We start from the raw sequence: 56,056 nt of genomic DNA on the forward strand, positions 1-56,056 counted from the left end.
TTATGCTATTGCACGTATGTTTGAAGCGATGGGTAAAACAGAGCTGGCTAAAGATTACTATGCGCGTGCAATGAGTTACAGAAATGTGTTTGATCCTGAAACTAAGTTCATGCGTGGTCGTGATACAAAAGGTAACTGGAACCCTGACTTCAATGCATATGAAGCGAAGTATATGGGCGCATTTACAGAAGGTAACTCGATGCAGTACAGCTTCTACGTACCGCATGATGTTGCAGGCATAATTGATTTGATGGGCGGCGATGACGCATTTGAAAAGCGTTTAGATGATTTATTCGATACCCACTTATCTGCTGACATGATTAAAGAGCATGAAGATATCGCAGGCTTAATTGGTAACTATGCGCACGGTAATGAGCCAAGTCACCATATTGCTTACCTTTATAACTATGCGGGTAAGCCATGGCGTACACAAGAGCGTATCCGTCAAATCATGGATACACTGAGCTCTGACAAGCCTGATGGCCTTGCGGGTAACGATGATGTTGGTCAAATGTCTGCATGGTATATTTTCTCAGCGATGGGCTTCTACCCAGTAGCACCAGGTGATTTGTCATACGCAATTGGCGCGCCGCAAACACCTAAAGTCACCTTAAAGCTGGCAAATGGTAAAACATTCACAACGACTGCTAAAGGCTTAAGCAAAACACATAAGTATATTCAATCTGTGAGCTTAAATGGTAAGCCACTAAACCGTAACTACTTAACGCACGCCGATATTATGGCTGGTGGTGAGCTTAAGTATGTAATGAGTGATAAGCCGAACAAAGCATGGGGTAGCGAAATTAGCGCACGTCCACCGTCAATGTCGGAGTATAACTAAGCATGAAAGTTAAAACTGCAATTTCTTCGCTTGCAGTGGCTATGGGCCTGATGGTCCATAGCGCATCAGCGTTAGACAAAATTGATACCGCAATAAAGCCAATCCAGTTTCAAGCAGATATTGCGTGGCAGCAGTTTCCTCTGCCGAATGTGCAAATTAGAAACTTCAGCAAAGAAACCGTGCCTGTTTGGCAGCACGTTAATGTCAATTTGATAAAGCAGATCTCGTATAACGTCGCGCGTATTTTATATAGTAAAAAACAGCGTGCACCCAAGTTACCACTATTGGAAATCATCATTGAAGATATGGATGGCGTCGCTTATAAAGAAGGTAACTTCGATGGCGCTAAAATCCATATTAGTGCGCAATATCTCAACAAATTTGCACAAAACAACAGTGCACAAGCGCTATATGATGAGTTAATCGGCGTGCTTTATCATGAGATTGCCCATGCGTATCAGCTAGATGATCATAATTACCAAGAGATTGGGCCAATTATCGAAGGTATCGCTGATGTTGTTCGTATGAAAGGCGGTTATGTCGATTTTGAACATCGTAAGGCGGGTGGGAATTACGACACAGGCTATAAAACCACTGCGTTTTTCTTGCATTGGTTAGAAGAAAATCACCACCCTAACTTGTTGGTAGAGCTAAACGCCCAATTAGATCCTTCTGATAACAAAAAATGGAGCTGGAAGAGCTTTTCATCTGAGATGGAAATTAATCTCGATACAGCTTGGTCGAGTTATCAAAATAAACTCTAATTTTAGTTCTTTTTTACTATATCAAAGGCAAGTCTAACTTGCCTTTTTTATTGCCAATTAAAAATAATTCAATAAATTTATAATATAAAGATAAAAACTGCCGATAACAGGGGGACAAACCCGTAAAGATTTGATACAACCTACTTAGTAGTAGATAAGAACAACAACAGGATCTGCATGTTTAGCGCCTTTAAATTTACCACCAAAATCACACTTGCGGCCTCGGTCGTACTTGTTATCGTTTTAAGTCTATTTACAGTGAATAACTTTGTCTTGATGCGTTCTCAAACACAAGACCAGTTAACACTTGTATTACAAGAAATTTCTCAATCTGTGTCACAAAATATTGCTAATTGGCTAAATGACCGTTTAGACATCGTTCAGGCTGTGGCAAATGGCCATTTAAAATCTGATAGTAACGAAGATGTCCGCCGGAGATTGCAAACAGCTGCCGCAGCAGGTCACTTTAAAAATACTTTTATTGGTACACCCGATGGTCAATTCGTTTTGAATGACGCGTCTATTGTGTTACCAAGCGATTTTGATGCCACAACTCGCCCTTGGTATCAACTCGCGATGCAAAAGCGTGATACGGCTTTTACAACACCTTATACAGATGCAACAACTAATGAGCTGACAATTACTGCGGTTGTGCCTGTATACAGTAATGGTGTGTTGTCTGGTGCTGCGGGCGGTGACATTGATATGGCAACCATCACAGAAATTATCAATGAAATAGATTTCCTGGGTTTTGGTTATGGCTTTTTACTCGACGGTGAAGGACGTATATTAAGCCACCCTAATACGCAAATGAATGATAAAAACATGCGTCAACTGTTCGGTCAGCAACTTAATTTACAACAAGAGTTTGTAGAGCTTGAGATTGATGGAAAAGAAAAGCTAGTGTCTTTTGTCAAAATGCATGGCATTAAAAACGTAGATTGGTTTTTAGGTGTGGTGATTGATAAAGAGATAGCGTATTCCTCTATTTCTTCGTTCAGAAATATGGCGTTGATATATATGTTGTTGGGTGTAGTGGTTATTGTTGTAATGATGCAATTGCTACTTAAGTATCTAATGAGACCAATGACGCACCTAAACGAAGCGATAAAAGACATTGCGCAAGGTGAAGGTGACTTAACCAGACGTCTTGTCGTTGAGAATAACGATGAGTTTGGTGAGCTTTCTAATTATTTCAACCTGTTTGTCGAGAAGATCCACCAAAGTATTTCTAAAGTAAAGAGCACCACAGATGCACTTGAAAGTGTGATGGAGGGGTTGCAAAAGCAAACCCAAGAAGCGCTCGATATTTACACTGAGCAAACAAAGCGTACAGACAATGTTGCAACAGCGATTAACGAGCTGTCTTCGAGTGCGATTGAAATTTCGAATAATGCCAAGCATGCATCGGAATTAGCAACGGGGGCCAATAATTTATCTGATCAAAGTCAATCAGCGTTAAATTCAAATATTGAAGAAATCGGTGCTCTGAGTTCTAAAATGCAAGAAGCTCAGTCAACTATTGACGGACTTGATAGATTGACCGCAAGTATCGGTCAGGTATTGGAAGTGATTAAAGGGGTGAGTGAGCAGACAAACTTACTTGCACTAAATGCGGCGATAGAAGCTGCGCGTGCCGGTGAGGCTGGTCGCGGCTTTGCGGTTGTTGCAGACGAAGTAAGGCAGCTTGCACAGCGTACTCAGGAGTCTACACAAGAGATTGAAAATACCATTGGTGAATTGCAGCAAGGCTCTGCCTCGGCGGTAGCGGTGATGAAATTGAGTATCGAAGACTCTAGTGCAAGTGCAGAGCAGGCACAGTCTGCGGGTACCAAAATGCAAGAAGTATCTCACGCGATAGAATCAATCGATGGTATGAACCACGCGGTAGCAAATGCAACACAAGAGCAAAACACCGTAATACAGTCCTTAGATGGGGACATTCACGGCATTAGCGATTTATGTGTTCAAGGGAGCGCAAGCTTGCAGCAAACATTGGATGAATGCAAAACGCTAAAATTGCAATTTGATGAATTAGAACACATGATGAATAAATTTAAGGTATAACAATTAAAGGGCTGCATAATGCAGCCCTTTTTAATATTGAATTAATTAGTATAAATCCATTCTTTAAACTTATATTACACCTGTCACAGTAATGTATTAATTGCGCAACACGGTTGTCATTTTTCATATTTAAACTGCACACACTTCAAAATTGGAACAAGCAAATATTATAAAAGGTGTGTGAGATGAAGTGCGTTAACCAATTGCTTTTAGCGGGCGCGTTTGCAGTAGCAAGCAGTGCGCAGGCAAATGATCTCAATCAAGTAATAGACTCTAGCTCTGCCATTAATAAATCAGCGCTAACTTCTCAAAATAAAATCGATGCGATTTCAGATAATATGCAGTCTCGTCTGCAGCAATTTAGAACGCTTAATAAGGAAATTGAAGGTCTTGTTGTTTATAACAGCCAACTAGAAAAGCAAATTAATAATCAGCTTGAAGAAATGGCAGCCATAAATGCGTCGATGGATCAGGTCTCTGTTATTGAGCGCCAGATCACGCCATTGATGCTGCGAATGATTGCAGGTCTTGAGCAATTTGTCGCATTAGATGTGCCTTTCTTATCAGAAGAGCGCGCAAATCGTATAGCGACGCTTAAGTCAATGATGGACAGAGCGGACATCACTTCAAGTGAAAAATTCCGTCGCGTGTTAGAAGCGTATCAAGTTGAAGTTGAATACGGTCGCACAATTGAAGCTTATTCAACACTTATTACTATTGATGGACAAGAGCGCGAAGTAGACATGCTGCGTATTGGACGTCTAGAGCTGCTGTATGTCACTAAAGACGCGGCAAAAGCTGGCAGTTGGAATAAAGAGTCAAAGCAATTTGTTGCTCTGCCTAACACCAACATTAGCCAAATCAATAAGGGTGTTCGCATTGCTCGCAAGCAACTTGCCCCTGATATGTTAACACTGCCAGTCCAAGCTGCTCAATAAGAGGTATAACTAATGAGCTTTTTAAAATCATTCAGCCGCAAAGCATTACTTGTATCTTCAATGGCATTAAGTGCATCCGCATTTGCAAATGAAGCGATGGATTTAGATGCGCTACTTAAAACGTTAGAATCAGGTCAAGCTGCGCAGACTCAGCAAAATAAACAGCGTGAAGCTGAGTTCAGATCGCGTGAAGATCAGCAAGTGAGAATGTTGAACGCACTCGTATCAGATCGAAACAACCAGTTAAATCGCTCTGAGCGCATGGAGACCCAGTTTGAAGAAAATGAAATTAAACTAGGTAACCTCAGCGATACTTTATCTAAGCGCATGGGCTCTTTAAAAGAGCTATTCGGTGTTTTACAGCAAGCGTCAGGTGATGCAAGTTCTAAATTCAGAACGTCAGTTGTCTCTGCTGAAATTCAAAATCGCAGTGATGTGATGGATGAGATGGCAAAAAAAATGGGCTCTACATCCAAGCTTGCGTCGATAGAAGACATCGAAAAAGTATGGTTTGAGCTTCAGCGCGAAATGACAGAGCAGGGTAAGGTTACCCGCTATAGTACTGATGTCATTGTTGCTGGTGGCGAGAAAGTTAATAAAGAAGTTATGCGTGTTGGTGCTTTTAACCTTATCGCAGATGGCAAGTACCTAACTTTTAACCAAGAAACAAACACAATCTCAGAACTGACTCGTCAGCCTGTCTCTCGCTTCCAACAGAGCGCGGCTGATCTACAAGGTGCAAGCTCAGGTAATGTCGACTTTGCGTTAGACCCAACGGGCGGTTCAATCTTAGGGCTATTAGTTCAAGCACCAAATAGAAAAGAGCAAGTAGAGCAAGGCGGTGTGGTTGGCTACGTTATTTTAGCTGTCGGTGCACTTGCACTCTTAATCGCACTTGAACGCTTTGCATCTCTTATGTTAATAGGCGCTAAGATCAAACGTCAGCTTAAATCAGATGTGGCAAAGGATGACAATCCGCTTGGTCGTGTAATGAAAGTCAAAGATCAATATCCTGATGTTGCCTATGACACGTTAGAGCTTAAATTAAGCGAAGCAATTCTACGCGAAATGCCAAAAATTACACGTAACTTAACGTTAATTAAGATCATCTCAGTGGTCGCGCCATTACTGGGTCTACTTGGTACAGTGACCGGTATGATAAATACCTTCCAAGCAATCACTTTGTTTGGTACAGGTGACCCTAAGCTCATGGCTGGTGGTATTTCGACAGCACTTGTAACTACGGTACTTGGTCTTGTCGTCGCTATCCCGACGGTATTCTTGTACACAGTATTGAATACACGTTCACGTAACCTGCTTCTTATCCTTCAAGAGCAAAGCGCAGGCATTATCGCAGAGCGAAGTGAAAAGGGAGCGTAATCATGGTGCTACTAGTAGATGCTATCACCGCACTACAAGAGTTCCTTGATACGGGTGGCCAGGTTCTCCTGGTCATCGCAGTAGTCACCTTTGCTATGTGGTTACTTATCCTGGAGCGTTTTATGTACTTTTTTGGTAAGTACAGAGGCTATAAAAAGCAGACGGTAAAAACTTGGCAAGATAGAGCTGAAAGAAACAGTTGGAATGCAGAGCAAATTCGCCAAGCCATGATTTCTAAAGCAGGTATTGCGCTAAACAGTAACTTACCATTCATCAATGTGATGGTAGCGCTTTGTCCTTTACTCGGTCTACTCGGCACGGTTACAGGCATGATTGAAGTATTTAACGTCATGGCAATTACAGGTTCAGGCAGCGCACGTTCAATGGCTGCAGGCGTATCAAAGGCGACCATACCGACAATGGCCGGAATGGTAGCGGCATTGTCAGGAGTATTCGCTTCTACATATTTACAGCGTAAAGCGAAACGAGAAGTTGAGCTTTTAGAAGATAAATTGCTGTTAGATCACTAAAGAATTTGAGGTATAAAAATGAGAGCCCCTCTAGCAAAAGTTTTCCAAGAAGAAGAAACCGAAGAAATTAACATGACGCCGATGTTGGATGTTGTATTCATCATGCTTATCTTCTTCATTGTGACTGCTTCATTCGTTAAAGAAGCAGGGATAGATGTTAACCGACCAGAAGCTGCAACAGCCGTGAAAAAGCAACGTGCCAATATTCTGGTTGCGATTTCAGACAAAGGGGAAATCTGGATTAATAAACGTCAAATCGATATTCGAGCTGTTCAAGCAAATATCGAGCGTTTAAAAGCAGAAAACCCGCAGGGCAGTGTTGTCATTCAAGCCGATAAAAAGGCAACGACTGAAATACTAATTAAGGTAATGGACGCGTCAAGAGCGGCAGGTGCGTTTGATGTATCTATTGCTGCACAAGAGTCCTAAGGGAAGAAAATGCGTTACATAATTGCATTATTAGTTGCGGGTGTCGTTACATTCTTCTTGTTTCTCGGTATGCAGGCTTTGATCAATGGCGGTCAAGGCACTGCCACTGAGCCTGTCAAAGGCAACGTCCTTGACTTTGTTAGATTGAAAAAAGAAGAAACGATTGAAAAGAAAGAGCGCAAGCCTGAAAAGCCACCAACGCCTAAAGAGCCGCCTCCCCCTATGGATGCGCCACAAATGCAGGCGAATAATCTAGATGCAGCGGGGGCAAATTTTGATTTCTCTGCAAATGTAGATGCTGATGTAGATTTAGCAGGGGGATTAGCACTTGAGTCCAGTGACGGAGAGTACTTACCAATTGTAAAAGTGGCGCCAGTATATCCAAGACGTGCACTTTCAAGAGGAATTGAAGGGTTTGTCATTGTTGAGTTTGTGGTCACTAAGCAAGGCACAGTACGAGATCCTGTGGTTGTACAAGCTGAGCCTGAAAATATTTTCAACCGTGCCGCAATGGATGCTGCCCTCAAGTTTAAGTACAAGCCGCGTGTAGTTAACGGTGAAGCCGTTGAAGTTGGCGGTGTACAAAACAAAATCACTTTCCAAATTAATGGGTAGAGTTAGGAGTTTGTATTATGACATTAATCAAAAATATACTGGTTCTTAGTGCGACGGCTCTAGCCATTAACGCGTCTATTAGTTTGGTGTCTTTAGTGCCTGAAGTGTCACTTTCAAATGCGTATGCTGCGACTAAAACAAAACGTGTCCCGGCGCTCAGAGAAAAGGTATATAGCCAACTTGCTAGGGCGCAGAAGCTTGCTGATGATGGCAATGTGCAAGAAGGCCTAGAAGTTTTAGATTCAATTAAAGCGCGTTCATCGAGTATGAACTCCTATGAAGTTGCTATGATGCACAACTTTTATGGTTTTATTTATTACAACGAAAACCAGCTAGATAAAGCGATTGAATCTTTTGAACTCGTAGTGGCTGAAGAGGCAATTCCTGAGTCATTAAAGTTATCCACGACGTTCAGTTTAGCGCAACTTGCCATGGCCAATGGCGATTATGCAAAAACAGTCTCGTATTTAGATGATTGGAAAGCATTAAATACTCAGCCAGTAAAAGAAAACTATTATACATTGAAGGCCCAAGCTTTATATCAGAATAAATTGTATAAAGAGGCTCTTGAAAATATTAATACTGCGATTGCACTTGCTGAGTCTAAAAATGAAGTACCAAAAGAGAACTGGTTGGTACTTCAACGTGCTTTATACTATTCGTTAAATCAACCTACGGATGTGGTAAACACGTTAGAAAAGATGGTTAAGCTTTTTGATAAGCCGCAGTATTGGATCCAACTTGGAGGTATGTATGGTGAAGTTGGAGCTGAAGAAAAGCAGCTTGCTATTTTAGAAACGGCTAAACAGCGTGGATTTATTAAAACCAAATCTGAAGTACTACAGCTTTCTCAAGTTTATTTATACAATGGTTTGCCATTTAAAGCTGCGCAGACTTTGCAAGAAGGTATAAAGAATAAGGTAATCGAAAATACCGAAAAGAACTTATCTTTTATTGCGGAAGCCTACGTACAAGCGCGTGATGAGAAAAAATCAATCGAGTTTTTCAAATCTGCTGATGAGCTTGTTTCTCATGGTAAATTTCAGCAGCGACTAGCGGAAGTATATATTAATCTAGAGCATTTTGACGAAGCGGCAGACGCCGCAAGGGCTGCGCTTGAAAAAGGTGGGTTGAATTTTGAGTCAAATGCGTATGTTGCGCTTGGTATGGCACAGTATAATTTGGAAAATTTCGACGCATCTATACTGGCATTTGAACAAGCGGAAAAGCATAAAAAATCAGCAGCGTTAGCGCGTCAATGGATTAAATACGTAAAAAATGAAAAGCTTCATAAACAGAGTTTAAAAGAATCCTTAATGTAAAGTATAATAATTATTCGCAACACCAAAGCCGCCTTCGGGTGGCTTTTTTATTTTAAATAAAATTATCCTTGTCATCTTAAGTTATAAAATCTGTCACCCATTTGTAACACGTAATACCTATTCTAACTCCATTAAATAAATACGGTTATAACAATTATATCTTTGGAGACCAACATGAACCTTTCTGGTTTATTTAAAGTAAGCTTAATTTCTTCTGCTCTTGTACTAGCTGGTTGCGGTGGCGGCGACATCAATATCACACCTACAAATAACGACAATCATGTAGACAACTCAGTTGAAAATCCGGTCGTTATTCCAGATACAGGCACTGGTGGTGGTGATAATGGCGGTGGTGATGATAACGACGGTGATAAAGTTGTAGGACCTACATGTGCAAGTTACACAATTGGCGGTTCTACATTTGAAGGTGACGTAGAAGGTATTAATTGTAAATACCCGCAATCATTCGCTAGCCGTGGCAAGAGCATCTCGTCTTCATTCTTATTAGAAGCATTACCAAATGGCGGCTCGCACATTTTTGAAGGTGCACTTTTCATCGGTGATGATGTTGATACTTCTAAAGGCGGCACAATTGACCTTGATGGTCCAATTCTGACAATTGAAGCAGGTGCGACGATTGCATTTACTAAAGCTGATAGCTTTGTGCGTATTGGCCGAGGTTCTAAAATCCATGCGGTTGGTGAGCTTGACAAGCCAATTACATTCACCTCTATCAAAGAAATCGACGGTGATGCATCAACAGTACCTGCAATGCAGGACTGGGGTGGTATCCAGATTAACGGTTTAGCGACAACCGTAGAGTGTACTAAAACTGAAGCTGAATCAGGCATGTGTAATGTACCTGCTGAAGGTGTAGTGTCTTATTACGGTGGTAACAACGATGCTGACAACAGTGGTTCATTAGAGCATGTTGTTGTTAAATTTGCAGGTAACGGTGTAGAGGGTGATGAGCTTAACTCTATTACATTAAATGCGGTTGGTTCAGGTACTACAGTTGAATATATCCACATCCACCAAGGTTACGACGATGGTATTGAGCTATTTGGTGGCCAAGTTAACATCAAGCATATTGTTGTAACAGACACTGCTGATGACGGTATTGACTGGGATACAGGTTGGAAAGGTAACGGTCAGTTCATCCTAGTTCAAACGCTTAACCAAGGTAACCATGGTTTTGAAACCGATGGTGGCAAAAAAGACCCGACGACTGATGCTGGCGCAGACAGAGCAACAACGGTTTCTAACCCAACAATTGCTAATGCGACAGTAGTGAGCAACGGTATTAAAGGTCCACGTGGTCACGGTGCTGGCATGGAGATGAAAGAGTGGGGTAAAGCTCAACTTCATAACATGTTGTTCGTAAGTAAAGGTACTGAAGCAGGTTCTGCATGTTTTGACCTGTATGACAAAAATGAAGGTTCTGGTCCGGTAGGCGTTCATGCAAATGCAAAAGCTGGTGACATTAAGTTCCACAACTCAATTTTTGCTTGTGCATATAACTTTGAACCTGAAAATATCGTGTTAGACGGAGATTTGGCTGATTTTGATATCGAACAGTGGTTCACAGAAGATGGTAACCAACTAGTTGGTTTCAGCGCATTTGAAAACGTACTTGGTGCAGATTTAGCGACTACTAACGGTACTATCAAAGATAAAGATGGTAACAATGTAAGCGTTGAGTCATCAAAGCTTAGCGACGAGAATTCATTCTTTACTGACGTAACATATGTTGGTGCATTAGGTGAAGACGAGACGGACACAAACTGGGCAAAATTCGTAGCACAGTCAATCGAACGTACAAAATAATCTAAGCCATAAAATAAAAAATTGAAGGGCGCTTTAATGCGCCCTTTGTGAATCGAAATTTTGGTTTAGAGGAATTACAAATGAAACCAATCAAAATGTTTAAAACAAATTTGATAACGATTTCTTTGCTTTCTCTTTTAAGTCCTTTGTCTGCACAGGTTATGGCGCAAGAGACTGCACAAGAAATTGAAGAAGTTGTCGCGGTAGGAAGCCGCTTAAAGGGCAGTGCAAGTGCTGTCATTGAAGAGCGTAAGAACCAAGCCTTTGTTGCTGATATCATGGGCGCTGAGCAAATCTCTCGTACAGGTGACAGTGACGCAGCATCAGCACTACGCCGTGTTACAGGTCTGAGTCTGGTAAATGACAAATTTATTTATGTACGAGGCCTTGGTGAGCGTTACTCTAGTGTTCGTCTAAATGGTGCGCAAGTACCGAGTCCAGATTTAACACGTAACGTTATCCCATTGGATATCTTCCCATCCAGCATTATTGAGTCATTGGCTGTTCAAAAGGCGTATTCACCTAATATGCCAGCAGCGTTTGGTGGTGGCGATGTAAATATTCGTACCAAGAGCATCCCGAACGATCGCATAATAAAGCTAGAAGTTGGTTTAACGCACAAAGATACGAACAGTACTGGTTTTGTATATAATGGCAGCGACGACGATTGGTTAGGCGAAGACGATGGACTACGCGCAATGCCAAGCACAATGAATGCGGCGCTTAACAAATATATCAACGGTATTTCGGATATTTCAGTTTTAAATATTCGTGATATTGAATCAAAAGAGCGTGGTGAAGCCGTTTCTCAAGACGAAGCGATCGCTATCAACAAGTCTTTGACTAAATCATTGCACCGCGATTTTGGTATGGTTGAAAAAGACTTGGACCCAGACTTTGGCGCAAAGATCGTCTATGGTGACAAGTTTGATGACGTTTTTGGCTTTGGTGGCGCACTTGGATTCTTGTTCTCAGCGGCTTATGATCATGAGTGGTCTCATAGTAAAGGGTACTCAGCGGTTCTGTCGTCTGTCGATGTAAAACCGGAAGATTGTGGTAAGTCTGAACTAGAGTGTTATTCTGCGAGAACAGACAAAGAATCAACTAAGAAAAACGTTAAGTTAAATACATCCCTCAACCTGGGTTATAAACTTGATGGCCATGACTTAAATGCGTCTTACATGATGCTCAGAGATACAGAAGATGAGGCGTCAGTTTCTCTTTATCAAGAGCCTTCAAAGTCGTTAAGTATCGAAAGTGGTGAAATACAACGTAAAAACTTTACCTCGTTCGAGCAACGTGAGTTAGAAGTTATTCAATTTCGTGGCACGCACAATATCGAATACGACTTTATCAAAGGCGTAGGGTTCGATTGGCAGTACACGGACTCAACTGCAACGACTGATATTCCAAGTGAACTTGAAATCACTGCCAGAGATCGTTATACAGATGGTGTTTATACAGACACGTATACGAGCGGTCCATTAGGTGGTGACCCGTTCCTGTATCGTTTTGTAGATATGGAAGATAAGGTTGAAAACTACGGTTGGAATTTGTCAAAAGCATTCTATTTTGACTCTTCAGAACTAGAGCTCAAAGGCGGTGCATATTACGTAGATAAAACACGTGAATATAAAACAGACTTCTTTAAATATCGCTTTGGTCCAACAGAAAATATCGTTTTAGCTACTAATGCAAATGAGGCATTGGGTATAGGCAGTATTTTCCGTGATGACGAGCGCGTTGATAATACAGAAGTAGAGCTTCTTTTCCAGGAGCCAACTGCCGATGATTACATAGCAGCACAAAAAACTGATGCATATTATGGTAGTTTTGACTATGTGTATGCGAATGATTGGCGCTTTTCTGGTGGTTTAAGGTATGAAGACTTCAGACAGGTTGCACTTGCATTCTCACGTTCTGTATTTGATTCTGCCTTATTAACCGAACAATTAAGTGGTGAAGCAATCCAGCAAGCCTCAGTAATGGAAGATGAGACTTTTGCTGCATTATCTATGACATATAGCCAGCCTACATATCAAATCAGAGCTGGCTGGGGTCAAACGATTGTAAGACCGGACCTACGTGAATTAACACCAGTTCAGTATCAAGACCCACTCACAGATTACAGAACACTGGGTAACCCAACGTTACAATCAAGTAATTTAGATAACTTTGATGTGCGTGTGGAGTTTTACTTTGAAAGCGGTGATAACTTCTCAGTTGGTGCCTTCTATAAAGATATCGAAAAACCTATCGAAGCTCAGCTTAACGAGCGAGACGGGCGTTTTACTTTAGAGTTTGAAAACGCAGATACGGCATATGTATACGGTCTTGAAGCTGAATGGCTGGTGGAATTATCATCTGATTTCTTAGGTGGCGCGTTCTTCACTTCTGGTAACTTAACAGTAAGTGATTCAGAAGTTGAAATCCTAGAGAGTGCAAGAGGGGACTTAACGAACCTTCAGCGTCGCATGACTGGTCACTCTAAGTACGTTGCTAACTTACAGTTGAACTATGATTCTCATGATGGCAATCATCAGGGCTCGGTTATATATAACGTTTTCGGAGATCGTATCCTAGCTGCTGGTGTAAACGGCTTTGATGATGCTTACGAACAACCAATTAACTCCTTGGATGTTGTGTATAGCTATTATCCGACCTTTAGCACGACAGTTACCTTTAAAGTGAAGAACTTGCTTGGCCAAGACTTTGAGGTTGAACAAAATGGTGCATTGATCCGCTCTAAAGAAACAGCGCAACAAGTAAGCTTAGATTTTGCTATTGAGTTTTAAATAACTCACCATGGAAAAAAGGCCACTTTTTAGTGGTCTTTTTTATTCTTGATATTATTAAAATAATTATATCTTTATATTAGTATATTTATTTTAAATTCTTTTAAATATGTACCACTTATGCACGTCTAAAACGTGAGAGAAGATATTGTTGTTTATAATTAATAACTTTCAATTGAGAAATATTACATTTACGTAAGCGTAAACATATATTAGATTTGGATTTTTTTTATAATCTAGATCAATATTAAGACTGATTTTTACTTGAAAATAGTACTAATTTGACTCATAATAGCTAGCACAAAAAGGTTATCGCATATCCTTACCATATTCAGGTGTTTTGTTTACATAAAATAAACATGATGCCTAAACAGAGTTCTAGTTTGATGCGCAGCATCAAGCTTGGACGCAACCTTTACATGTTGTATCCAAACCCCGCACTGCGGGGTTTTTTTATACCTGAAGTTATACTTGCCTCTCTAGAACCTACCTTATCTTACAGGTCGCTAATCTATTTAAAATGAGCTGATATGAGTTATTTTTTAGTTGGCTTAAAAAGTACTAGAGCTGATTGATTAATTTTGATAGGTTAGACGTCTAGACGTACCCCTCACGCAATGAGTAATTTTAAATAAATAAAGGGTAATGTAATGAATAGTGTAGGATTTATCGGCTGGCGTGGCATGGTTGGCTCTGTGTTGATGGAGCGTATGCAACAAGAAGGTGATTTTGCTCACCTTGATGCGCATTTTTTTACTACCTCCCAGTCAGGTCAATTAGGCCCAGACTTTGCGGGTGAAGCCAAACCGCTCAATAACGCATATGACATACCTGCTTTAAAAGAAATGGACATTATTGTGTCTTGCCAAGGTGGTGACTATACAAAAGAAGTGTATCAACCCTTGAGAGATGCTGGGTGGGAAGGTTATTGGATTGATGCTGCATCAGCATTAAGAATGTCCAGTGATAGTATCATTGTACTTGACCCGGTAAATAATGACGTCATTCAGCAAGGGCTAGAGCAGGGGGTTAAGACGTTTGTTGGCGGAAACTGTACAGTTTCTCTAATGCTGCTGGCACTCGGTGGTCTGTTTGAAAAAGACTTGATTGAATGGGTTAGCCCTATGACATATCAGGCTGCTTCAGGTGCAGGTGCTCGTAATATGAGAGAACTTATTACTCAAATGGGCGAAATTCATAGCAGCGTAAGTGCGCAGCTTGATAATCCATCTTCTGCTATTTTGGAAATTGATAAAATTGTTGCTGATAAACTCAAAGATGATGCATTACCAAAAGATCAGTTTGGAGTTCCGCTTGCTGGAAGTTTGATCCCATGGATTGATGTTCCTATGGAGTCAGGTCAGAGTAAAGAGGAATGGAAGGCTGAAGTAGAAGCTAACAAAATCTTAGGTTCGGTTAAGCAACCAATTCCAGTAGACGGTCTATGTGTGCGCATCGGCGCAATGCGTTGTCACTCGCAAGCAATGACCATAAAATTGCGTGAAGACATCGAAGTCAGTGAAATAGAGCGCATTCTGGATGAACATAATGAATGGGTTAAAGTGATTCCAAACGAAAGAAGCGTCACGGAGCAAGAACTTACGCCAGTTAAAGTGACAGGTTCTTTACATATTCCAATCGGTAGGATTAGAAAGCTGTCAATGGGTGAAAAGTATATTAGCGCATTTACAGTCGGCGACCAGCTTTTATGGGGGGCTGCAGAGCCTTTACGTAGAATGCTTCGAATCATCACTGGCTAACTGGCTAATCGCCTAACTAAATTTTTGGTTAGGCGTTTTACTTTAGTGAGACGAATTATAATATTTGTGAATTGGAGTGCTGGCTATTTGTAATTCATTGTAATTGGATTGTATAAAGAATTTGATTTAAATTATTTATTTTGGATTTTAATTAGGAACTATTGATAAAGTGTCTACTTAGTTTGTGGTTAAATAAGGTACGAGTCAGCTTATGTCTGAGTATTTAGTAAGTAAATAATATACATACGAAATGCATTTTTGATTAACTTAAGCGCTGTTTTAGATTTTTAACATTCGATAGTAAAAAGCTTGGTAGATATACTACATATATTTCATTTTTTCAGCTTAATAGCTAAGCAATAAATTCATTTCATTTTCACATGTCTAATTAAAATTTAATTTATAAACAGCACTCTAGTTTTTCGCTGTCTAATGAGTGAAACACGAGCTGACAGAATAAGGCAATAGAGAGCAGTAGATGTCTTGATGTTTGATTAGAGTTCTTAGCTTTTTGATATTTCGGTGAGCCTACGTTATGACGGGGGCATTTGTATGTGAATGAAGGTGTTCAAAAAAATACACATTAACGCAGATATTATGAAAATCAATTTATAACCTATAATTTATATTATGTTAAATTAGGTTTGTGTTTAAGGTTTTAAGTGATCACCTACACTTATTAAACGGTTCAAAGCGCAACATATTTATAATGTCCAATACTTACCAGTATCGGACTTAACTTAGTTTTCAAATAATATAACTTTCAAGCCAAGATTCATTTTGAGTCATTCATGGCACAGTTTATGTTTGACTTAAGTCTGTGTGTTTGTTTTAACTTTAACTCCATTAGCTATCTTCAATCTTTTTAAGTGACTGTGTTGAGTTCTCTAATGCCAAACAGATACTGGAAATGACAAACGCATAAATGTCCGCGATATTAAATCTAATTTTACACCAAACTCGATGATTTCATCATTAGTCCAGCCATCTGGGTGCAACCAGTTTTCGTCTTCTAATTCACATAATATCCCTAGCTCTTTATCTAACATGCTAAGTGGAGCTGCGGCTAAACCCCATAGCATGACGAGCTTGCCTTCGATTTCATAATTGCGAGGTGTATTGGACTCTAATGCGCGAAAATACTTTTTGGTCTCCATCAGTGCTTTTGACACTTCAACCAAGATTGCGTCTCTTAGGTAATGTTTATCCATCGAGATTGAATAAAGCTTTAAGGCGACTTCATTGAGTTTATCTATCAACTCATTATGCGCTTGGCTATGGTGTCTCTCAAACATTTCAACATAGGCATCTTGTGCTGTGGTTGTTGGTTTAAGTGCCATAATCATTCACTCCCTTTGCTTAGCATGTTGTATGTGTAGAACAGACTAAAACTGTTCTTTGCATTGTTAGGTTTAGCAATTCAAAGCACAAATTGACAAATAAAATTATTGATATTTTTTGATTAAATTTGGTAAGAGTTTTAGTTGGTTGAATTTATTAAGATTGGTGCAAGTGCCCTATTGAGGATTTGTTAGTATTTGCGGAGCAGGCTTTAAGTCATGGCTGGTCAAAGTAAAACAGTATTTAAGCTGTACAAAGCTTTTTCAATTACTCAGGCGCTGATTAAACTTATAAATCGGCGGCGGATGCTTATGCAGTATTGGCCCCTATTCCCGTCGTTGGCCCTGCCCTTGGTGCGTCTACCGTCGCAATTGGGTTGCAACATTTTTTTGATTAAATTACGGCAACCCGTTTGTATCGCATAGAATGGTTTAGATTAGGTACCAAATGAAAGCACCTATATCCTACAGCGTGGTGAGAGCGTGCTTTCACCCAAACAAAATGTTGAAATTAGCCACAGCTAGATACTTCTGTCACCAGTTTAACTGTAATTATTTAGCAGTTAGAATGCATGAAACTGAAGGGTCACCACGATCCCCTCCGCAGTTATTACCAGCGAAGACCTGTTTTAAGTTTTTAATATCTTAAGTGTACACCTAATTACTTGTTCTTCTTTTCTGTTCATTTAAAACCTCAACTCACACATTTAAAATATAAAAAATATATCAGCCAAGGTCTCAATTTTCACAATTTATGAGACGGATAAAATTAAGTTACTAGGGTAATTGGGACTGCCATCTGCAATAGTTTTTAGCCAAGATTCACACAAAGCTGTCGAGACATTTTTTTCCTTTATTTTGGAAAAATCGACAGCTGCTTTTTTTGCTAAGTTTTCATCCTGTTTTGAGCCAGCTTGAAACAAGCATAATGCAAAAATCCTTTGCAGCAATTGCATTGCAGTGTGTCCTCTACATACTCTCGAAAGTACGCTTATATCAGAGGATTCGACAACGGGTTTATACTTATTAAAGGCTTCTTTGAACCTACTGAGAATTTCGTGGTTCTCATTAGCTCTCCAAACATTAATATTGAGGGTAACTTCATTCGCAATTATTTCGAAGTCGTCCCAACGAATAACGCCCAATGGATAAGAGCACTTATTTATTTCCCTGGCTGCCAACGTAATAGTTGCTATCATCCTTAGAGCAGAAGGTAACAAACTTTTAAAGTTTTCAGCAGCATTATTCTTGTATTCGGAGCTAGTAAGGTATCTATAAGCATTTGCAATTAGATCAGGTTCTATAAAGTAGTTTTCCAAAGAGTGGCCAATAGTCCAACTGAGGTTTCTATCTGTTTTATGGTCGACCATCATGTCTACTATCTTCTCCTCTACATTAAATGCTTTAAATTCCCTATCACATAGGTAATATAGATTCGAATGTTTAACTGAGTCCTTGCAAATATTAAAAATTTTTTCTATTTTTGCTCTGTTATTTTTAGAGGTATGTTTGCAATCCCCTTTTATTCTCTCGGCTGAATCGATCTTAATTTTGTTTTTACCAAGAACATTCAACAAGTTTGAGATGTGGTCTTTATCGTCTGCTCCTTCTACGAGAATTCTTTTTTTTGAGCTCATTTTGACGCTGGTTATATATTTAGAAATGTCATTTTTTGGTTCCATTAAAAGTCATCCTCATCTTCATCGATAAGAAATGATGTTTCATCAGTTTTTAGGTCACTAAACATTGGTTTGACTTCTTTCATATATTCATCAAAGTCAGCCGCAATTGCTGGCGAATGAGTACAAACTATAATTTGTCGGTCTCCTAGTTGCTCCATCATCTTTTTGAGAAGATCTTCTTGCCAGTCTATATGTAGTGATATTTCCGGTTCATCAATTAAAACAGCAGAGTTACCACTCATTCTATTAACCGCATATAACATTGTTAATAGTTGCCTTTCGCCCGATGACATAACTTTTATGCTACTCCAAGAATCGTCAGGAAACTTTAAGCCAACTTTAGGGACCCTTCGGCTTTCATTAATCGCGTGATAGGCAAGTTCTTTTTTATCTAAAAATGAATTTACAACATCAAAGTACGTATCGATTTCTTTAAACGCTTCCATTCGAAACGATCTTCTTTCTTTCAATGCGTCCCTATAAACCGTGAGAGCACCGGAAGCAGAACTTCCTAAACTCTCTATGTTACCTTGATTAACTAGCCGTTGCAGTTGACGATATGTATTGGAATTCTCTTCAACATCACCAAATTTATCTGCATTTGACTCTTCTGTTAGTTGCGATATCTCAAAAAGTAATTCATGAGCCGAGGAATCGACTATAGAGCCTTCAAGTAATGCAGAAAAAACTTTTACAAATGAGTCTGAAAAAACTGAACTTTCATACCTAGCAATTCTTATTTGGCAGTCCCTAATTTCATCTCGTAATCTACTTTCTATTTCTATCGGTGAAGGGTAGTTAATTGATGGAAGAAACTGGCCGAATAAATTCCTCGCAAACGATGTGGACTGCTTTGTGTTAATTTCCCGAGTCCGCTTAGTATTACGCATCTTCCAATTATCATGCTGTAGAGACCATGCTTCCAGCATAGTTCTAAAAGCGGGAAAATAAGATGTATCGATATGCTTTATATTACTGCTTTTTACAAACTCAGCTATTTTCCCTGAAAGCTCAGGTACTAGCTCTCTAGTGAATCGATCATCTTCATATTCCCTAATGTCCTCAAAAGCAGCTCTTTTACTAAATTCAAAAAAGTCACCTGCTTGAGTTTCAATGGACACAAATATTTCACCATCACTTTCTTTTTGTGAAACAGAGACATACGCTCCATTAGAGTATATGACTTGAATTCTTTTAAACTCTAAAAAAGCGAAGCGAATGAAATCGCAATTTGCTACGTTTGCAATAATGTGGATCAACGTAGACTTTCCTGTGCCATTCTGGCCATAAAGGATATTTAGAGAATCGCTAAAGTCAATTTCTAGGTTATACCTTTTGTGAATTCCTTGAAGTTTGACTTTACGGATAAAATTATTTTTCATTAATGTTCCTTATCCAGTGAAAATGGATTTTAGTAAAATATTGACTCTTACTTTGCTACATCATTACCAGCGTGCTTTATATGTCTATGTACAAACAGTACGTGTCAGCATTTTGAAAGACAATTTAAAGTTTTATTTGTAAATATTATATTAATAAAAAGTGTAAAATCCAGAAGTTTAAAATCAAAAAGTACAGTGAAAATATAAGTTGTATTAAATTTGTATTCAAAGCCTTACGACTTCTGGTTGGACTTCTAAGGTGATTCATAATAATAATGATTTGCTAATGCAGACAAACTGAGGAGTTTTTAAAACGGTTTTAAACAAGGTTCAAAGCCACGTTTCCGATTTAAAGGGTAACTTCAATGGTAAAATTTTCGAGTAAAAATACTTTGGTCCTTGATGTAGCTCTTTCGTTGTTGCGTTCAGTTCTTCGATTTTCCAAGTCGTTTTTTCGTTCAAGCCAAAATGTTCGCAGTTTGTATTGGGCTCTTTAATCACTCGCTGCTCGCTGTTATTTAGATTTACTTTTTGGAATTAGTTCATTTGTAGATTTATAGATCATATATTTAATCTTTGGTTGTGCTAAGCATAATATTTGTAGAAGTTGGAAGCGTTAACAAACCAGTATGTAGAGCATTTTACGCCCAATGTGCTATTCCTCCCCCGCGATTATGAGCTCATTGATTTAACGATGAGAGCCATAATGGAAAATAAGTAGTTTGACTGGTAAGAGATTTTTACCTCTGGTAGCCATAACACTTAAACGGCAACAAAGTCCAAGCAAAGCATTACCAAGGCCATTTATATCTCCGGTATGCCTTAAGGTATTCCCTTTGAGTTTGCATGTAGTAATGTATGATAAGTGTGATTTTTCAAAGGGTATTAAACGTATTTAAGGCAAAGTTAAAACCCCATCTCCCCCATTCAATCAAAACCCCTGCCAGAAAGTGCATCACCTTCTGGCAGAGTGTATGAATGTTAGTTAGAAATAACCACGTTGTTGTGCCTTGTTAACACTGGGCAATCCCACAAGTGTGTTCTTGTGAAGTTATGTGGTGTTGGTGCATCTACACAGCGAGATGGTTGCAATACCGTTTTTAATTGACCATTAATGTATTCAAACTGCTGTGTTGGGCTGGTGTTACAGTCCCAAATCATCAGTTTTTCACCGTTGCTAGTCGCGGAGTTTCTGTAATCTAAGCATTTGTTGTAGTCTACTTTACTTCTCACTTTTCCGTCATTGGTGAATAACCATTTTTGGTTCGCACCATTGTGACAGTCATATAGCATGATGTCTTGGCCATTGCTTGGATGATAGCCTGCAATGTCTAAACACTTATCGAATAGCTTCATCTCAACATGTTTTTCAATGCCTAGGTAATTGTCATTCCAAGTGTGTGGATCTGCAGCTTCTAGCCATCTGACCGTATTTTTCATATTTCCTTTACCAGCGCTGTTCCAAGAGAATAGATAGTCTGAGTCATTAGGTAAGCATAGGTAATTGTCCTGCCATGTATGCGGATCTGCCAATTCGATGATTTGCGTACAGCGCATACCGTCAATCGGGCCTGCATAGGACCATTTCATACCAAGGTCTTGGGATGAGCAGAAGTAGTTGTCGTGCCACGTATGCGGATCTGCTGGCTCCACTGTCTGTACACAGTACATACCATCTACTTTGCCAAATGATTTAAAGGTAAATGATACACCACCAAGGGCTGTGTGCTGGTCTAAAGCGTGGACACCTGTCAGTGCACTGATAGACAAGTCTTGTTGATTACAATCAACGCCGTTCGCTTGTAATCTGCCGTTTTGGCATTCTTTAAATGCAACTTGTCTTGATGTGCTACCTGGCTGCAAGCTGATTGGATTTGCACTGACTCCAACCGCGGTCATTTTATGTTGGTTTCGCAAAGCTTGTACATCAACCAGAGAAAGGAAGTCACTGCTATTCAATGATGCAAATGCCAGGCTGACTTTCATCTTTTTAACCGTACTTGATAGGCTAACGCTGTTTCCGGATACCTGCAAAGGAGCATTCTTATGATAACCAACAGAAAACTTTAATTGGTTGTTAGGTGTTCCTGGATTCACAGCCTGAACAAAAAAGCTCATGATTGGTTCGTGACGGTTAGAGTGATGGCCATACTTTATGCGTTCAAGCTCGTTAACGTCTACTGCAACCCCGACTCCTAGATTACCTTTATTGACCATAAACATTAGAGATTGTGCGCCATCATATGTCTTAACCTGATCAACGACCTGCTTTAAGGTATTGTAGTCAATATCTTTGATTAGGCTATGTACTATGGTTCTTGCTACTTCAACGTTGTTTTCATTAACGCCATCAACTAGGGCTTCTAATTGACCTAGGTGGTGTGCATTGGTGACTGCAACAGTGGCAAAGTGCTCAAGTGCAGTGAGTTTTTGTTGTTGGTCTGCTACAAATGTGCCAATGTTGTCTAAAGTGGCCAGTTGCTGTGCAAGCGATATGGCTTTATCAGTAATTGCTGATGAATCTACACCAACCAAGTTAGTTGCGCTGTTAACAACATTTGCACCATGTCTCAGTGTGTCAATTGCAATATTGGTTACAGGGCTTGTAACGTGTCTAACTACTTGTGCCACTTGTGAAACCGCACCACCAACGGTCCCGATCGGATCTTTAAAGAAGTCACCAATACTGCCCCAACCAAACGCATTTGCTTGGCTCGTCATCACCATAGAGCCAGCTACCACAGAGGCAACGACTGCTGAATTTACGATCCCTTTTCGTGAACCCATTATTTACTCCAAAATTTATTATTGTTTAATTACACGACGCTCAAAGGCATTTACACTGGCTTTGAAATCGTTTCGTAAATTACACTAATGAGTGTGGCTTTTCTATTACAGTGCATTACATATGTAAATGATGTGTCATTTTTGTGGCTGTCTTTTAAGGCGTTTAGTTTTAAGGAGAAGCAATAGAAAAGCGCTTGATTATTGCCTTATTGTTCAGTCGTGGTTACTAATGCAGTTGGGCAAATTTCTAAATGTTGTGTAGAGAAATGAGATTCTCGGCTACAATTTAATAGTGACTTGATGATAGAGGCATAAATAGTGAGTTGCAGTGATAGGTTGGCTGGTTTGTTTTTGATAACTGCTTGTACCTTTAGTGATAGTTTGAATGCACATGGTGTGCATATCTACTTAGATGATCAATTGGACTACGAGCTTTTTAGTTCTGGCGATCAGCAGCCTCTTAATATCGCCGGCGCAACGAATATGTTTGTGCTCTCACAAGTCGAAGACATTGTCGTTCATTATGTTAAATCTAGCCGAAAACGGGCGATTAAATCATTACAGCAGTCTAATGTTGCGGCTTGTAACATCAATATGATTAAAAACGAGCAGCGCAAGTCTGATTATTACTTTAGCTTGCCGGTAAACTTTTATTGGGCACATAAGCTTTACTCTCATCATGACTTGTCAAAGGCAGCTGACAGTGTGCTAAACGCAGAGGGCGAAATTACATCACTGCCAGCGTTGTTTGACGCGTATAACAAGAGTGCAATAGTTATTGCGGAGAACTTCTCGTATGGTGACTTTCTTGATAAGCAATTGGCTTCTATTAGTGTAGGCAATTTGATTTTACGCGGTGGTGCAGATCACTATCAAACGGTATACCGGATGTTTATATCAAACCGGGTCGACTTTTTACTCAACTACCCTGCTGAGTTTCACCGATATAGTAATAATGTTGACTTACCTATTCGCTCCTACCACATAGCTGGCTCACCCAAAGTGATTATTGGGCATTTCATGTGCAATAAAACCCCGACCAGCAAACAGTTTATTGCAACAGTAAACAAAATCCTGTTAAACAGTTATAGTGGAAGTGCATTTTTGCAAGCGCATCTAGATTACCTTCCAAACGAAGAGCATAGTTTACTCAAGGCATACCTTGAGCAATACATCAAAAGAAATGTGCATATAAAGCGCTAGCTCATCATATTACGTTTACTTTTGTTGGCTTACTCTTTGTTGCAAACACCTAAATACAAGTCTAAAGTATTTATATCGCATTTGATGCGATAAGCGTCCTTTTCCAAAAATAAACTAACATCGCCAGTACTTTGATTTGATATAAATAAAGCATTGAGCTCATAGCCGCCATGACATAGTATTAAGTCAGTCGCAGTCAGATAGTATTACAATATGGAACTTGTTAGACCTTTAGAACCTATACTTATTATCGATGATGTAGAAGAAGTTAGAAGCTACCTAATCGATATTTTAGAAAACTTAGGATTCGAAGAAATATACGAATCAAAGGACTTTACGTCAGCCAAGCCTTTACTAGAGTCCAAATCTCCCAATGTACTTTTTCTCGATATAGAATTACCGGATACAGATGGTACGCAAATACTTGAGTATGTGAATGATCAGTTCCCAAATACACATGTGATTATGTGCTCAGGACATAACAGTCTCGAAAATGTGCAAAATACATGGGAACTTGGCGCTAAAGGGTTTATAGCAAAGCCATTCAATGCCAAAAAAGTTGATACTGTAATGAAAAGATTAGAAATGATTGCATGAACCACATTACCAGCAAAATAATTGAAAACTTGTCCCAACTAATTTTAGGGAAAAATGAACAGTTAAAGTTGGCCTTATGCTGTTTGTTGAGTAAAGGCCATTTGTTAATTGAAGACTTACCGGGCATGGGTAAAACAACACTCTCCCACGGCCTAGCAAGCGTTCTCGGTTTAAGTTATCAACGGGTCCAGTTTACCAGTGATTTGCTACCTGCAGATATAACTGGATCGAGTATCTTCAATACTCAAACCCATACGTTTGATTTTCATCCAGGGCCTATTTTTAGCCAAATTTTACTTGCTGATGAAATAAACCGAGCAAGTCCCAAAACACAAAGTGCATTATTAGAAGCAATGGAAGAAGGTCAAGTCACCATAGATGGTCATACTCACCCCTTGGCACAGCCATTTTTTGTGATAGCGACTCAAAACCCGCTGCATCAATCAGGCACACACCCATTACCAGAATCACAATTGGACCGATTTTTCATGCGAATAAGCTTGGGCTATCCTGACTCTGAAGTTGAAAAGTCGTTGATACAGCAGGGCAATAAGCGAGATTTAGATGTGGCCGATCCAAGTCTTGCGATCAGCAACGAGCAATTGGCATTGCTGCAAGAAGAAGTCATGAAAGTGAAACTGTCTGAGCCAGTTGTACAGTATATTTTAGATTTAGTGAGCTTTACCCGTGATTCTGGAGAGTTTAGCGATCCGTTGTCACCTAGAGCAAGTATCGCCCTTGGATTATCAGCTCGAGCACATGCATTGATCAATGGTCGTGACTTTGCACTGCCAGACGATGTACAAGCCGTTTTTGGCTGTGTGGCAGGACACCGACTTAATATCCCCTGTAATGAACAAAATACCGTTGTTAACTCTATTTTTGAACGAGTCGCGGTAGCAGTGTAATGCGTGAGGCTATTTATAAAAGCTGGATAGACAAACTTATCGCAAAAAAGCACAGTGCTAATACCATTAAGTTTTCACATAATAACATTTATGTTATGCCTTCACTGCTTGGTTTGTGCTTTCTTGGTTTTGCCCTCCTGAACTTTATTATTGGTATTAATTATCAAAATAACCTGATCCTTGGAGTGGCGTATTTGATGCTGATGCTGCAAATTTCGTCATTATTTTATGGTTATTTTAACTTGCATGACGTAAAGCTTGAGTTGCTGGATATAACAAGTAATTTTTTTGGTAATCACAACGAGTGTAAGTTTAAGGTGTATTCTTCTAAACCGGTTTATTCGCTGAGTGTGCTCAGTGCAGATTGGGATAGTCATGGTGTTGAGCAGGAGAACATAGCCGAGTCAAGCTCAGCCCATCTTGTCCGGTTGAATCAAAAAAAGCGGGGGAAATATTCTGGCGGTAAATTCAAAATTCATAGCAATTACCCATTTGGTTTGGTCAATGTGTGGAGTTATCTACTTTCTGATAAAAACTTTTTTACCTACCCTGCCCCGCAAAAATGCGAGCTGAGCTTGCATGAATCAGTAAAGATGAGTGACGACGACACTGAGTTATTGGCGAATAAATCCGATAGTTTAGATGAATTCTCTGGCTTAAAACCGTATCAAAAAGGGATGAGTCGTAATCGGATTTCGTGGCGGCATTTTGCTAAAAGCCAAGAGTTACTTGTTAAAGACTATGTTGGTGACAGCCACGGTGTTAGCTTAGTGCTCGATTTCAATTTAATGGAAGGTACTAAGGAATCTCGCCTCTCTCAATTGTGTTTTCAAGTGCTTGAAGCGGATCGATTGGGGTATGAATTTGCACTACATCTTCCAAATACGTATATACCGCCGAGTAAAAGCGAAGCTCATGTAGTTCAGTGTTTGGAAAGCTTAAGTGAGTGTTAAAGTGAGTGTTAAAGAGCTAGTTCGTCAAAATACGCTTATTACTTCATTTGCATACTGTGGTTTGTCTTTATTATTAGTTCAAAGCTTGGGCTATGTGTTTTGTGTTTCAATTTTATTGATTTGTATTTTTAAAATTAGCACGTCTGTAGGCGCTGTAAAATACCCATCAAAGCTTGTCATTAATTTACTCGCGATAACTGTAATTGTGGTTGTCTTTTTGTCTCTTGGGTTTAACCAAGCCATCGAAATGTTTGTTGCTATGCTGTTTGGCGCTTGCTCACTAAAAATGCTCAATGTGAGTACCATAAAACAAGCACAAAGTGTTTATATCTTAAACTTTTTTACCTATCCGTGTTTTTACCTTTTTTCGCAAAATATCCTCTCATTTTTGTTAGTTGCAGCACTGTTACTACTAAATTTAGGGCAATTATTTAGTGTTACACATAGAGTGCCCTTAAAAGTTTCCATAAACAGCTCTGTTAGAAAGTTTGTATTTAGCTTACCTTTGGCCATTGCGATGGTTGTACTGGTGCCAAAACTTCCGCCCTTTTGGCAGCTTCCCAGTGCAAAAAATGCCTCGACGGGATTGTCAGAAGATGTTGACCCAGTTCAGATTTCAGAGCTATCCCGTTCTGCTGAGTTGGCATTTCGCGCTTTACTACCCGACGCCAATGGATTTGCGCCCCCATTTTATTGGCGTGCAATTATTCATGATAGATTTGATGGTAGTAAGTGGGCAATGTCAGACTTACAAAACCGTTTTTTAAGTAAGACCTATGAACCAACTGCGGCCAACTATACCGTAATTGCAAGTCCTTCTAATACCCGTTGGTTGTACACCTTAGATGAAGGCATACCAGCCAGTAAGGGTATTCGTGTTAATTACTTCGGTATAGTGTATCAAAGACATTTGACTAATAAGCCTATGCAATATGAGGTTTCTCCAGTTAAGTTAGATGATGCGAGAATGCCGCGCTGGGAATTTAACTTAAACACGGCTCTACCTCATGACATCAACCCTCAAGCTGTCGCTTTAGCAAAGGAGTGGGGTGAGCAAACAACTTCGACTCAAGCATTTATCGCTAAAATGGAATCTTTTTATAAGACACAGAACTTTGAATACAGCTTGACGCCACCGCGAATTAACTCTGAAGATAGTATCGATGCATTCCTGTTTGATTCTAAAGTCGGGTTTTGCGGACATTATGCATCGTCCGCTGCTTTTTTAATGCGTACAGCTGGGATCCCAACTAGGCTTGTATCCGGTTATTTGGGTGGACAGTTAAATGAAGAAAGCAACTATTATGCAGTATATCAATATGATGCCCACGCTTGGGTTGAATATTATGTCCCCCAGGTTGGTTGGAAAAGGCTTGACCCAACTGCTTGGGTTTCACCGCAAAGGATGTTGGGTTCTTTGGCAGACCTACAGGACCTTGAGGATGAGTTTAATGATAATCTGGGCCTAAGCTTACAGGCATTTTCTAATTTTGCAGCCGTGAACTGGCTTCGATTGCAGTTAGAGCAATTAGATTTTCACTGGACGCGTTGGGTATTAAACTTTGATGATAAAAAACAGTCGTCATTGCTCGAGATGTTGTTTGGAAACAAGCATAAGTTTTTACCTGCACTGAGTGTTATTTTGTTGCTGGTAATTGTGTTTGGCTTTTGGTTTGCTTATTTAAACCTAAGAACTAGGTTCAATGACCCTAAAGAAGTAAGAATATATAAAAAGTTGATGGTGTTGAGTGAGGAAAAATCTGATAAATTAACGCCTAAACAATTGTGTGAAAACCTCAAAGTTAAATGGCCAAGCGCCTCTAAAGAACTGGATGAGTTTTATAGTTTGTTTGAAATTGCGCGTTTTCACATGCGCCCTCTTTCTGCCAAGCAATCTCGAAGGCTTTCTCAACTAAACAAACAAATAATAAAAAAGGCAAAAATAAAATAATATGAATGCAGTACTTATTGGGGTCATTTTGATGCTTGGCCTCTCGCTATTGCGTGTGAACGTAATAGTAGCAATGACAATCAGCGCCTTGGTTGCAGGTTTAACTGCTGGCTTAGGGCTAGAAAATACTCTCAATGCGTTTAATGATGGTTTGTCTGGTGGCGCTGAAATTGCGCTAAGCTATGCAATGTTAGGCGCATTTGCTGTTGCTATCTCCAAATCCGGTTTAACTTTAATTCTAGCTAATAAGTTACTGAGTTTGGTAAATAGTAAAAATAAAGACTCTGCTTCTTATCTGAGTATGTTGATCCTTGTGGTTATTATGGGCTGTGCGATTGCATCACAAAACCTTGTACCTGTGCATATTGCATTCATACCTATCCTAATCCCTCCTCTGATTGTAATTTTTAATAAACTTAAAATGGATAGGCGTGCAATTGCATGCGTTTTGACATTTGGTCTTGCAACCTCTTATATGGTTTTACCTTATGGTTTTGGTGGCATTTACCTGTATTCAATTTTGCATAAAAACTTAACTGACAATGGGCTTGAAATCATTAATACTTCTGTGCCATATGCAATGATAATTCCAGCAATTGGTATGTTGATAGGATTATTGGTCGCTGTGTTTATCAGCTATCGTAAGCCAAGAGAGTATCAGTCAAATGAAATGACCTCTGAAAAAACTGATTTAGTGGTAGAAGATCAACGCAAGGTACTTATTGCTGGTGGTATCGCCGTGATTTGCTCGCTACTAGCGCAAAATGTCAGTGGCTCAATGATTTTAGGCGGTTTGGTTGGTGTCATGATGTTTGCCCTGTTTGGTTTAATTAAGTGGGAACAAAACTCTGATATTTTCACCAAAGGCGTCGCAATGATGGCGATGATTGGCTTTATTATGATCTCGGCCCAAGGCTTTGCATCCGTGATGAAAGAGACAGGCGATGTTGCATCTTTAGTGCAAACTTGTGCCAATTTAATTGGTGACAGCAAGCCAATTGCTGCAGCGGTGATTTTACTTGTTGGCTTATTGATCACTATGGGTATTGGTAGCTCGTTCTCGACGGTGCCAATCATAGCAACTTTGTTTGTTCCTCTCTCTTTAGAAGTTGGTTTCTCAGCTATGGCCACAGTAGCTTTAGTCGGCACTGCTGGTGCTTTGGGAGATGCAGGTTCTCCTGCCTCAGACTCTACATTAGGTCCCACTTCGGGTTTAAATACAGATGGTCAACACGATCACATTTGGGACTCTGTTGTTCCAACCTTTATTCACTTTAATATTCCGCTATTGATCTTTGGTTGGATTGCGGCAATGGTCTTATAAAGTTAGATGGGGGCATTTGCCCCTTTCTTTTTTGATTTATCTCCCCTTTATCATTAAGTAAACTTTTTCGATTTGCATTTTCAAAATGCAAAATTACCTATCTTAATTTTCGTTATGCCTATAAAAATCAATTGGTTGCTTGTTGGCCTATAAACTGCAAAAAGTCTTAGCAAATGTAAAGGCGAGGACTAAAAATATGAATGTGGTGTTTGTAGGTGCAGGGCAAGAAATGCTTGATTTAATGAAGTCACTTAAACCAATGTGTCAAAGGCTCAGTGCAATATGCGCAACAGCTGAGCCAAGTTTTGATATAGATAACAAATGCGCGCTACTCTCTTATTCCCAATTGGAAATTTTACAAAGCATGAGTCTCGCTTTGAACTCGTGTAAAGAGCAGGAAATGGCAAGTCACGGCCATGTAGCAAACTTGGAATTGTTGGCGTTAATGTGTCATACCCCCACAGAAGCGATGACTGTTTTCAATCAATCCCTAAATACGTCAAACAGTGTACTTCCAATGTCGGACTTTGCAACTGATTTGATTGCAATTACATATGGCGGAGAAACGGTTGTTGGCGCAAAAAATATAAATGACCTTACGGCCCTGCCAAAAGAAGTGTTCCTCTCAAAAGATGTGAAAACATCCCTTGATGCTGTCGCGGTTATAGAGGATGCGGATTTAATTATCTTCGGGCCTTGTAATCCAATCACAGATTTAATGCCTTTGTTATTAATACAAGATATTAGAAGTGCAATTTTACAGACTACAGCCAGTCGTTTATTTATCGATATGCCAAATTCCACCAGCGCACTAGTTAATAGCTGTACGTCAGCAGAGTATTTACATTGGATGAAATGTCAGATTGGATATCAGTTTTTCGATGTGACAATTTCGAGCCAGTTTTCTGAAATCTTGCAATATCATTATCAGGAAAGTATGTCGATCAGCCCTGATGATGCAGCAAACAATAAAACTTTAGGTATGTTGAATGCGTTATGTGAGGTACCAACTGCAGTGTCTTTGGAGGCTATGACTAAAGCAAGATTGCAAGTAGCCCCGGTTAGATATTAGGGCTAATGCTTTATCTGTTACTGGTGCATGTGGTTGCATTACCTTGATTACAATAATGAAAATCAAGATAATAGGCACTTTGTTTTGGCTTAGTCTTAAATTTAACATAATCGTATAGGAGTTCTGTGCTTTTTTTGCCCATTTGGTAAGGTTTCTGACCTATATTGATAGTGGATAATCCAAACCCAAGTGCTCTTAGTTGAACATTTTCTGTATCTGCAGAAATAATCGAGACTTCTTGTTTTGATAATCGCTTTTTATTGGGGGTTAACGACGTAACGTAATTCGCATTGAATTGAGCAAATCCAGCGACAGCGATAAATAACGGTGGGTTGTCATAACTTAAAATAGTGAGTAATTGATTAAGCGCTTCATCTCTTTTACCGAGCGTATAGAGCGGACACCTATCGTACTCTATCCAACCAGATGTGCCGTCGAGCTTTTTCTTTGCATTTCCCGACAATGCAAACCTCACTCCTTCTATCCTCTTGTTTAAGTTAGGTGTTGTGTAATGCCCAGATTGAATACAGATTGGCTGTGGTGTTTGTTTTTTGTATTGTTTGGCGGCCTCACCCAGCGCAACGCCAAAATCAAAGTTGTTGGTGCCAACATACGCTAAACGATAATCGCGTTCTTTCTTAAGTAGATCAGAATCAAAAGTAATGACCGGTATGCCTTTTTTCTTTGCATACTTTAATGCGCCGGATACGAGATGTTTAGAGTCTGTCGTTGATATCAAAAGACCATCTACACCTTTATCTATATACTCTTTGGCAATGAGCACCTGAGTGCGCACATCTTGGTAGTCATCAGCGCCGTCATAAACACATGTTAGGTCGCTTTGAATACGCGTAAAATCTTTACAGCCAGCAAAAGCTTGCTGATAAAAACTGTCATTTTTGGTTTTACCAATTAAGGCAAAGGTATATTGCGCAAGCGTATTGGGACTTAAAAAAATGAGCCCAACCACTAAACAATATGAAATACGCTTCACATCAGTCACTAATTCTAAGTCCTTGACTAATTTATGATATGTCACTGTTAACATCTAGAGTTTAACGTGTTTTAAAATGATGGCAATGAAATAAGTCATGACAGCACACTATTTTGTTGTGTATCTGATTATAAAATTAAATTCAGCTATGTGGTTTTTGATTTGCAATTGCTAATTCAAGTATTGATATATGGCGTGACACTTTAGAGGCAAGCAGACGGCTAAAGGCACCAAAAAAATAGATAATTGGAATGATATAAGCAATTGATAGCACCCAATCAAGTTCTATTTCGCTGAGCTTATCGAGCGATATAAGTAGAGCTAATATACCTGGGGCAAAGCCAATACGTTCTATTGAGCCAACGAGCAAGGCTGTCTTTTGCTCAAAGATATGTTTTTGTGCTTTGACTTCTAATAAAACTACTTCTAGCTTTTCGGGGCTTTTTTTCGATAAAAAGTCTATATACTTTTTATCTATTTTTTCAGTTTCCTGAGCGTTGGAATACACCAAGTTGAAAGGGTTCTTGAAATGTAGCCTTATTTCTTTGCTTCTGACGATAAACAACAACGCCGGATGAGCAATTATCCCAAAGTAGCCAGTAAGTAAAAAAATCAAAGAAGTCACTTTGAATGTTTCTAGCCGAGTTAATTGCCATACAAACGCCACGACAATGGCAATTAAGATCAGAGACAAATAAAAGGCATACAGTTTAAACTCTAGGTGTTTAGGTAATCGACTTCCCTGCTTGCATAGGATAGTCTCTCTGCGGCTCAGCCCTTTTAATGCTCTATATATCGAATCAGACACTCCATTACTCCTTGTTATGGATAATTAATCAAGAAAGTGCCGCCTAAATGCCGACACCTTAAGATATAGGTATAGAACAAAATCTGCGAATATGGCGGTTTATGGCTACAAAGCCTGTATCCACCTCGATAAAGCTCTTGTTTGGTGCTTTACGTTAAAATTATCCTCTGCATATTTTCTCGCATTTTTACCGAGTAAATGTTGGTGATAAGCACTTAGTTGCATAAATGCAGTCAACATATTTGACATTGCATCGATACTATTTGGCGGGCATTTCATCCCAGTATTTGAGCTAGTAATTTCTTTGCATGCCGCGATATTTGACGTTAATACTGGTAGCCCGCTGGCCATCGCCTCTTTGATATATGTGATGTTGTTCACTTGCGCTATGCTGTTATCTGAGCAATAAGGTGCAACGATGGCGCTGTACTTTGGCAGGTTTTTCAATATCCAAGAGCGAGGTTTTGCACCTAAAAAATGTACGCGTCTGTTAAGTCTTTTTCTAATTAACTCATTGACGAGCGCTTTTTTTATCGGCCCATCCCCGACAATATCGAGGTTAACCTCAACGCGAGCAGGTAGACTTGCCAGTGCGTTTAAAATGACGTTAAGCCCTGACTCCTTAACGATGTTGCCGATGAAAATTAGTTTTAGACTGGGTTTATTTCTTTCGTAAGGCTTATATTTAGAAATATCTAGCCCTCTATTTAACACTAATGGTTGAACATGCTCAGGTAACCTTTGGCATTCAAGCTCCATGAGTGGCAGGTCGCACTGCTCAAATAGCTTAAACTGCTTCTTACCTATTCTGCTTTGGTTTTTGACATCCCAAAAGCTTGATAGTGAAATATCGGCGCATTTTGTACTGGCAAGGCTTATATAGTAGTCATTTTGGTTGAAGCTGCAGTGTAAATGATCAATCTCTTTTTTCTTCAGCAAGTTTGTAAGCTTTGTACCTTTACCTAACAAGTCGAAGAAGTTTTGCCCTTTGAATTGCTTCCAAATTTCGTAACATCGTCGTAAGTATCCAATTGTTGAGCACAGACCACTGGACTCAATAAGGCTTGGAGAACCTAAATACGCAATTGAAACCGATTTGTGTAAGTTTCTGATATTTTTATATTTGACGCGGGTGATGATGGTGACTTTATGACCGATATCTGCGAGTGCATTAGCCTCACTCAGCATCATGGAAACTTCGTCGATATTCCTCGATGTTGTATAAATTCCAATATGTTTCATTCACTGGCCTACTCATTTGATTTTGATGGTTAACTACATCAAAAAGCAGGCCATTTTTAAGCATCTGATTTGTATAAGGTATAAGTGTTTTATACAAACGATAAACGCAAATTGCGTTGCAAATTAAAAATACGAAATCAATTTTATACTCATGTTTTACTTAACTTTATCCAGCGGCATAGACATAGGAATAAAGCGGATCCCATTAAATCGCCCTTCTGGCTCAGTTGCGCTAAATCCAAGTCCCTCGTAAAAGCTCCGAGCATTAATGGATGCTCGAAGTGACACTTGCTTGCCATCAGCAAAGCTTACGAGATTACTAACTAGCGCTTTACCTACTCCTTTACCCTGAGCGTTTTTCGATACAAAAACGTGGGTAATGTAATTTTTTTCTCGGATAGCGCCAAATCCAATGATTTGACCCAGCTCTGTTGCTACTATGCTTTTAAACAGGGCTGGATTCATGGTTGCCTCGAGGTCTGGTATGACACGACTTATGAATTCGTCTTGGCCTTGCCTGCAAAAATGCGGCAGTATATCCATATTAGATACATCAGCCACAAGCTTTGAAATACTTTGCAGATCCCCATTTTTTAAGGCTCTAATTTGCATAGCTAAACTCCTTTAAATGCTATGAAACATGTGTATTTTCCACCCTATCATAAAAATATACATGGAAGGTAGCTCCGCCGAGCTCATTGTTACATTCAACGTCAATTTTAGCGTTATGTGCGAGCGTTACCTCGTGTACGATGGCTAAGCCTAAACCACTGCCAGTTAAAGTTGATTGCTCCTTTCTCCAAAAACGTTCAAACAGCTTAACTCTGTCTTCTTCTTTTATGCCAGGTCCTGAATCTTTCACAGAAATCCTGTCATTCGCAACTTCAACAATAATATTTGCGCCTTCGTCTGCATGCTTAAGCGCATTTTCTAACAGGTTTTTGAGCATAATGATCAGGGCTGCTTGGTCGCCAATGACAGTCGCATTTTTATCAACTTCTTCGAGCGCCAATTCTTTTTTATATGTGAGTGTTAATGGGCCCAGCAACATACAAACATCTTTTGCGACATCAGATATATTCACTGGTTTATGCAAATAGCTATTTTGATTTTGTGCTCGTGATAAATCTAGTAGCTGTTCAACGACACGCGTCATATATGAAATATCACCCATTAGCTCACAGCCAATTTTTTCTGGTACATTTGCTAATTCTAGGCGTGTGCGAAGTACAGCAAGCGGAGTCTTTAATTCATGTGCTGCGTTTGCCACAAATCGTTTTTGCTCCTTGAAGCCTTTTTCAACGCGCTCCATGGTGTCGTTAAGTGCATTCACAAGCGGTAGCATTTCGCTTGGGACACCTTTTTTATCAAGTCGTCTATCAAGTTGAGAGGGTTCTATGCCATCTAGTTGCTCAGCTACATTGTTAACGGGCTTGACGACCGCCTTAATAGAGACATAGCCAACACATATAAATATTAAAAAAGCGGCAATCATTGTCAGTGTGAGCACTTGGCCTAGCATAGGCAATACAGCTTCATTGGCAAGTTCGCCAATTAGGTCGTCTCTCGCTAAGTCGACATATAAGTCTTTTCCCTGTAAAGTCACCGAAAATCTGTATCTGTCAATACCATTTAAAAATGAGTAACCTTCAGGTAAATCTAACGGAAGAGCCAGTAGGGCAGCAGATGTTTCCAAGTGCTCGTTAGAAGTCAGGATCACACTATTCGTTGCACGGTCGATAACCTTAAATGCAAGGTTGTTAAACAGTGCGTCATAGCCCCATTTTTTTGCCATGTTTGTGGATGAATATATTAACGTGCCCTGCTCATCAAAATATAGGCTTTCGGGAATATCTTCTGCCATGCCATGCATACTTTTTTCTACCGCAATGTTGGCAAAGTTAATTGAAAACAAAAATAAAATTGCGCCGATGAGCGCAAATACGGCACCGCCCATCACACTAAATAGTATAAAGAGTTTGCGTGCTAGTGAGTCCTTTTTGGTAATGCCTGACTGGTTCATGACAAAATATATCCTATTCCTCGGATTGTTTTTATGTCTGTACTTGACCCTGCTTGTTCAAGTTTTTTTCTAATGCGGTGCATAGCCACTTGAATGGCATTGTCTGTGACTTCAAAGCCTAGTGCGTATATTGCGTCATAAATTGCATCTTTGCTGACGGTTAAACTAGCGTGCCTTATCATATATTCTAAAATTGCGACTTCAGTTTTACCCATATTGATATTTTTATCGTCGACCATAACGCGCCTTGCCTTACTATCTAAAGACACGTTGCCTCTGGTTAATAGGTTACCTGAATACTCTACTGGCCTTCTTAAGATGGCACGTAGTCTGGCTTTTAATTCATCAATTGCAAAGGGCTTATTGAGATAATCGTCTGCTCCTAAATCCAGCCCTTTAATTCTGTCTTCGACGCCTCCTCGGGCAGTTAAAATAAGAATGGGAATTGGATTATCGGCGCCCCTAAGCTGTCTGATCACGTCAATACCATCTGTGTCTGGTAGCCCAAGATCAAGAACCAGCGCATCATACTGCCAGTTGTCAATCAGACTATTCATCTCACCTGCACTGTTTGCGATATCTGCCGCATGGCCATCTTGTAATATTGCTTGTTGAATAAACTCTGCAAGTTGTTGATTATCTTCTGTGATTAAAATGCGCATAGATTTAAATTGTCCTTTTTTATTGTTGTATATTAATTCGTTTTAAATGCCTTTTTGGATCAATTAACCAGTGCATACAAATTGGCATAACGAACAACATTATCAGCGTAGAGCTTATTAACCCGCCAATCACAGCCCAAGCAAGTGGTGGCCACAATGGGCTTTGACCAAATGTGAGGGGTAACATCCCGATAATTGTGGTGATTGTGGTTAAAATAATGGCCCTTAGCCTACTTGATATAGCAAGCTCAATGGCTTCAATCTTACTTTTTCCCTTTTTCATTTCTTCGATTGTTGAATCAATGAGCAAAATGGCTGTGTTAACGACAATCCCCATTAATGCGAGTATCCCGAGCAAAGACATGAATCCAAAAGGTATATTTACAAGTGAAAGCATAATCGGTGCGCCAATAGCGCCCATTGGGATACTTATCATTACCAGTGCGGTGAGCTTGTAAGAATTAAACTGTATCATGAGTGCAACGAATAACAGGATTAAGCCTGCCGGTAATGCCATGAGTAGCGCAGAATTTGCCTCTTCTGACTCTTCTAACTCACCACCAAATTCCATTTTAACGCTATATTTATTCGCTATTGTTTTGAGTTCTGGTTGTAATTGTTCAAGTACAGACTCTTCATCAAATCCTGTTTTAACATCTGATAGTACTCGCAGTTCTGTTCTGCCGTTTCGACGTGTTTCCACGGCAGCAGCCCCTGTAATTTGCGTAGAAACGAATGTTGAAATTGGTAAAAACTGATCATTATTTATCACTTGTAGTGACATTAAACGTTCTGCACTTTGTGACGAACTGGTGTCTTGTAATATCAGACTAACCGGTTCCGTCTTATATCTTAGGTCAGCCAACTGTAACCCGGTCCCCTGCCATGCGAAATAGCTTGCAAGTTCAGCCTCTGTCAAGCTAGATAAACTAAGGGACTGCTGATCAATTTTAAGATTTACATTCGCTACGCCATAGCTATAAGCTCTTCTGACATGCTGTGTAGCTTTATCTTTATTTACAAGCATGAAAATGTCTTCTGCCGCGCGTAAATTTGCAGTTGTATTGTTGCTTATCAGTCTTATTTCTATCGGGCTTTCAATCGGCGGACCTTGTCCAAGTTCTCTCGCAATGATGAGTGCTTCAGGAAAGTTCTGCGGTAAAAAAGTGTTAAGTCGTTCAACTATTTCTTTAAGGTTGATATTTTCTTCAACTTCGAAAACAACACGGGCGATGTGACTTTCTCCAGGCTGTTGCACTAAGTTGTAATAAAACCTTGGGCCAGATGACCCGCTAAAAGTCAGTGTTTGCGTGACAAACCCAAGCGTTTGAATGCTGTCACTGACTTCGTTCGCTACTTGTGTGGTTTTCGTAATGCTAGAGCCATAGGGTAATTGGATATCCACATAAGCTTGATTCCTATTGGTTTTTGGGAAAAACTCGCCATTAACTGCTGGTAGCAAGAATATCAGAGATAAAACAAAGGTGACTCCCGCTAATGTTGTTTTTTTCTTGTTTAATGAGAACCTTGCTATCTTGCTACCCATCGACTGTAGTTGGTCATTTTTAAAGGTGTTTTTTGTATTATTTTTAAGGGTAAGGTTTGCCAAAATAGGTATAAACGCTAGCGCAATAATATAGCTAATACTAATGCAAAGGATCACTAGCACAGGTATGGTTGCGATAAAATCCGCGACGCTGCCCTTTGCTAATAACATAGGTAAAAATGCGGCAATTGTGGTAACTGTTGCAGTGGCGAGTGGTTTGTAAAGGGCCTTTACGGCTTGCTTACTTGCTTCTATTCGGTTTAGCCCTTGGTCAATTAGCTGTACAATCTTTTCTGCCATTACAATACTGTTATCAACCATTAGTCCAAGGGAGATGACCAAACCTGCGATGGTCATTTGATGAATAACGCCTTGTGCGGCAGTAAACAAACCCACTACGATAAGCGTTATAGTCGGTATTGATATGACGACGATAACAGCTGTTCTCACTGACATGAGTAAAATCAGCACTACTGCGACCGCCAAACATCCTGTTGCCAGTGATGAGAGTAAGTCTGTTTTTCGTTTTTGTGTCCACTTAGGTTGAAATAGCACTATCTGTGCTGGTGGCGCTGTGAATTGGTTGTTAAAGCGCTCTACAACTTGTTTTATTTGCTCCCCGACTGCGGTTACACGCACAGTGTTTGCGGGTAAAGTCACGGCTAAACCAACCGCAGTTTTACCATTTACCATAAAGCGCTCAGGTGCAATTGGATTCGTTCGGTAGTAGATATCTGCCATGGTTGACATCTTGATAGGGCTTGCATCATCGAGTGTTATTTGGCTGTTAGCTATATCCTCTAAAGATTGTACTCTGCCAACAGCATTAGAGTTGGTTGCTAGACCTTGGCTTTCAAAGCTAACTCCCGTTCCAGCAGTATTATCGAACCTTTGTGCAATTTGCATTGGAGATACGCCAAATTCTGTCATTGCTTGCTGTGAATAGTCGATGACGATTTGTTCTTGCGGATCACCCACCAGCGTGACACTTCTAATTGCTGAGAGCTGTTCAAGTTCTGTTCTTAAATCGAGCGCAATGGCACGTTGACGCAATAAGTCATTTGGACTAGTAATAGCAATCACAATCCCTTGCGTGTCCTGTGCCCTATCTACGAGTTGGATAGCAACATTAGGGATGGTTTGTTTTTGGTTGTTTACGGTATCTTTTATTCGCTCCCACACCGTGTCTGTCTCATAAATATGCTCGTGAAGTTCAATATCAATGGTGGCGCTGCCATTTTTGATTCTAGACTGGTAGTTGCTGACCTCATCTATCTCGCTTATTGCTCGCTCTAGTGGGATCACCGCCGTATCTTTGAGCTGAGATATGGTCATGTTGTTGGCATTTAATGTTATAAAACCATTGCGATATGGAAACTGAGGATCCTCTTGTTCATTGGCACTGAACCAGCCAGCAATACCCACAGTGACTAAAATTGCTATCACCCCAAGGATAAGCCTTGGGCTTTGAAACCATTTGAGAGAGGCTTTATCAGTCATTATTTTCCTCCAATGAAGCCATTAGGTTTTTGCTTAGTGTTGGCTCAGGTGATGTGTCAAATTGAATCGAATCTAAATTTTCTTCTGCTGTGATCAATAAGTCACTCCCGCGAGTGCTAACAAGCTCAACATTATATTTGTTGTGTTCTGTATCTAGCATATAGACTTCGCCGTTTGGCATAAATCTAATAGCATTAGTATCAACCCGATAAACTGGCTTATTTGTAGATGCGATCCGTATTTGAGCCGTCAGGCCGAGTAAGTTATCAGCCCTACTTTCAATTAACACTGAGATTTTAAATAACGATGGGCCATTTACCGATGGTATTGCTTTTTCGTTGATTGTTCCGTTTACCTCTTGGTTTAGAGTAGGAACAAAAATGGAGACAGATTGGCCCATATTTAGAGTCAAAGCATCTCGTTCAGGTACCCAATATTCAACTTTAAATTTACCAGACTCCTCGAACCGAATGATTGGTTTTGATGAAGAGACAAACTGTCCTTCTCTAGCATAAAGAGATGCAACTATGCCATCCTGCGGCGCATAAATAGAGAACTCATCTAATGCATTGCTTGCTTGTTTTAACTGTGCTTCCATCTGCGTTACTGTGTCTGTTGCTATCCTAGCTGCTTTTTCTGCCTGTTCTAATTGGGAAACTGAAGCCAATGCTTTATCGCGTAGATTCTTAATCCGCTCAAACTCACTTTGAGCTTCCTCAGCCGCTGCAATTGCAGCGCTGAGAACAGCTTCTTTTTCTATGACTTGGGTTGTTAAATTGGGTGAGTATAATCTGGCGATTAGTGTACCTTTGCGGACATATTGTCCTTCTCTAACAACGAGCTGTTCTATTCGCCCGCTATTAAAAAGCGCCATATCATAACCACGCTCACTTTGAACTTTTCCGTATAATATTTTAGTAGGCGCAGATACACGTTCAGCTTGAGTCGTTGGTTGAACCATTATCTGTGCTACGGGCTTGGCATTCGTCTCACTACAAGCTGATGTAAATGTCAGCACCAAAATGGTTGCTACGCTTGATAGCGCCTTGCGTTTAAAAGACATAAACGTACCCCAGTAAAAATTGGAAAGTCCCAGACTTGTCTACCAGCGGTGAGTCTTTAATTGTGCTGTCAAAAGCGGTGTAACTCGCATCAGCTTTTATCATATGATTTTCACCAAAAAACCAATCACTGCTAATGCCGATTTCCATGTTGGTTGCGCTGTCTACTTCATAAAATGATCTTGATGTAATTGCTTCTGAGCGTTTTACACCATAGTAGTAATTTGCTAGATCCTCACTTGCGAAATTAGCTGAAACGTAAGGCATAATGCGACCTTGCTTCACTCGCATTGGAATACCGTAGGAAAGGCTTGCCTCGTATCCCTCGTGAGTGCTTGTCACATCATGTGTGAATTTAACGCCGAATTCACCGAAATCAGTGTCAATTTCTGCTTCAAAACCGAAATCGAAACTCATATCTCTGTCTTCCATGCCTTTAAACAATACATCATCTGCCTGTTCATATCCGTCAAGTCTAAGCATACCGGTAGCAGCTATTTCAAAGTTTTCGCCTCTATAAAATGTGTAAGATGCATATGGCCCTAATAATCTGAAGTCTCCATACTCAACTGCAATAGCCGGTACAAACTCTGTCTCACTGCCAACGCTTTTGTAACCTTCGTCCTGAACGATAATTGCGCCACCAATACCCAGTTTCAGTTCTTGTTCTTCTGCAAAAGAAGCTGTGCTGCAAGCAAGTGTCAAAGCGCAAAGGTATTTTGTTAGTTTCATGTGTTTTCCTTAATAGAGTATTTAAGCTATAAAATTGGGTGTATTTGTTTCTACATGGCAAACAATAATCCGGGAAACTTTCTCGAAACTTACAAGGCTGTAATTTTTAAAAATAAATGTTGTGAGGGTTAAACAATGTATTAAATACAGCTGATTAATTTGAACTGATGAAATGGAGTCATCTACCTATAACTTAATTGTATTGACGCTAGTGTGATTGTGATGTGTGACGATCTTGATGAATAGTTTAGCTAAGGAGCAGTGTCGCGATGTCTTAAACTTGGTTTAAATGTCTTAAATCTGGACGTTTCAAATAAAGTGATTATCTGATTAGAGTAGTTAGCTATGGATTGAAGATAGATAGAAAAGAGTTAAGTCATTAGTGATTTTAAATGGCGTAACACTCATATGGGAGACGCAAAGTCTCCCTTTAAAACTAGGCATTTTTTAGCACTGGCAAGCCCAGTATCTATTACCTGTCTCAGATTCACGCGGTGGGCAACGAAGCGTGTAAGCTGCACCAGCTACATTTGGTGTTGCGTTTGCGTCTAGGTTTTTATCTTTACTTAACTGCTTTAGTTGTTGCTTTTTAATTGCAAGTTTCATTTTCTATTTCCTTATCTAAAATAGTTGTTTAGCCATATATGCAGCTTACATTAAAGCTTGTTGCAAGCCTGTTAATATTAATAACATTGCTTTGTAACTTATGACAAGAGGGTAAATGAATAAAATTCAACCGCAAAGAGTACATTCAAAAGTATTAGCTTTGAATTTTATTTTTAATACTTTGATTTTGATTCTTATTTTATATTTTATTTCGTTCATGACGTTAAAATTATTTTATAAAAATTTTCCTAAGCTTAACCCCCTTCAAGTGGTAAATTTAACTTTGAAAAAAGTAAACACCTTATTTATTAGACTTTCGGAGTCCGTTTTTGGTTTTCGAACCACTTAATCGTTAATAAACGGGCGTCCACATATCGAGGCATAAAACGCTAACCAGTGGCTTTGCGCCGCAAAGCCTATTGTATTCAAAGCCTACAACGATTTATGTTTTCAAAACCTGCTAGTCTTTAAATAGCATGATCTATTCTATAGCTGATGTCCGATGGCCTTATTTACAACTGCTAAGATTTCTTGCTTGGTTGATGGCTTTAGAATATATCCATCCAACCCATGTTCAGCCCACTTCTTCACTAGTTGTTTGTTTTTATTGCCTGTTAGAGCTATAACGGGGGTCTTTATGTTTTTTCCGACATTTCGAATATGTTTAGTGGTATTGAGCCCGTCTAAATTTGGTAAAAATAAGTCCATGACTATCAAATCATATTGTGTAAGTTTGATTTTTTTTATCGCTGCTAATCCATCATCGACTTGTTCAATTTCGTAGCCTACATTACTCAAAACGTCACTTATCATTTCTCGATATATATGATTGTCCTCAACTAATAAAATTGAGTGCTGAGTGCTTGAGTCGTTGTTTAAAAAGTTATTACTTGTTGTCACTTCATTTTGGATAGACTGTCTTGACTGTAAGGGTTGTTGCAATTGATTTATCAATTGTGAGTTCAAATTTTGCGACTGTTTAAGCCCGTCAACCAAGCCCATGAGTTTTTCTGATATTGAAGACTCTAGGGCATTTAAAAGTGGCTGTATATGTGACTCATTAAGCTCTGACATTAGTTGTTTGTGCATACTGTCGGGTAGTTGAGACAGTATATTTTGGTTGATGGAATTGACCTCTTCTTTATGTTTATTAATTTCATCCACAAGAGATGTTTTATAACCTAAGCCAGTTTCTATCAGATCGTTTAACTCTTCGTTTTGGTTCTGAACAATGGCGTCTAATGACTCAATATATGTATCTGAATTTGCAAATTGCTTCAGTCCATCGTAGACAATCAGTTGTAATCTAAATTTTTCATATAGTGGTTGGTACACAAAATAGCTATCAAATAGGTTCTTTAAACAGCATTTAAATGCAACTCCTGATTCTTTATTGCTGCAAAGCAAAACACTATAGTGGTTTTTAATTAGTCTATTTTCTTTGATTAATAGATTGTATAAGCAGATACTTTTTTTAACGTCAGATAGCGCAAATAAAAGTACTTTGGGTGCTAGCTGCTGTATATCATCTAAAGCTGTTTTTCTGACTATTAAGCACCTAAAATCATCGGTTTGCTCTGCAATGAGTTCAGCTACACCCTGCACATCATCTTCTCTGTGGGCTAACAGTAAAACCGATGGGTGTCGTTTAGCTATCCGGTTGTTACTTGCCATGGCTCAGCTCCTTTTTAATTGCCCCAAACTCGCCATTTAATTTGATAATGACCTGTTTAATTGCTGGTTTGTTCTGATCTAAGCTATAGCTTTCAATTGTTTCGAGAAAATACGCACAACGTTCTGCGCCAACTGCTCGAGCTGACGTTTTCAGATAATGCGCTTGGCTTTTTAGCTCTTTAAAGTCGCTGATGTTAAAAGACTTAACAATGCCCTTCAATATGACAGATGCTTGCTTTAAAAACTCAACGTGGAACTTGGCGATCTTCGCCGGTTCATCACCAACTAATTCAATAATGGTATTTCGGTTTAACGTTTTTAATTCATTAAGTTGAGTGTTCATACCAACGCTCCATAATAGATTTTATGTCGTTTAGTCGTATGGGTTTGCATAAAAAGTCATTCATACCTATCGAAGAGCATAAGTCTCTTTCTCCCTGCATTACGGCGCCAGTTACTGCGATTATTGGGACTGGCGGCTGATCTGTTTTTGCTTCTTCGGTTCTGATCTGTTTAGTCATTTCATACCCGTCAACTTTAGGCATATGGCAGTCGGTTAAGATGAGCTTATATGTACCACTATGCCAAAAATTAAACCCTTCAGCGCCATTGTTGGCAACATCACAAGATAGACCCAATTTAGCGAGTTGGCTCTTTATTAGCTTTTGATTGAATGGGTTGTCTTCTACTAAGAGAATGTCATGTATGTCATATTCGGCTGTTTGAGGACTGTCTTCCTCAGATAAAGAGGCTTCGATAGAGTCATCAGAATCAAAATCTAAGGAAAAGTCTTCAATCAGAAGTTGATCTTGTTGCTGGGCATTTATTTGCTTTTCTAAAAGTTTGAGCGTGATAGGCTGGTTGGCAAAGACTGCCAAAAATGGTGCTGATAGCGCAATAAGCTCTACCAGTGAGCGGTCAGAATAGACAATAACCTTGTTGATTGCACAAAGTGTCTCGATATGGTCTAAGAACATATCTAAATCGTTTGTAAGTACTACGTTATGTGATACGTCTGCACTAGATATTATCTGCTTGTTTTCTAGATTAACTATATTTGTGTGAAAAGCTGATTGCAGGAGTGTGAGTATATGCTGGTTTTTATCAGATAGCTTGCCAACAATATAACAATTGAGTGGACTTTTATCTTCGATCTCATTCTCTGTTAGTTCAAGCCAAAAAGGGGCTGTTACCGTAAATTTACTGCCAACACCAAGCTTACTCTCGACACAAATTTTTCCACCCATTAGATCGATAAGCTTGCCACAAATTGATAGGCCTAAGCCTGTACCTCCAAACTTTCTCGTGGTTGATTTCTCTGCTTGAGTAAATGGCGTAAATAGTTTCTGAATTGTATCATTACTCATGCCAACACCCGTATCAGACACACTTACACAGACTTCACTTTGGTAGATATTAAGTTTGTTGATATGCGTCTCGACAGTAATCTTCTTGACTGGGACTGAATCGCAATGCGTGAACTTAACTGCGTTACTTAAAATATTGAGTAAAATTTGTAAAAATCGACTTTCATCTCCTTTTAAAATTAGAGAGTCAGCAGGCGATTCAAAAATATTTAGTTCAATGCCTTTTTCTTTGGCTGTTGCACTGAAAGTGTTAACTAGATTTGAAATAACAGAAGGTAAGTTAAATTTGACGGTTTCAAGCTCAAGTTTGCCGGCTTCAATTTTATTTAAATCTAATAGGTCATTTAAAATGGTAATTAAGTGGTTTGCAGAAGTCGACGCTGTTTCGACCAAGTCTTTAGGCTCATGAGAAAGTGGGCAGTGAGAGAGCAAATCTAAAGCGCCAATAATGCCATTGAGGGGCGTTCGTAACTCATGACTTATCATAGATAAAAATTCAGATTTTATTCGATTTGCTTGCTCAGCTTTTTGAAGCGTATTATGTAACTCGGCTGTTCTATCATTTACCCTGGTCTCTAGCTCTGAGTTCAATTTTTTAAGTGCTAATTGTGTTGTGTGAATTTCCGTTTGGTCGACACAAACGCCGTCTATACGACAATATTCTCCTTTGTAGTTTTTACCTACGCGGCCTTGGGCGAAGACGTAAATAACTTCACCGCTTTTGAGAATGCTGCGGTAGTGCTGCTTAAATTCAACACCCGTCCCCAGGCTGTCTTCTAGGGCGGCTTGAACCCGAGGCTTGTCTTCTGGGTGGAGCAATTCAATCCACTTATTTAAATCCCCTATGTCCTCTGGAGAAAGTTTGAAAATGGTGTTTGCCAACATATCCCATTTCCAAAGCCACTGATTTCCTGATTTGGTTGCACGCCAGGTGCCAATTTTTCCTGCTTCTATGGCAAGCTGTTTGCTTTCATCAGCATCGTTTAGAGCAATGACAGTTGTTTTCTCAACGGTACAGTCTTGTAAGGTACCATTGATCCATTGCCCGCTTGATTTATTAATGCAACTTCCTTTTAGCCCAAACCAAGACTGTTGGCCTGATAGCTTAAGCCTAAACTCAAATTGTAATGGCACACCAAATTGCACATGGTTTTCGAAGAAAAGAGGAAATAATGCCCGATCATCACAGTGTACAAGTGATAGTAATTTACGCCATGTTAGTTTAATATTTGGGTTAACCCCCAGTATTCTCCTTGAAATATCAGATAGGTATATTGTTTTTGTTTCGATGTTGTAGCGCCAGATCCCAATGCTTGAACTACTGATTGCATCCACTAAAAAGTCTAAGTGTTCAGTATTGTTTTTTTGCTCTTGCAGTAAAAAGCAATAGCCATCTTGACAGTTATGACGGTCCAAAATAAAGCGATGAGACTGATTTGAGCCAATTGACAGATCATCTGTTATGGATTCAACTTCGAAAAGTTCCTTTAGGTTTAAACCTGTAAATTTCTTTTTATTTAGTAGTTCGGCTGCAGCTTGGCTTACAAATCTAATTTGCAAGTTGAGATCAGTAATTATGTGAGGGGTGTTACTGTCCATGCCGTCCATGCCGCTTTAACGCTATCATCGTTAATTTTAAATATAGCAGCAATCCAATACATGGCAGATTTATGTGAGCTCATGTAAGAAATCTAATTCTTTTCGGCTAATTAAAGAAGTAGACAAGTAATAGCTGATCAGGTCTAGTTATTTTTTGTATGGTTGAAAAGAGGCAGTAAGTTACTGCCTCTGAAGGGGAACTATGTTGTTATTAACCTTTTGAAGGAGAGTAACTTGGTGGTCTATTTTCTATAGCCTGACCAAAGCTTTTATTAGGTACGTCGCTCAGTGTAAAGTCTAATGTGACAGACTTATTTATATACGCTTCGTTAATCCAGCTATTTAAGCTCGGTTTATCATTCACATGTAGCGAGTTGATGTAGATATTATCATTTGATGCTTCTGGAGCACGAATGGTTAAATTACCAATTTTTGCAGATGTAAACTGCGGGCTTGATAACACTAAATCTGCACGTCCAGGGTATTTCGGATAAATACCTAAACTACTAAATACATACCAAGATGACATTTGACCCAAATCGTCTTGCCCTGGAATACCATCTGGTGCATCGAGCCATAATTGCTTCATTGTTTCGCGAACAGTTTGCTGTGTTTTGTACGCATCGCCAGTGTGAAGATACATCCAAGGTGACAAAATAGAAGGTTGGTTTGATACATCGGCATATTCAGCTGAATCACGATATAGCACCCAAGATCCGTCAGGCTTTTTGAAGTGTGCATCTAGCCTTTGGCTCATAGCGGTTTCACCGCCGAGTATTTGAGCAAGCCCTGCGCCGTCGTGTGGTATCATCCATAAATACTGAGCTGGACTACCTTCAACGAATAGGTGACCCGAGAATGCGTCAAATTCATTTTTCCAGCTACCGTCTTGATTACGACCTTGAATATATCCAAATGTATCAGTGGCATTCGGGTTATAAATATTTCTCCAATAACCAGCTTCATCAGTAAAGCGTTTCGCGTCGTCTTTGTTACCTAAACGGTCAGCAAGTTGTGCCAAAGAGAAATAACTCGACGCTTGCTCTAATGTTTCCGATGCACCTTCCCAGCTATTTGATTGATCAGAAATGTAACCAATTTCTTGCCATTGATCTAAAGAAGGCTTTTGACCACGGCAGAATACCGGGCAACCTACATCTGACATATCGTATTCAGTAGGTGTTATTGCCGCTTTTCTGAGTGATTTGTATGCACCGTTTACATCAAAGTCTTTGGCACCAAAGGCAACAAAATTTGCGATGGCAATAGTTGAAGGGTCGCCACTCATGACGCCAGTTGGGCCGGCGTTGTGTGTCCAGCGATCCCAAATACCATTAAATTGGTTCGCCTGATTGTATAGTGACTGTGCAATATCACTGCCTCTGGTTTGGTCTAGCAAGGTGACAAGCTGAAGCTGTGAGCGATACACGTCCCAGCCAGAGAAATTCGCATATTGCGCTGTTTGGTTGGTACTAATGCTATGTATTTTTTGATCAAAGCCCATGTATTCGCCGTTTACATCAGAAAATACATTTGGGTGGAATAAACTGTGGTAAAGCGCTGTGTAAAATACTCTTAATTTACTTGTGTCCTGTGACTCAACTTTAACTTTTGACAGCTCGTTTTCCCAAGCAGTTTGTGAGTGAGCTTTTAGTTGAGAAAATGTTTGTTTCCCCTGCTCTTTCGCTAGATTTTCTCGGGCATTGTCCAAACTAACGTAGGAGATCCCCACGCGCATTTGTACTGTATCACCGTTGTTAATTCCAAGATCTACCCATACACCAGAGCCTTTACCAATGTCTGGCCAACCATTGTCTCCATAGCCCATACCGCCTTTTGACGAATCAGCACCTTGCTTGACTTGATCATCTTTCCAGGCACCTGAGCCAGTGATTGGTTTATCAAGTTTCGCAACAAAATGCAGAGTGTAGTAATCTCGTTGATTATACTCGCCAAGGTAACCGCAAAAATTCCCTGATGTAACATAACCTGTAATTTCACCGCGTTCGGCGTCTACTTTTGCATAAGCATCACCACTGCCAAGCTGCGAATAGGCTGTTCTAAACAACAATTTTGCATTGTCTGATTGCTCAAAAGTAAAGTTTGCAATGCCCGTTCGAGTTGTTGCCGCTAATTTGACATTAACGCCGTTATCAAGGCCTACTTGGTAATATCCAGGGATGGCTGTCTCATTATCATGGCTAAACCCCGCGCTGTAATACGCGTTGATTGGATCAGTGGCTGGCGAGAACGTGATATCTTTTGTGAATGGCATGACTGGAATGTCGCCTGAGGCACCTAGGCAACCTGTTCCTGATAATCGAGTAAATGAAAACCCTTTCACGCGACTCGCTTGATAATTATATCCGCCTGGTGAGACCGGTACTCGCTTTTTTTCCTCAAGTATTTTTTTCGAAATGCCCTCAGACTCAGCCATTAAGTCTTCGGTATAAGCATGTTCTGGACCAAAATTAAACATACCAAAGGGAACTACTGCGCCGGGTGTTACGTTACCAGCTTGACGGTGATTATACGGGCCTTTGGTACCTATTAATGGGTTAACATAATTCACGACATCAGTGACGTAGTTGGCTTGCTTTTCCTTATCAGCTGAAATTTGAGACTCATTTTGCCCCGAACTGCACGCAGTAAGCACAGCTAAGCTGAGTGGTAAAAGGATATGATTCTTGCTTTTTTTAATATTATTCATGGTGAACTCTAATTTAGAACGTTCCAAAAAATTAATGTGATAAAAAATGAATTGCTTTAAAAGATGCCACCTTTTGATTGTAATGTAAAATTTCGATGCGTTAGTTTACGTTTTTTTAGCGATGATTTACATGACTCTTGTTTTTTAGCCCCTTTGTAACATAGGTAGATGCTTATACTCGTTAGGTAATTTTTATTACTTTGACTTTTTAACGTCTTGATAGGTGTAATCTTAATTTTTTGATTGATATGTTTGGTTGTACCCAGGTGTATACCTAGGTACAAGGGTGTGAGTTGGGTGCTTAATTATTGTTTAAGTTTATAGACCCGTTTCGTAGTGTGCATTTGCAACATTGGTATCTTGCCAAGTTCCATCAGTATACATAATGCGTGCCCAGGCCCTATTTGGACCATAAGCAAATACAGTCACATCACAAGATTGGCCGCCACTGCATTTAGCAACACCATACCATTTAACTGACAGGATCTGTTTTGTTACATTTTTTAAGTAAAAACGTCCTCTAGTTGTATTGCCATGTGTCCAGTCATAGCCTTCACAATTTGGAGTGCCTGTTTTCCACATTGGCCCGCCATTTTTGGAGTAAACAGCGCAAACTAGTTCTGTAGAAAAAGCTGAACTTGCAAACATGGCCCCCGCTATTAACGTTAATGACCTTATTGTTTTTTTCATTTTTCTATTTCCTTTTAACTAATTTTATAGCACGCCTTGTTTGGCGCTTTTTCATACTAGTGTCAGGGAAAATAACTGGTCAATATTGATTCTTAAAAGCCTTGAAAAAGTAACTTTACAGTTATATTTAAGTGTTAATAAATTGCGCTGACTAACATGTTTCAAATTATTGCTATTTATTGTTTTATATAGATTTTTGTACTTATTTGGCGATTTTAAATGACTAAAGATACTGGTTGTAATTTCAACTTAAATTCAAGGGTTGTATACGGTAATACGTTGTTTTATATGGTTATATTTACGGCGTAGGTCATGACCTGATGTAAAGCTGCGGATATTTTGACAGGCAGAATTAAGTTTTTTATTGTGCTTTACAATGTAAATTTTTTCCAGCAAGATTTATGTTACTTAACTGAGGGATATGGTCGTTTTGATTAATTGGAAGCCTATTATATTAATGTCGCGTTTCCATGTTCGTTGTTAAGTTGTTATCAATTGAATTTTTCGAAAAGTTAATCCTTTTTGTATCGTTTCTTCCCCCATTTATCGATAGTTCAAGCAATTAAGGTTCACTATAGCAGCTCAAAACTATACAAATTTGTATATTTTAAATGTAAGCCTTTGCGTTAAACTTAGCAAAAAGCATCATAAGAATGATATATGAACATACTGATTGTTGAAGATGATTTGGATACAGCCGCTTTTATCGAAAAAGGGTTGCTGCAACACGGAGAACTTGTCAAACATGTTGCCACAGCCCAAGAAGGTTTATTGGTGGCATCTTCAACTGAGTTTGATGTAATTATATTCGACAGATTACTGCCAAATATGGATGGGCTGAATGCTGTTAAAGTACTTAGAGCGAGTGGTATAGTCACACCTATAATCATGCTTACCGCGCTGGGTGATACAGTAGACAGGGTTGATGGCTTAAATGCTGGCGCAGATGACTATTTGGTTAAGCCGTTTGACTTTTCAGAGCTCTACGCAAGGCTAAAAGCCATAACCAGACGAAAGTCTATTTCTAAAGTGTCACTGTCATTAAGCTTGGGCGATTTAGTATTGGAGAGAACTAGTAGGAAAGTGATCAGAGCAGGCCGACAGATAGAGTTAAATACCAAAGAGTATCAAATTCTTGAATTTCTCATGCAAACGCCTGGTCAATTGGTGACTAAAACCATGTTACTTGAAAAGGTTTGGGGTTTTAGTTTTGATCCAAAAACCAGTTTGGTTCAAACGCATGTTAGTCGTCTGAGAAATAAAATTGATAAACCGTTTGGTTTTGAACTCATCAAAACTGTGCGTGGCTGTGGATACATTATCTCTGATGAATAACTTACACTCGAGAACAATACTTTTAAGGTCATTACTTATTGGTATTAGCTGTACAGCAGGTTTTATAACCCTTTTCTTTATTGCTTCATTATCTTACCTAGCTAACCTTTCTTCGGAACAGCAACATGAGTTAGTTGACTATATTGAAGAAGTTCAATCCTTGTATGACGATGATGGTCTTCAAAGTATGTTGACGGAATTAGATTTAGAGTCAAAACCTATTTGGAGCAAAAACCAGAGTATTGATAGGTTATCTGATCATGAAGCCATTTTCTCTATTACTCGAGGAAATACGCTTTTGGTAGGTAGTGAGGTAGATATTCCCTTTGAAGCTAAACCCACTTGGAGTTATTTAGATTTTGATAATGGACATGAAATTAAAGTTTTAGCGTATTCAAAAGTCTTAGAGGATACATTGCTGCTAAAGGTAGCACAGCCTAATAGTTATGAGACTGCACTCGCATCAGATGTGCTAGTTAATGTTGGCATGTTAAGCTCTTTTTTAATATTCATTGTGGCATTTTTAATTAGCTATTTTGCAAGTTTTCGAAGCCAGCGAACATTACTAGACATAAAAAAACAAATGCATGTTATTGCAAACTCTCCGGACTCTTCACGATTGTCTGTTGAATCTAAATCTGCAATGCTTAGGCAGCTTGCAAATTGTACCAACGAGATGCTAGACAAGATAAGCGCATTGCATGGCACGACTAAAACGATGTCGACGGGTATCGCTCACGATTTGAAAACCCCCCTATCAAGAGTTGCAAATCGCTTGCAAAGCATGCGTCAGGATATCGGTGATACCCAAGCGATTGAGTTACATATAAATAGAGCCAGCCAAGATCTTAATGCTGTCATTTCTACATTTAATAACCTTGTTCGACTTAGTGCTATCGAATCAGGTAAACATAAACAGAACTTTGAGCTATTTAATTTATCAGAGCTGGTTATCGATCTAGCGCTTAGTTACGATCCAGTTTTTGAAGATTCTGGCAGGAAGCTAAGTCACTCTACTGTTGATAACGTTATTTGCTTTGGCGACACTGATTTATTAAATCAACTGCTCTGTAATTTGTTAGAAAATGCGCTTGAATATAGTAGCGTAGACGCGAATGTCTGGATCAGACTGCAAAGCCATACCAGTGGTGCATTACTGCAAGTTGGAGATGATGGACCTGGCATTCACTCAGATGACCAACCACATGTGTTTGAGCGCTTTTTTCGCGCTGATGTAAGTAGGTCTAAACCGGGGAATGGCTTAGGTCTGAGTATCGTTAAAGCGATTTGTGATGTACATGATGCAAAATTGGCTTTGCTACCAAATCAAACTGGCGCCGTTTTTAATATAGAAATACCGGTTTCAAGCTCATAATTGTGATCCATACAATTTTGTATGGTAAATGTATGTGCGTTGTAACACACAAATTTACTACTTACCCTAAACTTAGTCTAATCATGTAGTGAACATAGGCTAAGTTATGAATCGATATATAAGAATAAAAGCGTTATTTATTACTTTTATTATCATTTGCTTATCAGGTTGTGGTGGAAGTGGTTCCGAACAAAGCCCAACGACTAACAATCAAAGCCAGCAAACAAACCAAGCAAATAATAATAACTCACATAATCCCACTGATGACAACAACGTTGTTGCAGAACCAAATGATAATGATGATTCAACAGGCAATGATGATGTTGATCAATCCCCTACGCTAACGGACACAACGTTCTCTTCGCAAGCGAAGGTTTCAAGGTTTTTGCAGCAAGCAACTTTTGGTGCTACGCCTACATTGTTATCTGAATTGGACAACAAGAGCGCTTCACAGTGGTATTTAAGCCAGCTTAAAGTGACACCGAGTTTGATTTTACCTAGTGTTGAAGCGCAAGCCCCCAGTGATCCTGAAGACGAGTTTAATTTGTTTTACATTGAGCAAACGAGTTTTGCATTTTGGAGAAATAGTATAGGTGCACCTGATCAGCTAAGACAGCGTGCTGCCTTTGCGCTATCTGAAATTTTAGTTGTTTCAAATGGCGGTGGTGAAGTCTTAACTGATGTCCCAGAAGCAGTTGCTGCCTACCAAGACATTCTTATCAATAATGCGTTTGGAAATTATCGAACGTTACTAGAGCGTGTAACTTATTCTCCTGCAATGGGTCACTATTTAACTTATATGGGGAGTGAGAAAGGCAATGACGAAACGGGAAGAATGCCTGATGAAAACTATGCACGCGAGCTACTCCAGCTATTTACATTAGGTGTTGTTACGTTAAACAAAGACGGCAGTGAACAACTAGACTCAAATGGCAATACGATTGAACTTTATGATAATTCCGATATTACTGGTTTAGCGCGTGTCTTCACTGGTCTAAATTTAAATGAGGATGATCCTGAGGCGTTTTTAGGTAAACGGTTTAGTGTGCCAATGTCAGTATTTGCAGAATCACATTCAGAAAAAGAAAAATCATTTTTGGGGCATACGATAGCAGCTGGTACAGATGCACCGACTTCAATCTCTGAGGCACTAGATCATATTTTTAATCATCAAAATTTAGCACCATTTGTTACTAAGCAGCTCATACAAAGATTGATCACATCTAATCCGAGCCCTGATTACGTTCAGCGTGTCGTGACGGCGTTTGAGTCAGGTAATTTTACTTTGCCAGATGGTCGTGAAGTTGGTGCTAACCAACGTGGAGATCTTAGTGCGACATTCGCTGCGATTCTTTTTGATCAAGAAGCAAGAGTTCCTAACCCACAAACAGGTGGAAAAATTCGTGAACCTATTCTTAGATTTACGCAGTGGGCTCGGGCGTTTGAACTAACAAATATTACCCCTGAGTTTGTGCCGCAATTGTGGGATACCAGCGCCAGCGCAGATCTTGCTCAGCACCCCTACCGATCCCCCAGTGTTTTTAATTTTTTTCGTCCTGGATATAAAGCACCCGGCAGTGTCACTGCTTCAAATGGCTTAGTTTCACCAGAGCTTCAGATAATCAATGCTAGCTCCATACCGGGATACATTAACTTCATGACGTATTTTATTACCGGTCAACAACAGGAAGCTGACCTAGAAGAGCTTAAAGAAGAGTTTGATGAAATAGGCACCGATCTTAACTTAGACCAAGCATTATTAAGTTTTAAACCTAATTATGCTCGATTGCTGAGTGTGGCAAATGATCCCACAGCCCTCATCGATCAACTTAATCTTCTCCTTTGTGCTAACCAGTTAAGCGATCAAACACAACAAAGTATTAAGCAAGTGATCGGCTTTATAGAAGAGGATGAAGAAGATGGCTTTCTTGATCGAGTACATTTGTCCATTTTAATGGTCATGTCATCTCCTGATTATCTTGTTCAAAAATAGAGGGCTAATAACAATGAACAGACGAAACTTTATTAAAACAGCAAGTGCAGGTGTTGTTGCCTCTTCCATCATGGATATGGGTCAAGTATTGGCAAATACTCAAGTCGACTCAAATGAATATCGTGCATTGGTTTGTGTGTTTTTATTTGGCGGGATGGACAACCATGACACCATTATCCCCTATGACGCGCAAAGTTATAACAAGTGGGCGAGTATCAGGCAGTCACTTTTGAATCAGTATGTTACTAAACGGGAAATAAGCGCTTTACTACCAATCACCACCCCAAGCAGGTTTGGCTCTCGACAATTTGCTTTGCCTCCAGAAATGCCGTCAATAGCAGGGCTTTATCAGCAAGGCAAATTATCCGTTGTCGGCAACGTTGGTCCTTTGCTAGAAAACGTGAATGCCACCAGCATTCGGAACGAGACAGCCAATCTGCCTTCGCGATTGTTTTCTCACAACGATCAGCAAAGTACGTGGATGTCTGGCAAAGCTGAAGGTGCGCAGTATGGTTGGGCAGGAAAATTTTATGATGCGCTTATAAACCAAGGGAGTGCCAAATCTAATACATTTTCTGCAGTCACCACTGCTGGTGGAGAGCTTCTACTGACTGGAACGAATACAACTCCGTATCATGTAACAGATGGCAAAGCTGCGACAATACAAGCTTTGGAGTTCTTTGAAGGCAATGACGCGGTTGACGCACACTTTAGCGCACTAGGTCACCAAACCAATAATTTACTCGAACAAGACCTCGCTTCGAAAATTGGTCAGTCTTTTGAAGCAAACAAAATGTTTAACCAAGCTATTTCATCTCAAACAACAAGTGTTGGAGAGTTTCCCAAAACTGGGTTAGGCCGTCAGCTAGAGTCTGTTGCTAGGACATTGGCTGTGCGAGAGCAGTTAGGGACAAATAGACAGATTTTTGTTGTGTCGATGGGTGGGTTTGATACCCATTCAGGTCAAGCGCAGAGTTTACCTAAATTGCAAAGTGCATTAGATGGCGCGCTTGGTGCATTTAATAGTGCGATGGAAAGTATGGGGCTGAGCAATAATGTTACCTTATTCACAGCATCTGATTTTGGACGCACCTTAGCAATTAATGGAGACGGCACAGATCATGGTTGGGGTGCGCATCACTTTGTAATGGGCGGTGCAATCAATGGTGGCACTATATTTGGTGATATTCCTCCCGCTGAGCTGAATCATGAGTTAGATGCCGGCAGTGGCCGATTGATCCCAACAATGTCTGTTGATCAGTATGGCGCGGCATTAGGTCAATGGTTAGGGATTTCAGATTCTGAACTTGCGCAAGTTTTTCCAAACTTAAACAACTTTGGTGCGAGCCCTGCTTTGTTTGCGTAACAATATTTGTAGAAAGGTATATGCGTCGTTTGGACAAGATTATTAAACGACGCAGCTATACTTAAGTAAAATATTACTGGTTTATGAAGATGATGACAGTCGACAGCGGCAGCTTATATCTAATTTTAATCATAGTCCTTATCTGTATTTGCTTTATATACGGGAATCGGTATAAATCAAAACTTAAGAAGCAACCACCTAAACAAAATGTTAAGGATAATAAGTAGATAGTTAACGATTAAGAACTTAGTACTTTGATTTAGTACAGCGTTTTTATCTTTTTTAGAGGCTGTACATAACTTTGTG

The 56,056-nt window shown here is 39.6% G+C and carries 42 protein-coding genes (1 of these 42 running past the window's edge); 23 read left to right on the plus strand and 19 right to left on the minus strand.

Annotation, left to right across the window (positions count from 1 at the left end; translation table 11 throughout):
* From N477_RS15950 to asd, 12 genes are all read left to right on the plus strand, one after another.
* Nucleotides 1–841, plus strand: the 3' end of a protein-coding gene (locus tag N477_RS15950) for a GH92 family glycosyl hydrolase (protein ID WP_231098095.1). 1,487 nt of this gene lie to the left of the window's left edge; the window shows 841 of its 2,328 coding nt (coding positions 1,488–2,328); its start codon lies off the left edge, out of view; it ends in the stop codon at nt 839–841.
* Nucleotides 842–843: 2 nt separating this feature from the next.
* Nucleotides 844–1,605 carry a basic secretory protein-like protein gene (locus N477_RS15955; protein WP_063361689.1) on the plus strand — a complete coding sequence of 254 codons (762 nt, stop codon included), beginning with the start codon at nt 844–846 and terminating at the stop codon, nt 1,603–1,605.
* Nucleotides 1,606–1,782: 177 nt separating this feature from the next.
* The gene (locus tag N477_RS15960; RefSeq protein WP_063361690.1) at nt 1,783–3,672 is read left to right on the plus strand and encodes a methyl-accepting chemotaxis protein; all 1,890 of its coding nucleotides are present in this window, start codon (nt 1,783–1,785) and stop codon (nt 3,670–3,672) included.
* A gap of 185 nt (nt 3,673–3,857) precedes the next feature.
* Nucleotides 3,858–4,610 (plus strand): DUF3450 domain-containing protein, encoded by a 753-nt coding sequence (locus N477_RS15965; protein ID WP_063361691.1) that lies wholly within the window; start codon nt 3,858–3,860, stop codon nt 4,608–4,610.
* A 60-nt stretch (nt 4,611–4,670) separates the two neighbouring features.
* Nucleotides 4,671–5,990, plus strand: a complete 1,320-nt coding sequence (locus N477_RS15970) for a MotA/TolQ/ExbB proton channel family protein (RefSeq protein ID WP_419555244.1) — start codon at nt 4,671–4,673, stop codon at nt 5,988–5,990.
* 2 nt (nt 5,991–5,992) lie between these two features.
* Nucleotides 5,993–6,520, plus strand: coding sequence for a MotA/TolQ/ExbB proton channel family protein (locus tag N477_RS15975; protein ID WP_063361693.1), 528 nt, complete (start codon nt 5,993–5,995; stop codon nt 6,518–6,520).
* A gap of 18 nt (nt 6,521–6,538) precedes the next feature.
* Entirely contained in the window at nt 6,539–6,949 is a 411-nt protein-coding gene (locus N477_RS15980; RefSeq protein WP_039610430.1) for an ExbD/TolR family protein, read from the plus strand.
* A 9-nt stretch (nt 6,950–6,958) separates the two neighbouring features.
* On the plus strand, nt 6,959–7,564 hold the full coding sequence (locus tag N477_RS15985; RefSeq protein ID WP_063361694.1) for an energy transducer TonB: 606 nt from the start codon (nt 6,959–6,961) through the stop codon (nt 7,562–7,564).
* 17 nt (nt 7,565–7,581) lie between these two features.
* Complete coding sequence (locus N477_RS15990) at nt 7,582–8,886, plus strand: tetratricopeptide repeat protein (RefSeq protein WP_063361695.1); 1,305 nt, start codon at nt 7,582–7,584, stop codon at nt 8,884–8,886.
* A gap of 174 nt (nt 8,887–9,060) precedes the next feature.
* Nucleotides 9,061–10,713: a hypothetical protein gene (locus N477_RS15995; RefSeq protein ID WP_063361696.1), complete on the plus strand. Its 1,653-nt coding sequence runs from the start codon at nt 9,061–9,063 to the stop codon at nt 10,711–10,713.
* Between the two features lie 80 nt (nt 10,714–10,793).
* Complete coding sequence (locus N477_RS16000) at nt 10,794–13,508, plus strand: TonB-dependent receptor plug domain-containing protein (RefSeq protein ID WP_063361697.1); 2,715 nt, start codon at nt 10,794–10,796, stop codon at nt 13,506–13,508.
* 650 nt (nt 13,509–14,158) lie between these two features.
* A complete protein-coding gene (gene asd / locus N477_RS16005) occupies nt 14,159–15,268 on the plus strand; it encodes an aspartate-semialdehyde dehydrogenase (protein ID WP_063361698.1) in 1,110 nt (369 codons plus the stop codon).
* Between the two features lie 887 nt (nt 15,269–16,155).
* Here the strand turns inward: asd and N477_RS16010 are convergent.
* From N477_RS16010 to N477_RS16025, 4 genes are all read right to left on the minus strand, one after another.
* On the minus strand, nt 16,156–16,608 hold the full coding sequence (locus N477_RS16010; RefSeq protein ID WP_155731926.1) for a hypothetical protein: 453 nt from the start codon (nt 16,606–16,608) through the stop codon (nt 16,156–16,158).
* Nucleotides 16,609–17,360: 752 nt separating this feature from the next.
* Entirely contained in the window at nt 17,361–18,290 is a 930-nt protein-coding gene (locus tag N477_RS16015; protein WP_063361700.1) for a DUF4435 domain-containing protein, read from the minus strand.
* Nucleotides 18,290–19,672 carry an AAA family ATPase gene (locus tag N477_RS16020; RefSeq protein ID WP_063361701.1) on the minus strand — a complete coding sequence of 461 codons (1,383 nt, stop codon included), beginning with the start codon at nt 19,670–19,672 and terminating at the stop codon, nt 18,290–18,292. Before N477_RS16020 ends, N477_RS16015 begins: the two co-directional genes overlap by 1 nt.
* 981 nt (nt 19,673–20,653) lie before the next feature.
* Nucleotides 20,654–22,459 (minus strand): RICIN domain-containing protein, encoded by a 1,806-nt coding sequence (locus tag N477_RS16025; protein WP_063361702.1) that lies wholly within the window; start codon nt 22,457–22,459, stop codon nt 20,654–20,656.
* A gap of 318 nt (nt 22,460–22,777) precedes the next feature.
* Between N477_RS16025 and N477_RS16030 the strand changes: the two genes are divergently transcribed.
* From N477_RS16030 to N477_RS16060, 7 genes are all read left to right on the plus strand, one after another.
* On the plus strand, nt 22,778–23,662 hold the full coding sequence (locus N477_RS16030) for a hypothetical protein (protein ID WP_063361703.1): 885 nt from the start codon (nt 22,778–22,780) through the stop codon (nt 23,660–23,662).
* 213 nt (nt 23,663–23,875) lie between these two features.
* Nucleotides 23,876–24,259, plus strand: coding sequence for a response regulator (locus N477_RS16035; RefSeq protein ID WP_023399139.1), 384 nt, complete (start codon nt 23,876–23,878; stop codon nt 24,257–24,259).
* Nucleotides 24,256–25,167 (plus strand): AAA family ATPase, encoded by a 912-nt coding sequence (locus N477_RS16040; protein ID WP_063361704.1) that lies wholly within the window; start codon nt 24,256–24,258, stop codon nt 25,165–25,167. The genes N477_RS16035 and N477_RS16040 overlap by 4 nt, the downstream gene beginning before the upstream one ends.
* A complete protein-coding gene (locus N477_RS16045; RefSeq protein ID WP_063361705.1) occupies nt 25,167–26,120 on the plus strand; it encodes a DUF58 domain-containing protein in 954 nt (317 codons plus the stop codon). Before N477_RS16040 ends, N477_RS16045 begins: the two co-directional genes overlap by 1 nt.
* Nucleotides 26,110–28,071 (plus strand): transglutaminaseTgpA domain-containing protein, encoded by a 1,962-nt coding sequence (locus N477_RS16050; protein WP_081216439.1) that lies wholly within the window; start codon nt 26,110–26,112, stop codon nt 28,069–28,071. Before N477_RS16045 ends, N477_RS16050 begins: the two co-directional genes overlap by 11 nt.
* A 1-nt stretch (nt 28,072) precedes the next feature.
* Nucleotides 28,073–29,395 carry a Na+/H+ antiporter family protein gene (locus N477_RS16055; protein ID WP_063361706.1) on the plus strand — a complete coding sequence of 441 codons (1,323 nt, stop codon included), beginning with the start codon at nt 28,073–28,075 and terminating at the stop codon, nt 29,393–29,395.
* A gap of 196 nt (nt 29,396–29,591) precedes the next feature.
* Nucleotides 29,592–30,467 carry a 2-phospho-L-lactate transferase CofD family protein gene (locus N477_RS16060; protein WP_063361707.1) on the plus strand — a complete coding sequence of 292 codons (876 nt, stop codon included), beginning with the start codon at nt 29,592–29,594 and terminating at the stop codon, nt 30,465–30,467.
* 10 nt (nt 30,468–30,477) lie between these two features.
* Here N477_RS16060 and N477_RS16065 read toward each other — a convergent pair whose 3' ends face one another.
* The 15 genes from N477_RS16065 to N477_RS16135 all read right to left on the minus strand — a co-directional run bounded on the left by N477_RS16065 (nt 30,478) and on the right by N477_RS16135 (nt 49,681).
* On the minus strand, nt 30,478–31,506 hold the full coding sequence (locus N477_RS16065) for a substrate-binding domain-containing protein (protein WP_231098092.1): 1,029 nt from the start codon (nt 31,504–31,506) through the stop codon (nt 30,478–30,480).
* Between the two features lie 97 nt (nt 31,507–31,603).
* Nucleotides 31,604–32,269: a hypothetical protein gene (locus N477_RS16070; RefSeq protein ID WP_063361708.1), complete on the minus strand. Its 666-nt coding sequence runs from the start codon at nt 32,267–32,269 to the stop codon at nt 31,604–31,606.
* Between the two features lie 105 nt (nt 32,270–32,374).
* A complete protein-coding gene (locus tag N477_RS16075) occupies nt 32,375–33,511 on the minus strand; it encodes a glycosyltransferase family 4 protein (protein WP_081216441.1) in 1,137 nt (378 codons plus the stop codon).
* Nucleotides 33,512–33,667: 156 nt separating this feature from the next.
* Nucleotides 33,668–34,123: a GNAT family N-acetyltransferase gene (locus N477_RS16080; protein WP_063361710.1), complete on the minus strand. Its 456-nt coding sequence runs from the start codon at nt 34,121–34,123 to the stop codon at nt 33,668–33,670.
* Nucleotides 34,124–34,142: 19 nt separating this feature from the next.
* Nucleotides 34,143–35,534, minus strand: a complete 1,392-nt coding sequence (locus N477_RS16085; RefSeq protein WP_063361711.1) for a sensor histidine kinase — start codon at nt 35,532–35,534, stop codon at nt 34,143–34,145.
* Nucleotides 35,531–36,196 (minus strand): response regulator transcription factor, encoded by a 666-nt coding sequence (locus tag N477_RS16090; RefSeq protein ID WP_063361712.1) that lies wholly within the window; start codon nt 36,194–36,196, stop codon nt 35,531–35,533. Before N477_RS16090 ends, N477_RS16085 begins: the two co-directional genes overlap by 4 nt.
* A 19-nt stretch (nt 36,197–36,215) precedes the next feature.
* Nucleotides 36,216–39,242, minus strand: a complete 3,027-nt coding sequence (locus N477_RS16095) for an efflux RND transporter permease subunit (RefSeq protein ID WP_063361713.1) — start codon at nt 39,240–39,242, stop codon at nt 36,216–36,218.
* A complete protein-coding gene (locus N477_RS16100) occupies nt 39,235–40,305 on the minus strand; it encodes an efflux RND transporter periplasmic adaptor subunit (RefSeq protein WP_063361714.1) in 1,071 nt (356 codons plus the stop codon). Before N477_RS16100 ends, N477_RS16095 begins: the two co-directional genes overlap by 8 nt.
* Nucleotides 40,295–41,035: a MipA/OmpV family protein gene (locus N477_RS16105; RefSeq protein WP_063361715.1), complete on the minus strand. Its 741-nt coding sequence runs from the start codon at nt 41,033–41,035 to the stop codon at nt 40,295–40,297. The genes N477_RS16100 and N477_RS16105 overlap by 11 nt, the downstream gene beginning before the upstream one ends.
* A 447-nt stretch (nt 41,036–41,482) precedes the next feature.
* The gene (locus N477_RS26315; RefSeq protein WP_196760639.1) at nt 41,483–41,641 is read right to left on the minus strand and encodes a hypothetical protein; all 159 of its coding nucleotides are present in this window, start codon (nt 41,639–41,641) and stop codon (nt 41,483–41,485) included.
* 486 nt (nt 41,642–42,127) lie between these two features.
* Nucleotides 42,128–43,315, minus strand: a complete 1,188-nt coding sequence (locus N477_RS16115; RefSeq protein WP_063361717.1) for a response regulator — start codon at nt 43,313–43,315, stop codon at nt 42,128–42,130.
* Nucleotides 43,305–43,658: an Hpt domain-containing protein gene (locus N477_RS16120; RefSeq protein ID WP_063361718.1), complete on the minus strand. Its 354-nt coding sequence runs from the start codon at nt 43,656–43,658 to the stop codon at nt 43,305–43,307. The genes N477_RS16115 and N477_RS16120 overlap by 11 nt, the downstream gene beginning before the upstream one ends.
* A complete protein-coding gene (locus N477_RS16125; RefSeq protein ID WP_063361719.1) occupies nt 43,642–46,281 on the minus strand; it encodes an ATP-binding protein in 2,640 nt (879 codons plus the stop codon). Before N477_RS16125 ends, N477_RS16120 begins: the two co-directional genes overlap by 17 nt.
* 211 nt (nt 46,282–46,492) lie before the next feature.
* A complete protein-coding gene (locus N477_RS16130; protein WP_063361720.1) occupies nt 46,493–48,991 on the minus strand; it encodes a GH92 family glycosyl hydrolase in 2,499 nt (832 codons plus the stop codon).
* A 318-nt stretch (nt 48,992–49,309) separates the two neighbouring features.
* Nucleotides 49,310–49,681: a hypothetical protein gene (locus tag N477_RS16135; protein WP_063361721.1), complete on the minus strand. Its 372-nt coding sequence runs from the start codon at nt 49,679–49,681 to the stop codon at nt 49,310–49,312.
* Nucleotides 49,682–50,341: 660 nt separating this feature from the next.
* Between N477_RS16135 and N477_RS16140 the strand changes: the two genes are divergently transcribed.
* From N477_RS16140 to N477_RS16155, 4 genes are all read left to right on the plus strand, one after another.
* Nucleotides 50,342–51,016 (plus strand): response regulator transcription factor, encoded by a 675-nt coding sequence (locus N477_RS16140; RefSeq protein ID WP_063361722.1) that lies wholly within the window; start codon nt 50,342–50,344, stop codon nt 51,014–51,016.
* Nucleotides 51,009–52,391, plus strand: coding sequence for a sensor histidine kinase (locus N477_RS16145; RefSeq protein WP_063361723.1), 1,383 nt, complete (start codon nt 51,009–51,011; stop codon nt 52,389–52,391). The genes N477_RS16140 and N477_RS16145 overlap by 8 nt, the downstream gene beginning before the upstream one ends.
* 106 nt (nt 52,392–52,497) lie before the next feature.
* A complete protein-coding gene (locus tag N477_RS16150) occupies nt 52,498–54,384 on the plus strand; it encodes a DUF1800 domain-containing protein (protein ID WP_063361724.1) in 1,887 nt (628 codons plus the stop codon).
* A 13-nt stretch (nt 54,385–54,397) separates the two neighbouring features.
* Nucleotides 54,398–55,750, plus strand: coding sequence for a DUF1501 domain-containing protein (locus N477_RS16155; RefSeq protein ID WP_063361725.1), 1,353 nt, complete (start codon nt 54,398–54,400; stop codon nt 55,748–55,750).
* Nucleotides 55,751–56,056: the final 306 nt, after the last annotated feature.

Origin of the sequence: Pseudoalteromonas luteoviolacea H33-S (assembly GCF_001625695.1) — a bacterium.
Taxonomy (GTDB): Bacteria; Pseudomonadota; Gammaproteobacteria; order Enterobacterales; family Alteromonadaceae; genus Pseudoalteromonas; species Pseudoalteromonas luteoviolacea_B.

What these genes read in the sequence shown, in the direction of transcription:
- N477_RS15985 (WP_063361694.1), top strand. Translation starts at nt 6,959, where the DNA reads ATGCGTTACATAATTGCATTATTAGTTGCGGGTGTCGTTACATTCTTC.
- N477_RS16155 (WP_063361725.1), top strand. Translation starts at nt 54,398, where the DNA reads ATGAACAGACGAAACTTTATTAAAACAGCAAGTGCAGGTGTTGTTGCC.
- N477_RS15965 (WP_063361691.1), top strand. Translation starts at nt 3,858, where the DNA reads ATGAAGTGCGTTAACCAATTGCTTTTAGCGGGCGCGTTTGCAGTAGCA.
- N477_RS15975 (WP_063361693.1), top strand. Translation starts at nt 5,993, where the DNA reads ATGGTGCTACTAGTAGATGCTATCACCGCACTACAAGAGTTCCTTGAT.
- asd (WP_063361698.1), top strand. Translation starts at nt 14,159, where the DNA reads ATGAATAGTGTAGGATTTATCGGCTGGCGTGGCATGGTTGGCTCTGTG.
- N477_RS16150 (WP_063361724.1), top strand. Translation starts at nt 52,498, where the DNA reads ATGAATCGATATATAAGAATAAAAGCGTTATTTATTACTTTTATTATC.
- N477_RS16080 (WP_063361710.1), bottom strand. Translation starts at nt 34,123, where the DNA reads ATGCAAATTAGAGCCTTAAAAAATGGGGATCTGCAAAGTATTTCAAAG.
- N477_RS15990 (WP_063361695.1), top strand. Translation starts at nt 7,582, where the DNA reads ATGACATTAATCAAAAATATACTGGTTCTTAGTGCGACGGCTCTAGCC.
- N477_RS16015 (WP_063361700.1), bottom strand. Translation starts at nt 18,290, where the DNA reads ATGGAACCAAAAAATGACATTTCTAAATATATAACCAGCGTCAAAATG.
- N477_RS16145 (WP_063361723.1), top strand. Translation starts at nt 51,009, where the DNA reads ATGAATAACTTACACTCGAGAACAATACTTTTAAGGTCATTACTTATT.
- N477_RS16035 (WP_023399139.1), top strand. Translation starts at nt 23,876, where the DNA reads ATGGAACTTGTTAGACCTTTAGAACCTATACTTATTATCGATGATGTA.
- N477_RS16095 (WP_063361713.1), bottom strand. Translation starts at nt 39,242, where the DNA reads ATGACTGATAAAGCCTCTCTCAAATGGTTTCAAAGCCCAAGGCTTATC.
- N477_RS16010 (WP_155731926.1), bottom strand. Translation starts at nt 16,608, where the DNA reads ATGGCACTTAAACCAACAACCACAGCACAAGATGCCTATGTTGAAATG.
- N477_RS16090 (WP_063361712.1), bottom strand. Translation starts at nt 36,196, where the DNA reads ATGCGCATTTTAATCACAGAAGATAATCAACAACTTGCAGAGTTTATT.
- N477_RS16105 (WP_063361715.1), bottom strand. Translation starts at nt 41,035, where the DNA reads ATGAAACTAACAAAATACCTTTGCGCTTTGACACTTGCTTGCAGCACA.
- N477_RS16130 (WP_063361720.1), bottom strand. Translation starts at nt 48,991, where the DNA reads ATGAATAATATTAAAAAAAGCAAGAATCATATCCTTTTACCACTCAGC.
- N477_RS15980 (WP_039610430.1), top strand. Translation starts at nt 6,539, where the DNA reads ATGAGAGCCCCTCTAGCAAAAGTTTTCCAAGAAGAAGAAACCGAAGAA.
- N477_RS15955 (WP_063361689.1), top strand. Translation starts at nt 844, where the DNA reads ATGAAAGTTAAAACTGCAATTTCTTCGCTTGCAGTGGCTATGGGCCTG.
- N477_RS26315 (WP_196760639.1), bottom strand. Translation starts at nt 41,641, where the DNA reads ATGAAACTTGCAATTAAAAAGCAACAACTAAAGCAGTTAAGTAAAGAT.
- N477_RS16055 (WP_063361706.1), top strand. Translation starts at nt 28,073, where the DNA reads ATGAATGCAGTACTTATTGGGGTCATTTTGATGCTTGGCCTCTCGCTA.
- N477_RS16120 (WP_063361718.1), bottom strand. Translation starts at nt 43,658, where the DNA reads ATGAACACTCAACTTAATGAATTAAAAACGTTAAACCGAAATACCATT.
- N477_RS16020 (WP_063361701.1), bottom strand. Translation starts at nt 19,672, where the DNA reads ATGAAAAATAATTTTATCCGTAAAGTCAAACTTCAAGGAATTCACAAA.
- N477_RS16000 (WP_063361697.1), top strand. Translation starts at nt 10,794, where the DNA reads ATGAAACCAATCAAAATGTTTAAAACAAATTTGATAACGATTTCTTTG.
- N477_RS16045 (WP_063361705.1), top strand. Translation starts at nt 25,167, where the DNA reads ATGCGTGAGGCTATTTATAAAAGCTGGATAGACAAACTTATCGCAAAA.
- N477_RS16085 (WP_063361711.1), bottom strand. Translation starts at nt 35,534, where the DNA reads ATGAACCAGTCAGGCATTACCAAAAAGGACTCACTAGCACGCAAACTC.
- N477_RS15970 (WP_419555244.1), top strand. Translation starts at nt 4,671, where the DNA reads ATGGCATTAAGTGCATCCGCATTTGCAAATGAAGCGATGGATTTAGAT.
- N477_RS16100 (WP_063361714.1), bottom strand. Translation starts at nt 40,305, where the DNA reads ATGTCTTTTAAACGCAAGGCGCTATCAAGCGTAGCAACCATTTTGGTG.
- N477_RS15995 (WP_063361696.1), top strand. Translation starts at nt 9,061, where the DNA reads ATGAACCTTTCTGGTTTATTTAAAGTAAGCTTAATTTCTTCTGCTCTT.
- N477_RS15960 (WP_063361690.1), top strand. Translation starts at nt 1,783, where the DNA reads ATGTTTAGCGCCTTTAAATTTACCACCAAAATCACACTTGCGGCCTCG.
- N477_RS16140 (WP_063361722.1), top strand. Translation starts at nt 50,342, where the DNA reads ATGAACATACTGATTGTTGAAGATGATTTGGATACAGCCGCTTTTATC.
- N477_RS16125 (WP_063361719.1), bottom strand. Translation starts at nt 46,281, where the DNA reads ATGGACAGTAACACCCCTCACATAATTACTGATCTCAACTTGCAAATT.
- N477_RS16060 (WP_063361707.1), top strand. Translation starts at nt 29,592, where the DNA reads ATGAATGTGGTGTTTGTAGGTGCAGGGCAAGAAATGCTTGATTTAATG.
- N477_RS16040 (WP_063361704.1), top strand. Translation starts at nt 24,256, where the DNA reads ATGAACCACATTACCAGCAAAATAATTGAAAACTTGTCCCAACTAATT.
- N477_RS16025 (WP_063361702.1), bottom strand. Translation starts at nt 22,459, where the DNA reads ATGGGTTCACGAAAAGGGATCGTAAATTCAGCAGTCGTTGCCTCTGTG.
- N477_RS16075 (WP_081216441.1), bottom strand. Translation starts at nt 33,511, where the DNA reads ATGAAACATATTGGAATTTATACAACATCGAGGAATATCGACGAAGTT.
- N477_RS16115 (WP_063361717.1), bottom strand. Translation starts at nt 43,315, where the DNA reads ATGGCAAGTAACAACCGGATAGCTAAACGACACCCATCGGTTTTACTG.
- N477_RS16135 (WP_063361721.1), bottom strand. Translation starts at nt 49,681, where the DNA reads ATGAAAAAAACAATAAGGTCATTAACGTTAATAGCGGGGGCCATGTTT.